Origin of the sequence: Pantoea sp. CTOTU46764 (assembly GCF_031974595.1) — a bacterium.
Lineage (GTDB): Bacteria > Pseudomonadota > Gammaproteobacteria > Enterobacterales > Enterobacteriaceae > Pantoea > Pantoea trifolii.
On the sequence record NZ_DALYOQ010000009.1, the window covers coordinates 1 to 57671 of the forward strand.

53 protein-coding genes are annotated in these 57671 nt (G+C 56.0%); 19 read left to right on the plus strand and 34 right to left on the minus strand.

Going from position 1 to position 57671, the window contains the following annotated elements; translation table 11 throughout:
• Positions 1 to 75 precede the first annotated feature (75 nt).
• Together RTM06_RS05220 and RTM06_RS05225 are read right to left on the minus strand one after the other, a co-directional pair.
• Positions 76 to 1020: an ABC transporter substrate-binding protein gene (locus RTM06_RS05220; protein WP_312180441.1), complete on the minus strand. Its 945-nt coding sequence runs from the start codon at positions 1018 to 1020 to the stop codon at positions 76 to 78.
• Positions 1021 to 1030: 10 nt separating this feature from the next.
• The gene (locus tag RTM06_RS05225) at positions 1031 to 1795 is read right to left on the minus strand and encodes a class II aldolase/adducin family protein (RefSeq protein ID WP_256697707.1); all 765 of its coding nucleotides are present in this window, start codon (positions 1793 to 1795) and stop codon (positions 1031 to 1033) included.
• A 238-nt stretch (positions 1796 to 2033) separates the two neighbouring features.
• On the opposite strand from RTM06_RS05225, the gene RTM06_RS05230 reads away from it, so the two are divergent.
• Together RTM06_RS05230 and RTM06_RS05235 are read left to right on the plus strand one after the other, a co-directional pair.
• Entirely contained in the window at positions 2034 to 3638 is a 1605-nt protein-coding gene (locus RTM06_RS05230; protein ID WP_312180443.1) for an EAL domain-containing protein, read from the plus strand.
• A complete protein-coding gene (locus RTM06_RS05235; RefSeq protein WP_312180445.1) occupies positions 3613 to 4572 on the plus strand; it encodes a D-2-hydroxyacid dehydrogenase family protein in 960 nt (319 codons plus the stop codon). The genes RTM06_RS05230 and RTM06_RS05235 overlap by 26 nt, the downstream gene beginning before the upstream one ends.
• Here the strand turns inward: RTM06_RS05235 and RTM06_RS05240 are convergent.
• The 3 genes from RTM06_RS05240 to RTM06_RS05250 all read right to left on the minus strand — a co-directional run bounded on the left by RTM06_RS05240 (position 4564) and on the right by RTM06_RS05250 (position 6292).
• The gene (locus RTM06_RS05240; protein WP_312180447.1) at positions 4564 to 5043 is read right to left on the minus strand and encodes a hypothetical protein; all 480 of its coding nucleotides are present in this window, start codon (positions 5041 to 5043) and stop codon (positions 4564 to 4566) included. The two genes, RTM06_RS05235 and RTM06_RS05240, sit on opposite strands and share 9 nt — an antisense overlap.
• 111 nt (positions 5044 to 5154) lie before the next feature.
• A complete protein-coding gene (locus tag RTM06_RS05245) occupies positions 5155 to 5625 on the minus strand; it encodes a hypothetical protein (protein ID WP_312180449.1) in 471 nt (156 codons plus the stop codon).
• Positions 5618 to 6292: a hypothetical protein gene (locus RTM06_RS05250; protein WP_312180451.1), complete on the minus strand. Its 675-nt coding sequence runs from the start codon at positions 6290 to 6292 to the stop codon at positions 5618 to 5620. Before RTM06_RS05250 ends, RTM06_RS05245 begins: the two co-directional genes overlap by 8 nt.
• A 473-nt stretch (positions 6293 to 6765) precedes the next feature.
• Between RTM06_RS05250 and proP the strand changes: the two genes are divergently transcribed.
• The 3 genes from proP (at position 6766) to RTM06_RS05265 (ending at position 10446) form a co-directional block, all read left to right on the plus strand.
• On the plus strand, positions 6766 to 8271 hold the full coding sequence (gene proP, locus RTM06_RS05255; RefSeq protein WP_256697714.1) for a glycine betaine/L-proline transporter ProP: 1506 nt from the start codon (positions 6766 to 6768) through the stop codon (positions 8269 to 8271).
• A 116-nt stretch (positions 8272 to 8387) separates the two neighbouring features.
• A complete protein-coding gene (gene hemB, locus RTM06_RS05260; protein WP_312180454.1) occupies positions 8388 to 9365 on the plus strand; it encodes a porphobilinogen synthase in 978 nt (325 codons plus the stop codon).
• A 109-nt stretch (positions 9366 to 9474) separates the two neighbouring features.
• Positions 9475 to 10446, plus strand: a complete 972-nt coding sequence (locus RTM06_RS05265; RefSeq protein WP_312180456.1) for a sensor domain-containing diguanylate cyclase — start codon at positions 9475 to 9477, stop codon at positions 10444 to 10446.
• Positions 10447 to 10476: 30 nt separating this feature from the next.
• Here RTM06_RS05265 and RTM06_RS05270 read toward each other — a convergent pair whose 3' ends face one another.
• Entirely contained in the window at positions 10477 to 11499 is a 1023-nt protein-coding gene (locus tag RTM06_RS05270; RefSeq protein WP_312180457.1) for an alpha/beta hydrolase, read from the minus strand.
• Between the two features lie 318 nt (positions 11500 to 11817).
• On the opposite strand from RTM06_RS05270, the gene RTM06_RS05275 reads away from it, so the two are divergent.
• Positions 11818 to 12309: a helix-turn-helix domain-containing protein gene (locus RTM06_RS05275; protein WP_265302757.1), complete on the plus strand. Its 492-nt coding sequence runs from the start codon at positions 11818 to 11820 to the stop codon at positions 12307 to 12309.
• Positions 12310 to 12420: 111 nt separating this feature from the next.
• Here the strand turns inward: RTM06_RS05275 and yfaU are convergent, their stop codons facing one another.
• From yfaU to RTM06_RS05310, 7 genes are all read right to left on the minus strand, one after another.
• A complete protein-coding gene (yfaU, locus tag RTM06_RS05280) occupies positions 12421 to 13221 on the minus strand; it encodes a 2-keto-3-deoxy-L-rhamnonate aldolase (RefSeq protein ID WP_256697718.1) in 801 nt (266 codons plus the stop codon).
• Between the two features lie 13 nt (positions 13222 to 13234).
• A complete protein-coding gene (locus RTM06_RS05285; RefSeq protein ID WP_293792219.1) occupies positions 13235 to 14521 on the minus strand; it encodes an MFS transporter in 1287 nt (428 codons plus the stop codon).
• A 48-nt stretch (positions 14522 to 14569) separates the two neighbouring features.
• Positions 14570 to 15772, minus strand: coding sequence for an L-rhamnonate dehydratase (rhmD, locus tag RTM06_RS05290; protein WP_008108157.1), 1203 nt, complete (start codon positions 15770 to 15772; stop codon positions 14570 to 14572).
• A 13-nt stretch (positions 15773 to 15785) separates the two neighbouring features.
• The gene (locus RTM06_RS05295) at positions 15786 to 16568 is read right to left on the minus strand and encodes an IclR family transcriptional regulator (RefSeq protein ID WP_256697720.1); all 783 of its coding nucleotides are present in this window, start codon (positions 16566 to 16568) and stop codon (positions 15786 to 15788) included.
• Positions 16569 to 16744: 176 nt separating this feature from the next.
• On the minus strand, positions 16745 to 17128 hold the full coding sequence (locus RTM06_RS05300; RefSeq protein WP_312180465.1) for a DUF1640 domain-containing protein: 384 nt from the start codon (positions 17126 to 17128) through the stop codon (positions 16745 to 16747).
• Positions 17129 to 17394: 266 nt separating this feature from the next.
• Positions 17395 to 17742, minus strand: coding sequence for a hypothetical protein (locus RTM06_RS05305; protein WP_256697724.1), 348 nt, complete (start codon positions 17740 to 17742; stop codon positions 17395 to 17397).
• Positions 17743 to 17792: 50 nt separating this feature from the next.
• On the minus strand, positions 17793 to 18977 hold the full coding sequence (locus RTM06_RS05310) for an NAD(P)/FAD-dependent oxidoreductase (protein ID WP_312180467.1): 1185 nt from the start codon (positions 18975 to 18977) through the stop codon (positions 17793 to 17795).
• A gap of 242 nt (positions 18978 to 19219) precedes the next feature.
• Between RTM06_RS05310 and pitA the strand changes: the two genes are divergently transcribed.
• Positions 19220 to 20719 (plus strand): inorganic phosphate transporter PitA, encoded by a 1500-nt coding sequence (gene pitA / locus RTM06_RS05315; protein ID WP_312180577.1) that lies wholly within the window; start codon positions 19220 to 19222, stop codon positions 20717 to 20719.
• A gap of 44 nt (positions 20720 to 20763) precedes the next feature.
• On the opposite strand, the gene uspB is transcribed toward pitA, so the two are convergent.
• A complete protein-coding gene (uspB, locus tag RTM06_RS05320) occupies positions 20764 to 21099 on the minus strand; it encodes a universal stress protein UspB (RefSeq protein ID WP_256697726.1) in 336 nt (111 codons plus the stop codon).
• A gap of 418 nt (positions 21100 to 21517) precedes the next feature.
• Here uspB and uspA point away from each other — a divergent pair, with 418 nt between their 5' ends.
• Positions 21518 to 21955, plus strand: coding sequence for a universal stress protein UspA (uspA, locus tag RTM06_RS05325; RefSeq protein ID WP_007889892.1), 438 nt, complete (start codon positions 21518 to 21520; stop codon positions 21953 to 21955).
• Between the two features lie 45 nt (positions 21956 to 22000).
• On the opposite strand, the gene rsmJ is transcribed toward uspA, so the two are convergent.
• The 4 genes from rsmJ to RTM06_RS05345 all read right to left on the minus strand — a co-directional run bounded on the left by rsmJ (position 22001) and on the right by RTM06_RS05345 (position 26493).
• A complete protein-coding gene (gene rsmJ / locus RTM06_RS05330) occupies positions 22001 to 22750 on the minus strand; it encodes a 16S rRNA (guanine(1516)-N(2))-methyltransferase RsmJ (RefSeq protein WP_312180471.1) in 750 nt (249 codons plus the stop codon).
• 8 nt (positions 22751 to 22758) lie between these two features.
• Positions 22759 to 24801: an oligopeptidase A gene (gene prlC / locus RTM06_RS05335; RefSeq protein WP_110867662.1), complete on the minus strand. Its 2043-nt coding sequence runs from the start codon at positions 24799 to 24801 to the stop codon at positions 22759 to 22761.
• Between the two features lie 140 nt (positions 24802 to 24941).
• Positions 24942 to 25916 carry an FKBP-type peptidyl-prolyl cis-trans isomerase N-terminal domain-containing protein gene (locus tag RTM06_RS05340; protein ID WP_312180475.1) on the minus strand — a complete coding sequence of 325 codons (975 nt, stop codon included), beginning with the start codon at positions 25914 to 25916 and terminating at the stop codon, positions 24942 to 24944.
• 127 nt (positions 25917 to 26043) lie between these two features.
• Positions 26044 to 26493, minus strand: a complete 450-nt coding sequence (locus RTM06_RS05345) for a hypothetical protein (RefSeq protein WP_312180476.1) — start codon at positions 26491 to 26493, stop codon at positions 26044 to 26046.
• A 330-nt stretch (positions 26494 to 26823) separates the two neighbouring features.
• On the opposite strand from RTM06_RS05345, the gene RTM06_RS05350 reads away from it, so the two are divergent.
• Positions 26824 to 27666, plus strand: coding sequence for a 23S rRNA (adenine(2030)-N(6))-methyltransferase RlmJ (locus tag RTM06_RS05350; protein WP_007889903.1), 843 nt, complete (start codon positions 26824 to 26826; stop codon positions 27664 to 27666).
• 39 nt (positions 27667 to 27705) lie between these two features.
• Positions 27706 to 28518 carry a CPBP family intramembrane glutamic endopeptidase gene (locus RTM06_RS05355; protein ID WP_312180477.1) on the plus strand — a complete coding sequence of 271 codons (813 nt, stop codon included), beginning with the start codon at positions 27706 to 27708 and terminating at the stop codon, positions 28516 to 28518.
• On the opposite strand, the gene rnz is transcribed toward RTM06_RS05355, so the two are convergent.
• The gene (gene rnz / locus RTM06_RS05360) at positions 28515 to 29426 is read right to left on the minus strand and encodes a ribonuclease Z (protein WP_256697732.1); all 912 of its coding nucleotides are present in this window, start codon (positions 29424 to 29426) and stop codon (positions 28515 to 28517) included. The two genes, RTM06_RS05355 and rnz, sit on opposite strands and share 4 nt — an antisense overlap.
• Before the next feature lie 126 nt (positions 29427 to 29552).
• On the opposite strand from rnz, the gene gorA reads away from it, so the two are divergent.
• The 3 genes from gorA to RTM06_RS05375 all read left to right on the plus strand — a co-directional run bounded on the left by gorA (position 29553) and on the right by RTM06_RS05375 (position 33097).
• Positions 29553 to 30905, plus strand: coding sequence for a glutathione-disulfide reductase (gene gorA / locus RTM06_RS05365; protein WP_312180479.1), 1353 nt, complete (start codon positions 29553 to 29555; stop codon positions 30903 to 30905).
• 220 nt (positions 30906 to 31125) lie between these two features.
• Positions 31126 to 32058: a nucleoside recognition family protein gene (locus RTM06_RS05370; protein WP_312180481.1), complete on the plus strand. Its 933-nt coding sequence runs from the start codon at positions 31126 to 31128 to the stop codon at positions 32056 to 32058.
• Between the two features lie 259 nt (positions 32059 to 32317).
• Positions 32318 to 33097 (plus strand): Sua5/YciO/YrdC/YwlC family protein, encoded by a 780-nt coding sequence (locus tag RTM06_RS05375; protein ID WP_312180483.1) that lies wholly within the window; start codon positions 32318 to 32320, stop codon positions 33095 to 33097.
• Between the two features lie 37 nt (positions 33098 to 33134).
• Here RTM06_RS05375 and RTM06_RS05380 read toward each other — a convergent pair whose 3' ends face one another.
• On the minus strand, positions 33135 to 33956 hold the full coding sequence (locus RTM06_RS05380) for an SDR family oxidoreductase (protein WP_312180485.1): 822 nt from the start codon (positions 33954 to 33956) through the stop codon (positions 33135 to 33137).
• A gap of 95 nt (positions 33957 to 34051) precedes the next feature.
• Here RTM06_RS05380 and RTM06_RS05385 point away from each other — a divergent pair, with 95 nt between their 5' ends.
• The gene (locus tag RTM06_RS05385) at positions 34052 to 34954 is read left to right on the plus strand and encodes a LysR family transcriptional regulator (protein ID WP_256697738.1); all 903 of its coding nucleotides are present in this window, start codon (positions 34052 to 34054) and stop codon (positions 34952 to 34954) included.
• Between the two features lie 109 nt (positions 34955 to 35063).
• Entirely contained in the window at positions 35064 to 35981 is a 918-nt protein-coding gene (locus RTM06_RS05390; protein WP_312180487.1) for a bestrophin family ion channel, read from the plus strand.
• Here RTM06_RS05390 and RTM06_RS05395 read toward each other — a convergent pair whose 3' ends face one another.
• The 4 genes from RTM06_RS05395 to RTM06_RS05410 all read right to left on the minus strand — a co-directional run bounded on the left by RTM06_RS05395 (position 35982) and on the right by RTM06_RS05410 (position 40020).
• The gene (locus tag RTM06_RS05395; protein ID WP_265302653.1) at positions 35982 to 36878 is read right to left on the minus strand and encodes an alpha/beta hydrolase; all 897 of its coding nucleotides are present in this window, start codon (positions 36876 to 36878) and stop codon (positions 35982 to 35984) included.
• Positions 36879 to 37037: 159 nt separating this feature from the next.
• Positions 37038 to 37385 (minus strand): hypothetical protein, encoded by a 348-nt coding sequence (locus tag RTM06_RS05400; RefSeq protein WP_312180490.1) that lies wholly within the window; start codon positions 37383 to 37385, stop codon positions 37038 to 37040.
• Between the two features lie 26 nt (positions 37386 to 37411).
• The gene (locus RTM06_RS05405) at positions 37412 to 38761 is read right to left on the minus strand and encodes a sodium:proton antiporter (protein WP_154157268.1); all 1350 of its coding nucleotides are present in this window, start codon (positions 38759 to 38761) and stop codon (positions 37412 to 37414) included.
• Between the two features lie 53 nt (positions 38762 to 38814).
• Positions 38815 to 40020: an MFS transporter gene (locus RTM06_RS05410; RefSeq protein ID WP_256697742.1), complete on the minus strand. Its 1206-nt coding sequence runs from the start codon at positions 40018 to 40020 to the stop codon at positions 38815 to 38817.
• Between the two features lie 92 nt (positions 40021 to 40112).
• Here RTM06_RS05410 and RTM06_RS05415 point away from each other — a divergent pair, with 92 nt between their 5' ends.
• Positions 40113 to 41045 (plus strand): LysR family transcriptional regulator, encoded by a 933-nt coding sequence (locus RTM06_RS05415; protein ID WP_312180493.1) that lies wholly within the window; start codon positions 40113 to 40115, stop codon positions 41043 to 41045.
• A gap of 114 nt (positions 41046 to 41159) precedes the next feature.
• Here RTM06_RS05415 and RTM06_RS05420 read toward each other — a convergent pair whose 3' ends face one another.
• The 8 genes from RTM06_RS05420 to RTM06_RS05455 form a co-directional block, all read right to left on the minus strand.
• Positions 41160 to 41669, minus strand: a complete 510-nt coding sequence (locus RTM06_RS05420; RefSeq protein WP_008109449.1) for a TIGR00645 family protein — start codon at positions 41667 to 41669, stop codon at positions 41160 to 41162.
• A gap of 54 nt (positions 41670 to 41723) precedes the next feature.
• On the minus strand, positions 41724 to 44405 hold the full coding sequence (gene kdpD, locus RTM06_RS05425; RefSeq protein ID WP_312180496.1) for a two-component system sensor histidine kinase KdpD: 2682 nt from the start codon (positions 44403 to 44405) through the stop codon (positions 41724 to 41726).
• Between the two features lie 71 nt (positions 44406 to 44476).
• The gene (gene kdpC, locus RTM06_RS05430; protein ID WP_265302663.1) at positions 44477 to 45046 is read right to left on the minus strand and encodes a potassium-transporting ATPase subunit KdpC; all 570 of its coding nucleotides are present in this window, start codon (positions 45044 to 45046) and stop codon (positions 44477 to 44479) included.
• 11 nt (positions 45047 to 45057) lie between these two features.
• The gene (kdpB, locus tag RTM06_RS05435) at positions 45058 to 47106 is read right to left on the minus strand and encodes a potassium-transporting ATPase subunit KdpB (RefSeq protein WP_312180499.1); all 2049 of its coding nucleotides are present in this window, start codon (positions 47104 to 47106) and stop codon (positions 45058 to 45060) included.
• Positions 47107 to 47113: 7 nt separating this feature from the next.
• Positions 47114 to 48793 (minus strand): potassium-transporting ATPase subunit KdpA, encoded by a 1680-nt coding sequence (gene kdpA / locus RTM06_RS05440; RefSeq protein ID WP_256697747.1) that lies wholly within the window; start codon positions 48791 to 48793, stop codon positions 47114 to 47116.
• Positions 48793 to 48882 carry a K(+)-transporting ATPase subunit F gene (kdpF, locus tag RTM06_RS05445; RefSeq protein ID WP_081113208.1) on the minus strand — a complete coding sequence of 30 codons (90 nt, stop codon included), beginning with the start codon at positions 48880 to 48882 and terminating at the stop codon, positions 48793 to 48795. Before kdpF ends, kdpA begins: the two co-directional genes overlap by 1 nt.
• 109 nt (positions 48883 to 48991) lie before the next feature.
• Entirely contained in the window at positions 48992 to 50155 is a 1164-nt protein-coding gene (locus RTM06_RS05450) for an HD-GYP domain-containing protein (protein WP_312180503.1), read from the minus strand.
• A gap of 119 nt (positions 50156 to 50274) precedes the next feature.
• Entirely contained in the window at positions 50275 to 51654 is a 1380-nt protein-coding gene (locus tag RTM06_RS05455) for an MFS transporter (protein WP_312180505.1), read from the minus strand.
• Between the two features lie 411 nt (positions 51655 to 52065).
• Here RTM06_RS05455 and RTM06_RS05460 point away from each other — a divergent pair, with 411 nt between their 5' ends.
• The gene (locus tag RTM06_RS05460) at positions 52066 to 52980 is read left to right on the plus strand and encodes a sugar ABC transporter substrate-binding protein (RefSeq protein ID WP_312180507.1); all 915 of its coding nucleotides are present in this window, start codon (positions 52066 to 52068) and stop codon (positions 52978 to 52980) included.
• A 92-nt stretch (positions 52981 to 53072) separates the two neighbouring features.
• Here the strand turns inward: RTM06_RS05460 and RTM06_RS05465 are convergent, their stop codons facing one another.
• On the minus strand, positions 53073 to 53564 hold the full coding sequence (locus RTM06_RS05465; protein WP_312180509.1) for a GNAT family N-acetyltransferase: 492 nt from the start codon (positions 53562 to 53564) through the stop codon (positions 53073 to 53075).
• Positions 53565 to 53628: 64 nt separating this feature from the next.
• On the opposite strand from RTM06_RS05465, the gene RTM06_RS05470 reads away from it, so the two are divergent.
• Positions 53629 to 55461: an ABC transporter ATP-binding protein gene (locus RTM06_RS05470; RefSeq protein WP_312180511.1), complete on the plus strand. Its 1833-nt coding sequence runs from the start codon at positions 53629 to 53631 to the stop codon at positions 55459 to 55461.
• Here the strand turns inward: RTM06_RS05470 and RTM06_RS05475 are convergent.
• On the minus strand, positions 55458 to 56582 hold the full coding sequence (locus RTM06_RS05475) for a GNAT family N-acetyltransferase (protein WP_312180513.1): 1125 nt from the start codon (positions 56580 to 56582) through the stop codon (positions 55458 to 55460). The two genes, RTM06_RS05470 and RTM06_RS05475, sit on opposite strands and share 4 nt — an antisense overlap.
• A gap of 187 nt (positions 56583 to 56769) precedes the next feature.
• Between RTM06_RS05475 and RTM06_RS05480 the strand changes: the two genes are divergently transcribed.
• On the plus strand, positions 56770 to 57669 hold the full coding sequence (locus RTM06_RS05480) for a LysR family transcriptional regulator (protein ID WP_312180515.1): 900 nt from the start codon (positions 56770 to 56772) through the stop codon (positions 57667 to 57669).
• Positions 57670 to 57671 lie beyond the last annotated feature (2 nt).

Consider the following 57671-nt stretch of genomic DNA (forward strand, 5'->3'; position numbering starts at 1 on the left):
ACTGGAGGATCGTTCAACCGATCATTTCGGGCTTAACTGATCGGCATTACGCCATAAATGGCGACCCTACGCCGCTTATTGAAACACGCTGTTATCGGTAATTGCCTGCACATCGACTTTGTTTGGCAGGATATTCAGCTCGCTGAACAAGTCCGACACCTTCTGCACCTTCGCCACATCATCTGGCGTCACGCCACGCACGCCGTGGGAAATACGCGCAGTAATCTGCTGCGCGTCCGCCGGTTGCAGGCGCGTTAACTGCGCATAAACCTCGTTATACTGCTGCGGATGCGCCAGCGCCCATTCACGCGCTTTGGCCAAACGATGAGTGAAATCCGCAATCGCCGCGCGCTTGGCGGGATCGTCGAGCGCGCTTTGCGTGGCGGTGACAAACGACAGCGCGGTCGTCAACCCTTTGCCGTCACGCAGCAGACGCGCGCCATGCTTTTCCGCAATGCCTAAATAGGGATCGAAGGTCGCCCACGCGGCAATCTGCCCGGAGTTGAATGCGGCGCTGGCGTCGGTTGGCAACACAAAACGCACCGGCACCGTATCACGCGGCACTTTCGCCTCTTCCAGCGCCTCATACAGCAAGTGCTGCGAAATACTGCCGCGCGCCGACGAGACGACGACCTGCTTGCCGGCCAGATCCTTCACGCTTTGGATCGGCGAGTCAGCGGGCACAATCAGCCCATTCGAGCCGGCATCTCCCACATTGGTAGCGATAATCTTCAGCGGTACGCCACCCGACGCCGCCATCAGTACCGGCAAATCACCCGCGTACGAGGTGTCCACCGCACCGGCACGCTGCGCTTCAAACAGCGGTGCCGCTCCCTGGAAATTCGCCCAGCGATATTGATAAGGCGCGTCTTTCATTACATCTGCCGCTTCGATCAGCGAACGCAGATTGCGCGCCTGATCGCCCAGCACCAGCGTAACTTTACTCAAATCAGGCGCCGCCTGACTGCCAAACGCCGCGCACAGCAGCAGCGCAGAAACTACCGGTTTCAGCCATTTCATTGGGAGATTCTCAAAGTGCGTTGCGGTTGAGCTGACGGATGTAAGCATCCCAGTGCAGCTGATATTTGCGCTGGCGAATGCTGTTATCAAACGCCTGCGCGGCTTTCTCGGCAACGGCATCTGGCAGGATGATCAGATCCGCGCCGCCCGATTGTGCCGCCAGCTGGGCCTGGCAGGCGCGCTCGAGGTAATAGAGGTTGTAGAAGGCTTCTTCGATGCTGCCGCCGCTGGTTAACAGACCGTGATTGCGCAGAATCAGCGCGTTGAGATCGCCAAGATCGGCAACGATACGCTGCTGCTCGTCGAGATCCAGCGCGATACCTTCGTAATCGTGATAACCGAGGCGATTATGGAAACGGGTGCTGTGTTGCGAAATCATCAGCAGGCCGTTTCGCTGCGCCGAGACGCCAATGCCTGCGGCGGTATGAGTGTGCAACACGGCGTGCGCATCGGGACGTGCGCGGTGAATCGCACTGTGAATAACAAAACCAGCGAGGTTAATTCCCAGCCCGGTTGGGTCGTCAATAATATTGCCGTCGATGTCGATTTTCACCAGCGTTTCCGCCTGAATTTCATCGAAGGTTTGACCGAAAGCGTTGATAAGGAAATGCGGCTGATGGCCCGGTACGCGCAGGGAAAAATGGGTGTAAATATGGTCGGTCCAGCGCAGCTTCGCCGCCAGATGGTAAGCCTGTGCTAGCTTGGTGCGCGCCTGCCATTCGCCTTCGCTGATGCGCTGCCGTAACGATGTCACATCCAGGGTTTCAGTGCTCATTTCCACTCCTCATTTCAGGTCAATGTGCTTACCTAACATCGTGGCATAGCGTTTTTGCCGCTGGGAAATGCCAATAACGGCAAAACATTGTCAGTAAACGCAAAGTGAGATTGATCATTGACCTGTATCAGACCGGTTTATTCTTAAATCGCTACCCTACACAGCCCTGTGAAAATGGTATGCTGCTGACGCCGCAACCGCAGCTTATGCGCGGCGTAAACCCACCGAGGATTGTCTGGTGCCACTGAAAAAACGACATCACGATTTTGGCTGGCTCTTAATCGTCTGCGCCGGGTTGTTACCCTTGGTGCTCGGCATCCTTTGTACCGCCATCGAAGCGCGCCACACCGTCCACCAACAGCAGATTTCCACCGCCAATACCTTGCTCACTCAGGCTGAAAAGATGAGTGATAACGCATGGGATATGATCACTGAGCTACGTCAGTATCACTATCAACCTTGCGCAAAAATCGAAGATCAGCTGCAGCGCGCCGGCACGCTCAATCCCTATTTCCGATCCATTGGTATGCTGAAAGGCGGCGACATCAGCTGCTCGTCCGCCTTTGGCCTGCAACACGGCACATTAACTGAAATGATGCTGCAGCCGCCGCCGATTACCGGCAAAGCCTGGTGGAGCATCTCGGTGCGCGGCACCTACGGCGTACTGAATCGTCCCGCCGTGGTGTTTGTGCGCGAGCTCCCCGATACCAGCGGTTTTTGGGCGGTCATCGATGGCCAATATTTGATGGACTTTATGAACGCTATCGGCGGATCGCGTGGCTACCACATGAGCCTGCAATTTAGCGGCGGCGCGGTGATTGCCAGCGGACCGACTGACACGCGGCCTATGCTGTACATGAATAGTGAATCTTTTCAGGCCGACTCCAGCCGCTATCCCATCACCGTGAGTGTGACGGTTCCGGCTTCTGAGTTGCTGAAAGCCTGGCGTCAGGCACTGTTCATCTTCCTGCCGATGGCGGCGATTTTTTCGATTCTGCTGATGATTCTCACCGCTAACTGGCTGCGTCGCCGTATCTCCTGGCACGATGAGATTGGCCGCGCCATCCGCGCTCGCCAGTTCTCGGTGCACTATCAACCGGTTTACAGCAATACATTACAAGCCTGCGCCGGTGCCGAAGCCTTGCTGCGCTGGCAGCGGCCAAACGGCGACATGATTCGCCCGGATATCTTTATCAGCGCCGCTGAAGCCGAAGGCATGATTGTGCCGCTGACCCAGCATCTGCTGGAGCTGATGGCCGAAGATATTCAGAGCTGGCAGGTCGAACCCGGTTTCCACATCGGGCTGAATCTGGCGGCGGAACATCTGCAACATGCCGATTTCGTGGCAGATATCGAGCTGTTTGCTGAGCGCATCAAAGATAAACAGCTGTGTATCACGCTTGAGCTGACCGAACGTAGCCTGATTGAAGATGGTGAAATGGTGGCGCGTAAGCTGCGTCATTTGCGCGCGCAGGGCATGAAAGTCGCAATTGATGATTTCGGCACCGGCCACTGCTCGCTGACCTATCTGCTCACCTTCCCGCTGGATTATCTGAAAATCGATCGCGGCTTTATTAACGCCATCGAAGGCCTCGACGTCGAAACCCCGGTACTGGATGCGATTATTAATCTGTCTCACAAGCTGGAACTGGATGTACTCGGCGAAGGCGTAGAGACCGCAACGCAATTTGAGTACTTACGGCAGCGTGGTGTGATATTTATTCAGGGCTACTATTATGCCCGTCCGCTGGATAATGACCGGCTGCGTGCCTGGCTCAGCGAGCAAGGGCACAAGCCACTTCTCGCTGAGGAACATCATGAGCCTGAACTGCATCATTCTTGATGATTACCAGAACATCGCCCAGTCGCTTGCCGATTGGGCGTCTCTCGCCCCGCTGGTTAACACCACTTCCCTGACTGAACATGTCGCCGACCAGGATCAACTGGTTCAGCACATCGTTCACGCCGACATTCTGGTGGTGATGCGTGAACGCACGCCGCTCAGCGCCGAGCTGATTGGCCGTTTGCCTAATCTGAAAATGGTGGTCACTTCCGGCATGCGTAATGCCTCTATTGATTTAGATGCCTGCGCAGAACGCTATATCGCGGTGTGTGGCACCGCCAGCAGCAGCGCGGCACCGCTGGAACTGACGTGGGGATTGCTGCTTGGGCTGGCGCGCCATATCGTGCCTGAGAATCTGGCCCTGCGCAGCAACGGCGCGTGGCAGCACACCTTAGGCATGAGTCTGCAGGGCAAAACGCTGGGATTGCTCGGACTGGGTAAAATTGGCGGCGAGATGGCAAAAGTGGCGCAGGCATTTGGCATGCGCGTGTGTGCGTGGAGCCAGAATTTAACCGCTGAACGCGCCGCCGAGTGTGGCGTTGAGCGCTCGCCTTCGCTGGAAGCGCTGCTCAACAGCAGCGATGTGGTGTCGATTCATCTGGTGTTAAGCGAGCGCTCACGCCATTTGGTCGATGCGGCGGCGCTGGCGCAGATGAAGCCTGGCGCGCTACTGATTAATACCTCGCGAGCCGGGATTGTTGATCAACAGGCGATGATCGCTGCGCTGCAATCAGGCCAGCTAGCCGGTGCGGGGTTGGATGTGTTTGAACAGGAGCCGCTTCCTGCGGATCATCCGTTGCGTCTGCTGCCGAATGTGCTGGCGACGCCGCATCTCGGCTATGTTGCCGACAGCAATTACCGCACCTACTTTACGCAGGCGGTGGAAGATATTCAGGGATGGTTGACCGGTGCGCCGCTGCGCTCGTTACTCTAAACGGCCTGCGCGACGTTTTTCAGCAATACGCAGCGCGACTTCGAGGCTATCTTCCGCCAGCGCGCCATTCGGCAAATCGCGCTGGGCGTTAAGACGTTGATTAATGCGCTCCAGCGTCGGCGTTAACTGGCCCACTAATTGCTGATATTCATCAAGCTGCGTGATGGGTTGGCTACGTGCGATGCTGGTTTGTGTCAGCCGTTGCAGCTGACGAAAACTCTCCATCGCCTGGCTGGAGAGTAATCCGGCCTGACGCCAGCTTTTCAGGCGTTGCAGTAGTTCATCGGGTTGTTGCGCCAATAATGCCAGCTGCGCATCGGCTCGCTCGCCACAGTTAGTCCACTCAATCGAGGTACTGGAAACGGCAGCCGTACGCGGTGCCGCAGGCACAAGATTGATAAGATTCCTTGCTACACTGTCGATCATCGACAGCCAGGGATTCTTAAAAGACTGGGTGTTTTTCCTCGACATGAACACTCCACCAAAGCACGGCGGCAGAGTATTACTGAATGCTTACAAACTGGCAAGCGGTGCTCACCGCCTCACTTAATGATAAGTTTTTCTTATTTATTTGCGCAGCAATCAGGTATGGCAATAAAGCCGCGGCATGCCAGAATAATTGATTATTTGATCGCCGTTCGGGAGTTGATACATCTGATAATAATCATTGTGTGACTCTCGCGCAGAGGTGAAAAGTATCTGCACTGCAAGTGCCTCGGGCACCGTGTCATCAGCCATTACCTGCACTTTACGGGTATTCACCAACATGAAATCCCCCTGACGATGCCAGCTGCTGACAGAAACGCGGTTCAGCCGATATTGGCGATCTTGCACTATGACCGTTCCCATCAGCATTGATGAACCACTACCATCCGCTTTAAAACGAGTATGCATAACAGCATTAATCATACCCGATGGTTTTCCTTGATTATCAATGCGATATGGGACTTCACACCATTCTGGCACAGGTTCAACTGGACGAACCAATAGCACCAACGCCCAGGGAAGGATGAATGCAACAATAACAGCCAAACTCAGCAATGGTTTACGCATCCGGAAGCTCCTGAACAAACACCATCCACGATATGCACTCATTATCCTTTTGCGCGATCGGTCTGGCGCAGAGAAAAGCGCTGGTATGAACCCGGGTGCGGCTCTGATTAATATAGAGTAAGGGCGTCGTCACGCCATTCGCTAGATGAGGCTTTAACTCTTTGAAACGTTGCAGAGCATCTCTAACGATAAAAGAGTTCGCGGAAAGGCCTTCAGCGATAAAGATCTGCGTTTGCGCCTCCTGACCATAAAATTTGTATTGCGTGCCTGCATGCTTGGTTGGAGCAAACTCCTGGCGTGCCACCAGCGCCAGCACCGCATTGATCAGTAATACTGCCAACACTATTCCGCGTAACAGCCATGATTTTTTCTTCACGGCGACCGCTTTTTTAACAGGTTCAGGCTGCGGCGTGACCGGCTTTTCAACTTCAGCCGCAGGCGCTGCAACATCACTGCAGGATTCCACATCCACCTGTTCTGCCAGCACACAGCCAATCAGCGGCACCTGATGAATGACGGCGCCCGGCGCATGAGCCTGCTGCGCAAGACGGTTAATCTCGGTAATTGAATAGGTTAGCCGATCGGCAAAGGGAGTATCTGAGGGTTCGCGCTGAAACAGGACATGCAGCGCCTGATTGCGTACCAGTTTTCCTTGTGCATTTAACACGCGACGTAACACCGCACTTTGCAGTGGACTTAGCGCCACGCGTTGTGCAGGAGAATTGAGCGGATAAAACACCTGTTGATCGGCATCAAAACAGAGACTTTTGGCAAATAAAACAAAGCGCGCCATATGTAACCTGATTTCCAAAAAAACAACTTACGCAAGTATATGTAGTTTCAACAAAGGGCGCACGTTTACCACTGATTGATACGTGATTTAATCCCTTTTTTAGGCGCGTTTACGCCACAGCATTAGCTAAAAAATAGCCAGTTAATGGGGGAAACATGACAAATATCACACTAAATCGGTATACTCTGTCGCGGTAGGCAATCATTACCCCCCTAATAATTGCCCGGCAGGCTAGGGAAAAACGTTATTTCCCGGCTATGCTTTAATTTTCTCAACGCCGCGGACTGTTGGCATTTATTGAGTCCGCAGCGTTGAGAATTTTTCGAATTCCAATACAGGGTATCTGCATGAAACTACGTAGGAAGCGTGTAAAACCTATCGGGATTGATGATGTCACGATTATCGATGACTCCCGTTTACGTAAAGCCATTACCGCAGCCTCGCTGGGCAACGCGATGGAATGGTTTGATTTTGGTGTTTATGGCTTTGTGGCTTATGCGCTGGGTAAGGTGTTCTTCCCGGATGCTTCACCAAGTGTACAGATGATTGCTGCACTGGGTACGTTCTCAGTTCCGTTCCTGATTCGTCCACTCGGTGGTTTGTTCTTCGGCATGTTGGGCGACAAATATGGTCGCCAGAAAATTCTCTCTATCACCATTGTCATCATGTCGATCAGTACCTTCTGTATTGGCTTGATACCCTCTTATGCCTCCATTGGCATCTGGGCACCGATCCTGCTGCTGCTGGCAAAAATGGCGCAGGGCTTCTCGGTCGGCGGTGAATATACTGGCGCATCGATCTTCGTCGCCGAGTATTCGCCTGACCGTAAGCGCGGCTTTATGGGCAGCTGGCTCGACTTCGGTTCGATTGCGGGCTTCGTGCTGGGTGCGGGCGTTGTAGTCCTGATCTCCACCATCATCGGTGAAGAGAAGTTCCTTGAGTGGGGCTGGCGCATTCCGTTCTTCATCGCGCTGCCGCTGGGCATTATTGGCTTGTATCTGCGTCATGCGCTGGAAGAAACGCCGGCGTTCCAGCAGCACGTTGATAAACTGGAACAGGGCGACCGTGAAGGTCTGCGCGATGGCCCGAAAGTGTCGTTTAAAGAGATCGCGACCAAACACTGGAAAAGCCTGTTGGCCTGTATTGGTCTGGTGATTGCCACCAACGTGACCTACTACATGCTACTGACCTACATGCCGAGTTATCTGTCGCATAATCTGCACTACTCGGAAGATCACGGCGTGTTGATTATTATCGCCATCATGATGGGTATGCTGTTTGTGCAGCCAGTGATGGGCATGCTAAGTGACCGCTTTGGCCGTCGTCCGTTTGTCATCATCGGCAGTATCGCACTGTTTGCCTTCGCGATTCCGGCCTTCATGTTGATTAACAGCGGCGTGCTGGGTCTGATTTTTGCCGGTCTGTTGCTGATGGCCGTGATCTTAAACGCCTTTACCGGTGTAATGGCATCATCGCTACCTGCGATGTTCCCCACCCACATTCGCTACAGCGCATTGGCAAGTGCCTTCAATATTTCGGTGCTGATTGCCGGTTTAACACCGACATTCGCCGCTTATTTAGTGGAAGCCACCAACAATCTGTACATGCCGGCTTACTACCTGATGGTTGTCGCGGTGATTGGTTTGATTACCGGTATCTACATGAAAGAGACCGCCAACAAGCCGCTGCGCGGTGCCACGCCAGCCGCGTCGGACATGGATGAAGCACGTGAAATCCTGCAGGAGCATCACGACAACATCGAGCAGAAAATCGAAGATATTGATGACGAGATCGCCAAGCTTGAGGCGAAACGTAAAAACCTGGTGCAGCAGCATCCGGACATCAACGAGTAATCTTCCCCACTCCCGCCGCCCGGCGGGAGTTTTCGTTTCCGCACACAATCCTTCATGCTCAGTGCCGAAAAGGGGTAAACTATTGCCACTTTTTTAACCTGCATAAGTTGTAGAGCATGTCTGAATTTAATCTGATCCAGCGCCCAAGAAGGCTGCGTAAAAGCGCGTCAATGCGCGAAATGTTCCAGGAATCTAACCTCAGCATCAACGATCTGGCGCTGCCTATCTTCGTTGAAGAAGGCGTGGACGATTACGTGCCGATAAATGCCATGCCGGGCGTGATGCGTATTCCCGAGAAACGTTTGGCGTATGAGATCGAACGTATCGCCAAAGCGGGTATCCGTTCAGTGATGACCTTCGGCATTTCCCATCACACCGATGCCGCCGGCAGCGATGCCTGGAACGAAAACGGTTTGGTGGCCCGTATGTCGCGTATCTGCAAAGATACCGTGCCAGAAATGATCGTGATGTCTGATACCTGTTTCTGCGAATACACCAGCCACGGCCATTGCGGCGTACTGTGCGATCACGGCGTTGATAACGACCAAACGCTGATTAACCTCGGTAAGCAAGCCGTGGTGGCTGCACAAGCCGGTGCCGACTTTATCGCCCCTTCTGCCGCGATGGATGGCCAGGTGAAAGCCATCCGCCAGGCGCTCGACGCCGCCGGCTTCACCGATACCGCCATCATGTCGTATTCGACGAAGTTCGCCTCCTCCTTCTACGGCCCGTTCCGTGAAGCCGCAGGCACCGCGCTGAAAGGCGATCGTAAGACTTATCAGATGAATCCAATGAACCGCCGTGAAGCGCTGCGCGAGTCGCTGCTTGATGAAGCGGAAGGCGCAGATTCACTGATGGTGAAACCAGCGGGTGCCTACCTCGATATCCTGCGCGATATTCGCGAACGCACCACGTTGCCGCTGGCGGCGTACCAGGTGAGCGGCGAGTACGCGATGATCAAATTCGCCGCACAGGCGGGTGCCATCGACGAACGTAATGTGGTTCTGGAAAGCCTGGGCGCGATTAAACGTGCCGGCGCCGATCTCATTTTCAGCTATTTTGCCCTTGATCTCGCCGAGCAAAAAGTGCTCTGATTATCATTACGCCTGGCATCGGACATCGCATCCCGCTGCCAGGCGCTTTCAGCCTTTATGGCACCAACACCAGTGTTTCAGTCATTCCATAATTAATAAGAGTCACGCGATGAAAGCACCTGCACTGCCTGCGGACGAGTCACATCGTCTGGCCCAGTTACGTGCGCTCAACATTCTGCACACGCCGGCAGAAGAGCGTTTCGACCGATTAACCCGCCTTGCCCGTCGTTTGTTTGGCGTGCCCGTCGCGCTAGTCAGCCTGCTGGAAGAGGACCATCAGTGGTTCAAATCGGCGGCCGGTTACGCTGCTACCACCGCACCGCGCAATACCTCTTTCTGCGGCCACGCCGTGCTGCAGGATGATGTGATGGTGGTGGAGAATGCCCTCGAAGATGAACGCTTCCACGATAATCCCCTGGTAAATAACAGCGATAATCCGGTGCGTTTCTACGCCGGTTGCCCGTTGCGTACGCCTGCCGGTGCTAAAGTCGGCACGCTGTGCATTATCGATCACCATGCGCGCCAGTTCGATGCAGACGATATCCACACCCTGCGCGATTTGGCTGCGATGGCGGAAACGGAGCTGGTGGCTTTCCAGACCGCGACCTCCGATGAATTGACGCAAATCACCAATCGCCGTGGCTTTATGACGCTCGGCCAGCTGGCGCTGAATGAGTGCCAGGTGAAGCAGTTACCCGCCAGCCTGACGTTCCTCGATCTCGATCGCTTTAAAGCCATTAACGATACGCTCGGCCATCGCGAAGGCGACCGCGCGCTGATGGATTTTGCCGATGCCATGAAAGTGAGTTTCCGCCACGCGGATATCTTTGCCCGTTTGGGCGGCGATGAGTTTGTGGTGCTGTTTAACGGCTTACAGCTCGCCGATGCCGAAGGCGTGTTGGCGCGCTTTGATGGTTTCCTGCAACAGCAAACCCAGAATCTGGAGCGGCGTTACGCCCTGCACTTCTCATCGGGCATTGTTGAGTTCGATCCTGACCATCCGCAATCGCTGGAACAATTGCTGGAAGGTAGCGACGAACGGATGTACGCCGCTAAAAATGGGAAAAAGAAGCTAAGTTGATGTTGGCCGCCATTAATGGCGACCCTGCGGTTAATTGCCAGCTAAATCGGCGATTAATGTCTGATTAAACTTCTGCGGCTCTTCCATTTGCGGCGCGTGGCCCATGCCGGGGAATTCGATTAAGCGAGCGCCGGGAATCAGCTGCGCCACCTGCTTGCCCAGCACGTTGTAATGACCGAGTTTTGCTTTCACGTCCGGCGGCGCGATATCGCTGCCAATCGCCGTGGTATCGGCGGTACCGACCATTAAGGTGGTTGGCACGCGCAGATCTTTAAATTCGTAATAAACCGGCTGTGTGAAAATCATGTCGTAGATTAACGCCGAGTTCCACGCCACTTTCTTGTGACCCGGTCCGCTGTTCAGTCCGGCCAGCATATCGACCCATTTGTCATACTCCGGCTTCCACTGGCCGCTGTAATAAGTCTGCTGTTCATACTTCTTGATACCCGCCGCATCCAGCTTGAGTTCACGTTGATACCACTGATCCACCGAGCGCCACGGCGCGCCTTTGGCTTTCCAGTCTTCTAAACCGATGGGATTGACCAGCACCAGCTTCTGCGTTTGCTGTGGGTACATCAGCGCATAGCGCGTCGCCAGCATGCCGCCGGTGGAATGCCCAACAATAATGGCGTTGTCGATACCCAGCTGCTGCAACAGCTGATGGGTGTTCTGCGCCAGCTGCTGGAAAGTGTATTGATAGTTAGCGGGTTTGGTTGAGCTGCAGAAGCCAATCTGATCCGGCGCAATCACCCGATAACCTTTCTGGCTCAGCGCTTTGATGGTGTCGTCCCAGGTTGCGCCACAGAAGTTCTTGCCGTGCATCAGCACCACGGTTTTGCCGTTGGCCTGCTGCGTAGGTTTGACATCCATATAGCCCATACTCAGCGCTTGCTGCTGCGAGGTGAAATTAAAGTGCTGCAGAGGATAGGGATAGTTGAAGCCCTCCAACTGCTCGCCATACACATTGGCAGCGAGCGCCGGGGCGCTAACGCAGAGCGCGATTGATGCCAGAATAACGGCAAGTGACTGTTTTGGCTTGAAACGAAAATCCATAGCGCCATTCCTCAAGAGTGAAAACCTTCAGTCTGGCACGTTAATTCGCGTTAAGTATTGATGAAGTGTGCCGCCAAAAAAATACGCCTTTTACTATTAAGCATCACAACGCGATGAAAAATTTGAGTTAATAATAACGCCCGTTATTACGGTAAATATTCAACACCATCACAACAAGAAAACCTGTAAATTCACTAAAACCAAGACCGGTCTTGATGACAAATAACAAAATAGCTCAATAATCAGAAAACTTTACATTAATTGCAGATTGGAAAGATTAATTAAATTACACTCTGTGCGTGTTAATGGAGGACTATGATGACACAGCAAAAATACAATGAAGGGGTAATTGATTCGGTAACCGAATGGATTATGGCTAATCTGGATCAACGTTTAAGCATCGATGATATCGCACTAAAGTCCGGCTATTCTAAATGGTATTTGCAGAAACTCTTCGCCCGCTATCACAATGAAACGCTGGCACGCTACATCCGCAAAAAGAAACTGGTTCACTGTATCAATGACTTAAAAGCCAGCAACGTGCCGATTATCAGTCTGGCGGTTAAATATCATTTCGAAAGTCAGCAATCCTTTACCCGGTCGTTTAAGCATGTATTAGGCTGCACACCGCTGTATTGCCGCAAGCGCCAGCTCGATGATGAAACCAAACAAGCAATGCGAGAAAGCAACGATCCCTGCATGCTGTGTCGTCAAGCGGGTTTTGATGCCACAGAACGTGCTAAAGATATTGTTACGCCGCTAGCGCGCAACGATAGATTTCCACCCCGAATCGGTTGTGTGATGCGTTGATAACTAACCGATCTTTTATTAACGCCTTTTGACATCAACAGACTTATTCATTTCAATTACATGCTCTATTTCACCAATGAAAAACGGATGGCGTACCATCCGTTTATTCATTTAGTAATTCGATTTATTTGGCGCGATTACACGCTTTTTAAAATGCGCGAGCCGATTATCCAGCGCATCGGTATACAGCATGGTATCCACACCAACGGCAACAAAGTTTGCTCCCCAACTGATGGCGCGTTCTGCCATTTCAAGATTCACCGCCAGAAAACCGGCCGCTTTTCCTGCACTGCGGATGCGTTTAATACTGTGCTCAATCACCTTCTGCACTTCAGGATGCGCTGCATTATCGGGATAACCTAATGATGCGGATAAATCTGCCGGGCCAATAAATATCCCGTCAACGCCTTCGACTTCCAGTAACGCATCCAGATTATCAATCGCCGTTTTGCTTTCGGCCTGGATCAACAGGCACAACTCTTCATTGGCGCGTGCCATATAATTTTCCACGCGCCCCCAGCGTGCCGCCCGCGCCACGCCAGCGCCGACGCCGCGCGTACCGTAAGGCGGATAACGCGTCGCCTGCACCAGCGCTTTTGCCTGCTCGGCGCTATCGATCATCGGGACCAACAAGGTGCGCGCACCGATATCCAGCACCTGCTTAATCAGCGCGGTCTGGAATTCAATCGGACGAATCACCGGCTGGCTGCGATAAGGCGCGACCGCCTGCAATTGATGATAGAGATCCTGCACGGTATTCGGGGCGTGTTCGCCATCAATCAGTAGCCAGTCGTAGCCGCTGGTGGCAGCAATTTCGGCCAGATACGACGAGGTGCTGCTCAGCCACAAGCCTATCTGCGTTTCACCTTGGGCCAATCCGGCTTTGAAAGGATTTTTTAATGGGTCCTGCATAGCTTCTCCTTACTCAATGACTTGCCTGCTGAGAGTGCGGCAACTGACGCTCCACTTTCAGGCTGAGGATAATGAGTGAACCGATGGCGGCAATCAGCGCCAGCGCCAGCAATCCGGCGGCGCTGCTGTTAAATTGCATCTCGGCATTTACGCGAATCAACGGCGCGAGGAAACCTCCAACGGCGCCAAACAAGTTAACGAAGCCGATGCCTGCCGCCAGCGCGGTACCAGAAAGCAGCTGCGTCGGCATGGTCCAGAACACCGGCTGCACGGCAATAAAGCCCACCGCCGCAACGCTAAGCGCAATGATGGCCAACAGCGGCGAAACCAATCCGGACAAGCCAATCCCGACAGCCGCCGCCAGCAACGTAAACGCCGCCACCCGGCGACGCTCGCCGCTGCGGTCGGAGTAGCGTGGAATCAGCCAGGTGCCAAACAGCGCGGCAACCCACGGAATCGCCGCCACCAGCGAGGCGAGGAAACCGACTTTGGTGCCCAACAGCGCCGCCACTTGCGATGGCAGGAAGAAGATCAGTCCATATACCGCAATCTGGATGGTCATGTAGATGATGGCGAGTTGCCAGACGCGACCATTGCGCAGCGCATCACGCAGATGTGACGTCGGCTTTTGCTGCTCTTCGCTCTCCAGCTGACGTTGCAGCGCCTGTTTCTCCTCGGCGCTGAGAAAACGCGCTGTTGCCGGCGTATCGTCGATATAGCTGAAGGTGAAAACACCGGCCGCTACCGCCAGCAATCCTTCAATGATAAACATCCAGAACCAGCCGGGATGGCCCAGCACGCCGTGCATTTCCAGCAGTGCGCCAGAAAGCGGTGAACCCAGCGTCAACGCCAGCGGCGCGCCCATATAAAACAGCCCCATAACGCTGGCGCGCTGCTGCTGCGGGAACCACAGCGAGGTGAGATAAATCATGCCGGGAAAGAAACCCGCCTCAGCAGCGCCGAGCAAGGTGCGCACCAGCAGGAATTTGGCTTCGGTATCTGCAAATGCCATCGCCGCAGAAAGAAATCCCCACAGCAGCGTGGTGCCGCCAATCCAGCTGCGTGCACCGAATCGCTTCATTAACAAATTAGCCGGTACGCCAAGTAGCGCGTACACCACAAAGAAGATTCCGGCACCTAACGCGTAAGCTTCATTACTCAGGCCGGTATCCAGTTGATACGCCTCTTTGGCAAAACCGATGTTGGCGCGATCCAGAAACGCCAGCACGTAGAGCATCAACATGAAAGGAATAAGACGTGCGCGGTTCTTTTTAACCGCGCTTAACACCAGATTATCCATGGTAAAACCCTCACGCACGGCTGCGACGCGTCGCCGCAGCCGCTGCGATTAGTGTTGATAAGGACGCTTCAGTCCATCGCGATTCAGTTCCACGCCGAAGCCCGGTTTATCCAGTACCGATTTGTGCATACGACCGTTAACCGGCACCGGTTCGTTGATCAGTAGCGGATCAAACTGTGGACGCAGCGTGCTGCAATCCGGGCTGGTCATCAGGAATTCACTGAAAGGGCTGTTGGTGAAGGTGATCACAGCATGATGCGAGTAAACCGAAGAGCCATGCGGCACCACCAGCTGGCCGCGTGATTTCGCAAGCGCCGCTACCTCAACCAGCGTTGTCAGGCCGCCGCACCAACCCACATCCGGCTGCAGAATATCGATGCCGGTTTCTGCCAGCGTGCGGAACGATTGCAGCGTGCCGTGATGTTCGCCGCTGGTGATTAACATGCCCTGCGGCGCTTGCTGTTTCAGCTGTGCGTAACCTTCGAACTGTTGCGGCGGCAAACACTCTTCCAGCCACTTGACGTTATAAGGTGCGCAGGCGTGCGCCAGTTTGGTGGCGAAATTGACGTCCTGACTCATCCAGCAATCGAGCATCAGCCAGAAATCCGGGCCGCAGGTTTCGCGATAGTGAGCGATGCGTGCCACCTCTTTACGGATGCCTTCATCGCCATCATGCGGTCCCCACTGCACCGCCATTTTGCCGCCGATAAAGCCCATCTTCTGCGCCAGATCCGGACGCGCGCCGGTGGCATAGAACTGCAGTTCATCGCGCACCGCGCCGCCCAGCAGTTTGTAGACCGGCAGATCGGTGACTTTGCCAAACAGATCCCACAGCGCCAAATCGACACATGAAATGGTGTTCATCACCAACCCACCCGATCCGGCGTAGTACATGGTGGCGTTCATCATCTGGTCGTGAATCAGTTTGATGTCGCTGACGCAGCGCCCTTCGAGGAAACGATTGAGATGCTTTTCCACGATGAAACAGCCCATTTCGCCACCGGTAGTAATGGCGAAACCGGTTTGACCGTTATCGGCTTCAACTTCCACAATCAGCGTGCCTAACACATTGATGCCAAAGGATTGACGTGACTGTTCATACTGTTTGTATTTGCTCATCGGCGTGGCGACGTGGTCGTCAATCCAGTGATTGGCACCTTGATCGTGATAATCGCCGCCAGCCGCCGCTTTATCAGCGGTAGCGCCACCGGCAAAGTAGGCGCGGACAGTTTTAATTTTAGGTAGGGACATGCTCTTCTCCTGGTTACGAGGCGTGTTTTTCCGCCGGGCTACGCCAGCCCAGCAGACGGGAAATATCGCGGGCGCAGGCAATCACCTGACCAGCAAGGTAATCGCGTTTGTCGTCGTCTATCTCGAGTCGGGTACCCACCAGAGAAATGGCAGCGACTAACTGCTGGCGGGCATTGAAAATCGGCGCGGCAACGCAGCGCACATCGGGATAATCTTCGCCGTTATCAAAGCTCCAGCCCTGACGGCGAATGCGTGCCAGCTCAGTGCGCAGCGCGTCGGCGTTGCGCAGCGAGGTTGGCGTCACCGCCACAAAGCGCAGGCCGCTGATGATGCGTTCCTGTTCTTCAGGTTGCTGCCAGGCCAGCAGACACTTGCCAATGCCCGAGCGATAGAGCGACAGGCTTTTCCCTTCGTGCGAGCGCACGCTGATGGTGGCGGCAGATTCGAGCTTAAGGATGTAGCAGGCATGACCACCATCGAGGATGCCGAGGTGGCACAACAGATTGGTGTGCTGCATTAAGCGCGTCAGACGTGGACGCGCGATATCGCGGATATCCATGTGCTGCAACGCGTGACCGGCAAATTCCACCAGCCGCGTCCACAAGCAGTAGTTGTTGTTGCGATCAATGGTGATCAGACGCTGTTTTTTCAGTTCAGCGAACAGCAGATAGGCGCTGCTTTTGGGAAGCGCCAGCGTTTCAATGATCTCGGCGGCACTACACGGTCCGTGCTGGGCAATAAAGTCGAGAATCGCAATGGCGCGCGTCAGCGCAGGGACAGGCGTAATTTCCAACATGCTGGACTCCAGTCTGATGATCTGGAGCGCAGTGTTGTGGTTTTAACCCTTGAGAAGTGTGCGCAGCTTCAAATTACGTGGCGCACAGTGCGTCTGGCGGCTACGCGTGTGCGGGAATGTGAATCGCGCCGCGCTGCAAGTACAGCCGACTGTACTCGCAGCGCAGAATCAGGAATTTAAGAGAAAATGTATTTGATGGCTGCAATCACCATCGTAGTGGTCATCACCATTAACAAACGCTTTATCCAGCGCATATCGGTTTTCAGCGCGGCAACATCCGCTTTGAGTTGTTTGACGTCAGCTTTTAGTTCGTCAATGTCCTTAATCGCGCCACTTAAGCGAAAATCGAGATCTTTAATAGCACCAGTAAGTCGAACATCCAGTTCTTTAATACTCCCTGTAATGCCTTCTCCGGCCTTCATCAAATCGGCACGAGATAACGCATTGTCCTGCTGCATTTCGGTAAAGATCTCGACCATGGCTTCGGCTTGCTGATTGCTGACGCCGGCCAGCTGCAGTGCTTTAAAAGCTTTGTGTGTATTCATCATCGCGAGTGTCATCCGTGAAGCTCTTGAGTTGAGGTGAGGCATAAGCCGACATCTTCCTCAGCGAGCGATTGTTGCGCCATGTAAGTGTTGATATTTTGCGCGGCATTGCGAAAAATATCAATTAGTACAACAAGTAACGTTCAGACGGATGCGGGCATCTCGCAAAATTGACGTCAGGATCTGCCGCGAAAAGTTTTGCGATATTGCAGCGGGGAGGTGTTGAGTTGCTTCTTGAAATGGCAGCAAAGCTGTAGAGGCTTACGCTGCCAGTGCAATGATCACTGAACCGGCTGGCCCGGTAGCAATTTCTCAGACATCAACCGGCGGCAGGATAAACTTTCCTGCCGCGCTTGCTGCTGCTGTTGCGGCGACAAATCCTGCCAAACCGTTTGCAGATGCTCTGCCAGGCCTTGCTGGAAATGCACCTTCTGCAATGCGTAATCGGAATTACTGCCTTCAATAATCTGCTGCATATCTTGCGGAGCATTGCCGCGCCCATCGTGAGTCAGCGTACAGAACATGGCGATGTAATAACCTTTATCCTCATCGCTGTAGTGCGGCATCAGCCACCAAACCACAGCACTGATGACGATCAGCAAAGGCACAATGTATTTGAGTTTTAACATGAATAGGTTTATCCGCTGAAGAGTGAAGCGCGCCATGATAGCGACGTGAATTAAAGTGCCTGCGCGCACGCCCAGGCCGAGCTCCATGCCCACTGGAAGTTGTAACCGCCCAGCCAGCCGGTAACGTCCACCACTTCGCCGATAAAGAATAAGCCAGGCACATCGCGCGCTTCCATGGTTTTTGATGACAGCTGGGTGGTGTCAACGCCGCCCAGCGTCACTTCGGCGGTGCGATAACCTTCAGTGCCGTTCGGCTGCACGCGCCACTGATGCAGCATATTAACCAGCTCGCCCTGCTGCTTGCTGTTCAGCTGCTTCAGCGTGACGTCAGGAATCTGCTTCAGCTCCTGCAGCACCTCAACCAAACGTTTTGGCAGAATTTTCGCCAGGCTGTTTTTCAGGCTGAGGTTGGGATGCGCTTCGCGCTGCACATGAATGAAATCATCCAGCGAAGTGGCGGGTGATAAATCAATGGTGACGAATTCGCCCGGCTGCCAGTAGCTGGAGATTTGCAGCACCGCAGGGCCCGATAAGCCGCGATGGGTAAACAGCATCGCCTCTTTAAATAAGGTGCCATCCTGCGCGGTGATGGTGGTGGGCAGCGCGACGCCCGACAGCGTGTTGAGCTGTTCCAGCAGCGGTTTATGCAGCGTGAACGGCACCAATGCCGCGCGCGTCGGGAACACTTTCAGGCCGAACTGCTCCGCCACTTTGTAGCCAAACGGCGTGGCGCCGAGGCCCGGCATCGAGAGCCCGCCGCTGGCGATCACCAGTTTTTCGGCCTGCACCAAAGTACCGTTCAGCTGTAAGGTATAGCCGCTGTCGTCGCGCTCGACGCTCAGCACTTCACTGCGCAGTCGCAGCGTCACTTGCCCGGCATCACACTCTTTCAGTAGCAAATCGACAATCTGCTGCGCGGAGTCATCGCAGAATAATTGTCCCAGCGTTTTCTCGTGATACGCAATGCCGTGACGATTGACCAGATCGATGAAATCCCACTGGTTGTAACGCGCCAGCGCCGATTTACAGAAATGCGGGTTGTGCGACAGGTACGCAGCGGGCTCGGTATGCATGTTGGTGAAGTTGCAGCGACCGCCACCCGACATCAATATCTTGCGACCGGCTTTTTTGCCGTTATCCAGCAGCAATACGCGACGACCCAATTGTCCCGCCTGCGCCGCGCAGAACATGCCGGCTGCGCCTGCCCCAATAATGATAACGTCAAACTTTTCCACTGCTTTTATCCGCCTTGCCTGAAAGGCGCTGATTGTAGGGATTTGCGGCTTTTAGCGCCAGCTTCAAAAAAATGCCGTAAATGTGTCATAATGTAACTCACTAATTTTTAGCCGTTTTCAGCTAAATCTATACGCTGCATTACAATTTTAAGATAATAAAGAGCTATATTTTTCTTTCATATCGCGCACGTTGTCGCAGATAATGCGCCGCGTTCATGTCCTCCCAAAATGGCGTAACGTTTATGCTACATCTGTTTGCTGGTCTCGACCTCAGTACTAGCCTGTTATTGGTTCTTGCCCTGCTGTTTGTATTGTTTTACGAAGCAATCAACGGTTTTCACGACACTGCTAACGCGGTCGCGACTGTCATTTATACCCGTGCGATGCGGGCGCAACTGGCGGTTGTCATGGCGGGTGTTTTCAACTTCTTAGGTGTTTTGCTTGGTGGATTGAGCGTGGCGTACGCCATCGTTCACATGCTTCCGACCGATTTACTGTTGAATGTCGGTTCGGCCCACGGCCTGGCTATGGTCTTCTCCATGCTGCTGGCCGCGATTATCTGGAACCTCGGCACCTGGTATTTGGGTTTGCCCGCCTCCAGTTCTCACACATTGATTGGCGCTATCATCGGTATTGGTCTCACCAACGCCCTGATGACCGGCACCTCGGTGGTTGACGCGCTCAACCTGCCGAAAGTCATCAATATCTTCATGTCCCTGATTCTTTCACCGATTGTAGGTCTGGTGATTGCAGGCGGTCTGATCTTTATCCTGCGTCGCTACTGGAGCGGAACCACCAAACGTTCACGCATCCATATGACGCCTGCTGACCGTGAAAAGATTGATGGCAAGAAAAAGCCTCCGTTCTGGACGCGCATTGCCCTGATCGTTTCCGCGATTGGCGTGAGCTACTCACACGGCGCTAACGATGGTCAGAAAGGCATTGGCTTGATTATGCTGGTGCTGATCGGCGTCGCGCCGGCGGGATTTGTGGTGAACCTGAATGCATCAGGTTATGACATCACCCGCACCCGCGATGCCGTCAATCATCTGGAGCAGTATTATCAGCAGCACAACGAGTCGCTGACGCACATGATGCAGCTGGCGCCGCCTGTGGTGCCAACGCCGGATGAATCGCTTGGCGGTCCGCAGGAGTTCCATTGCGACAGCAGCCGTGCGCTGCAGGCTATTGATCGTGCGCAGCTGCTGCTTAACAACCTGCAGAGCTATGATCAGCTGACGGTTGATCAACGCAGCCAGATGCGTCGTCTGCTGCTGTGCGTTTCCGATACCGTGGATAAAGTGGCCAAGCTGCCGGAAACCAGCGCGGAAGATAAGCGCTTCCTCAACAAGCTGAAAAGCGATTTGCTGGGCACCGTTGAGTACGCACCGATCTGGATTATTGTGGCTGTGGCGCTGGCGCTCGGCATCGGTACCATGATTGGCTGGCGTCGTGTTGCCACCACCATTGGTGAGAAAATCGGTAAGAAAGGCATGACGTATGCGCAAGGGATGTCGGCGCAGGTAACGGCTGCCGTATCTATTGGCGTGGCCAGTTACACCGGTATGCCCGTTTCTACCACGCACATTCTGTCGTCGTCGGTGGCCGGTACTATGCTGGTCGATGGCGGTGGATTGCAGAGTCGCACCATCAAAAATATCGCTATGGCGTGGGTGTTCACCTTGCCGGTATGTATTTTGCTGTCGGGTTCGCTCTACTGGATTGCACTGAAACTGATCTAAGCAAAGCGCAGAAATATTCGAGGGCGACGCGATGTCGCCCTTTTTTATTGCCAGATCGCCATCGCAATCAAACTCACCACCACCAAAAAACAGAGCCCGCTGGTCAGCACAAACTGTCCGCGCACGCGCTCACAGCGGCGAATGAACTCGTCGTCATGATGATCGTGATAGCGCCTCTCCCAGATATAGCGCACCAGCCGCACCTGCTTACTTGGCTGCCCGTGCGACGTGAAGAAACCCGCGCCATCCACATATTGATATAACAGCGGATCGCAACCGCGCAAAACGGCCAAAAGTGAGCGCAAAGAAGAGAAATAGCGCGCCATATTCACCAGACAAACCACACACAGAGCCCAAAAAAGCGCGATAGTGCTGATCATGTTCCCCTCCCGGCTGGAGCCGCAACGACGTCGAACGCAGCGGGGAATTGCTGTAGACGCCGCACGGGAAATAAACCAGCCACTGAATGATGTCGATTGCATTGTTGTTATGCGAACCTGAGTGCGCGACTCATACGGCAGTGGCACTTATTTTCAGTGTAGGAGATCTGTTGAATTTTTTTCCAGCGATGATTTTCGTTCAGGGCGAGTGAAAAAGCCGATAACGCTTGATCTCCCTCACAAGCGAACTTGCGCTTGCAGCATTTGTTAACAACTCTGGCTATACTCAGGACATAACAAAAACCGCCTGCAAGGCTGAAATAGTTGGTTGGTGGCGCTTCATCGCCGTCTCGCGCAAAGGAATCGCCGACCGTGAAAGCAGGAAGATTGCCCCGAATCTTGAGAAAGGAGTTTTATCATGGCTTATAAACACATCCTGATTGCAGTAGACCTTTCCCCGGAAAGCCAGTTGCTGGTTGATAAAGCCGTTTCGCTGGCCCGTCCTTATGATGCAAAAATCTCGCTGATCCACGTTGATGTGAACTATTCAGACCTGTATACCGGGTTGATTGACGTCAATCTGGGTGACATGCAGAAGCGTATTTCTGAAGAGACGCACACCGCGCTGAAAGAGCTGTCCATCAACGCCGGTTATCCGATCAGTGAAACCCTGAGCGGCAGCGGCGATCTTGGCCAGGTGCTGGTGGATGCAATTAAGAAATATGATGTGGATTTGGTGGTGTGTGGTCACCATCAGGACTTCTGGAGCAAGCTGATGTCATCGGCGCGCCAGTTGATTAACACCGTGCATATCGACATGTTAATTGTTCCGCTGCGCGACGAAGACGAAGAGTAACCGTAGGGTCGCCATTCATGGCGACCCTCCTCAAAACCACTCGCTCTACCTCAGCGGCGGATAAATATCAAAACGATGGCTTTTGGTCACCACTGCATCCTGCGTCACCACGCCCGCTAACGGCGGCGCATAATCCGGACGCTTCACCACAATGCGCTTTTTCGCCAGCCGACGCGCCGGTTCCAGCAACGCATCCGCATCGCCATCCGCACCGACCAAAGACTGAAACACGCGCATCTCTTTCTTCACCATCGCGCTTTTCTGGCGATGTGGATACATCGGATCGAGATAAACCACATCCGGCGCTGGCGTGATATCGCTCAGCGCTTGCTGGCTAACGGCGTGCAGCAAAGTAAGCCGATCGCGCAGCCAGCCGCCAATCTCCGCATCCTGATAACCGCGACGCAAACCATCGTCCAGCAAGGCCGCGACCACCGGATGACGTTCCAGCATGCGCACGCGACAGCCCAGCGCCGCCAGCACAAACGCATCGCGCCCCAAACCGGCCGTCGCATCAACCACATCTGGCAGATAACCGCTTTTGATGCCGACCGCTTTCGCCACCGCTTCGCCGCGACCGCCGCCAAACTTGCGCCGATGCGCCATCGCGCCCGAAACGAAATCCACGAAGATGCCGCCGAGTTTCGGCTCATCCCGCTTACGCAGCTCAAGGTGCTCGGCGGTTAACACCAGCGCCATCGTTGCCTGATCGTCCTGCTGCAAACCCCAGCGCTCGGCTAAATGTAATAAGGCGCCGTCTCCGGCGCCTGTTTCATCAATTAAACCAATTTTCACAAGCCGGCTTATCCCTGAATTCCGTAGTGTTCCAGCATTGCATCGAGCTGCGGCTCACGGCCACGGAAGCGTTTGAACAGCTCCATTGGCTCTTCGGAACCGCCACGCGTCAGGATGTTATCGAGGAACGACTGACCGGTCTGACGGTTGAAAATGCCCTCTTCTTCGAAACGCGAATAGGCATCGGCAGCCAGCACGTCGGCCCACAGATAGCTGTAATAACCGGCCGCATAACCACCAGCAAATACATGGCTGAAAGCGTGCGGGAAACGGCCCCATTCCGGGCTTGGCACCACGGCAACCTGCTTCTTCACTTCACGCAGGGTTTCGAGGATGCGTGCGCCTTGCGCAGGATCGAACTCGGTATGCAGACGGAAATCGAACAGGCCGAACTCCAGTTGACGCAGGATAAACAGCGCCGCCTGATAGTTTTTCGCCGCCAGCATTTTATCCAGCAGTTCTTTCGGCAACGGCTCGCCGGTTTCGTAGTGGCCGGAGATAAACGCCAGCGCTTCCGGCTCCCAGCACCAGTTTTCCATAAACTGGCTTGGCAGCTCGACGGCATCCCACGGCACACCGCTGATACCGGATACGCCCGGAGTTTCGATGCGCGTCAGCATATGATGCAGACCATGACCGAATTCATGGAACAGCGTGATCACTTCATCGTGCGTGAACAGTGCCGGTTTGCCCTGCAGCGGACGGTTAAAGTTACAGGTGAGATAGGCCACCGGCTTTTGCAGGCTGCCGTCGGCTTTACGCATCTGGCCGACGCAATCGTCCATCCACGCGCCGCCACGCTTGTGTTCGCGCGCATAGAGATCGAGATAGAAGCTGCCGCGCAGTTCACCACTTTCGTCGAACAGGTCGAAGAAGCGCACGTCTGGATGGTAAACATCGACGTCTTTGCGCTCTTTGGCGGTGATGCCGTAAATGCGTTTAACCACCTCGAACAAGCCGCTCACCGCGCGCGCTTCCGGGAAGTACGGACGCAACTGCTCATCGCTGATGGTGTAGAGATGCTGTTTCTGTTTCTCGCCGTAATAGGTGAGATCCCACGGATTCATCTCGTCGACGCCGTACTCTTTCTTCGCGAAGGCGCGCAGCTGAGCCAGCTCTTTTTCGCCTTGTGGACGAGCGCGTTTCGCCAGATCGGTCAGGAAGTCGATCACCTGCGCCGGATTTTCCGCCATTTTGGTCGCCAGCGATTTGTCAGCGTAAGAGTCGAAGCCCAGCAGCTGCGCGAGTTCATGGCGCAGCGCCAGCTCTTCCGCCATCACCGGACCGTTGTCCCATTTGCCCGCATTCGGGCCCTGTTCGGAAGCACGCGTTGAATACGCGCGATACAGCTCTTCACGCAGTGCGGCGTTGTCGCAATACGTCATGACCGGCAGATAGCTTGGGATATCCAGCGTCAGCAGCCAGCCTTGTTGCTCTTTGGCTTCGGCCTGTGCTTTGGCGGCGGCCAGCGCACTTTCAGGCATGCCCGCCAGTTCCGCTTCATCGGTTACCAGCTTGCTCCAGCCCATGGTGGCGTCGAGCACGTTGTTGCTGTAGGTCGAACCCAGTTCAGAAAGACGCGCCGCGATTTCGCCGTAGCGCTTCTGCTTCTCTTTATCGAGGCCGATACCGGACAGCTCAAAATCACGCAGGCTGTTATCCACCGCTTTCTTCTGCGCGGTATCCAGCGCCGCGTAGCTATCGCCCTCTTTCAGGTTGCGATACGCCTGGTACAAACCTTCATTCTGGCCAACCCAGGTACTGTATTCGGACAGCAACGGCAGCGTTTGCTCGTAGGCTTCACGCAGCTCCGGGCTGTTTTTCACCGAGTTCAAATGACTGACCGGCGAGAACAGGCGACCTAAGCGATCGTCGACTTCAGCCAGCGGCTGCACCAGATTTTCCCAGGTATAAGGCGCGCCTTGTGCCACAACGCGTTCCACCGCTGCGCGGCAGTCATTTAGCGCTTCGGTAACCGCAGGCACCACATGTTCAGGTTTGATGGCAGAAAACGGAGGCAGCGAAAAAGGCGTGAGTAACGGATTGGTCATAAGCGCAGTCCTTTCATGATGAAGTAGTGGCGCGAACTTTCGCGCGACGCATTTTACTAACATGCGGCTTGATGGCATGAAAATCAATGCCACTAAGCCTGGACCAACGAAGAAAAGCCCGCCAGAAGGCGGGCTGAAGATTATTTAATCGCGAGTTGGTAGTGAATCACATCGTAAGGCGCCACCCACGGCGGCAACGGCTCGCGCTCGAAGATATCTTTCGCCAGCGCCCAGCCTTCCACAGCGCCACCGGTTCCCGTTAAAGACATCCCTTCATACAGTAAAGGAGGCAGCGTGTTATCAAACGGAACTTTGTCATCAGCAAAATCGTTGATCACCTTGCCATTCAACGTACTGACTTTCACACTCACCTGCACTTGCTGTTCAGGGATCAGCTTTGCATTAACTGATTTAACCGTAAACCAGTGCACGCCATTCTGCGTTAACAGGCTTTTGCGCTTATCGAGTTGCTTGTTCAACCGCGCGTAGCCTTTCTCGATCAGCGAGCCCATATTTTTATTGATGGCTTCCTGCATTGCCGCATATCGACGCGACATCTCTTCACTGTTCATAACCGAAGTGCCGGTTTGCAGTTGTGTGCTAAATCCCGCAATGAGCTGTTCAAGACTGATGGTGAGGCCGGTATCTTTCACCATCTGCAGTTGTACCACCGCGTTGCTGGCGATGGATTGCCCCAACATATAACCATCGCGCTCAGCATCACTTTTGGGATCCGTGAGCGGTGCCGCCGCAACAACGGGCTGCTTTTTCGCTGTTTCAAGCTCTGCGGTGAGTTTATCGTTGCTCGCTTGTAGCCTCTTTTCCTGCTGTTCGTTCTTCAATTGCAGAGCGGCTTTCTGCTTTTCCAGTTCGATAACGCGCGCGCGCAGATGGTTGAGCTGCGTCTGGAGTTCCGGCTGAGCGGCAGGTTTTTGAATTATTTTTGGTGCAACCGGTTTTGGCTGCGGTTTTGGAGTTTGAACTGGTACAGAAGGTAGCGTGCGCGCCGCATCGCCAAAGGCGTGCAGCATTTCCTCTTCCGAGGCCGCAGAGGCCAACGCAGGTAATAATAATGCAGTGCAGAAAAGGACAAACGGCAGATGACGCTGTGTCATCACAATCTCCTGTAACAGCCCTAAGAACACAAAAGGCTTCATCCCTATTATCTAAATAGAGATGAAGCCTATCCACAGCGCGAAATTTCGCGCTGTTACTTAGCGAGTGTGGTTAAAAACGCGTGGTTTAACCGGCCTGGCGAATAATCAGCTGCGACAGACGTGTCTTAATGCGGAAGCACAATTCACGAATCTGGAATTGATAACGCGGCATCACTAAATCGTTAATATCCGCACCAATTGAATCTTTAATTTGCAGATATTTATTGGTCTGCGCACCGATTTTCTGGAATTCGGCTTGATAGCTGGCATAAGAAGCCTGGCTATAAAGGCGCATCGCGTCCAGCTCTTTGCGGCACTGCTGAATATTGCTCGAACGGTCGTCACTGAATGAAGCGGTCGCTGGCTGAGCCGGAGCTGAAGCCACAAATGGCGTACCTTGTTGCTCAGGCGCGTTTTGCGCTGCAGGCTGCTCTTCCGCGATCGGCGGCGTAACCAAGCTATGAGTGGGTTGTTGTTTCGCGCAGCCAGTCAGTACCAATAGGCTTGCCACCGCGACACCAGTCATTTTTTTCATTATTGTCACCAGGAGTTGTTTGAGATGCTTTAAGCAAAAAATTATACGGCTTAACCGAAAAGTTTCCTGCCAGAAACACCTGGCATTTCGCTCGCGACCGTTTCGCTACCGGAAACTAACTTACTTAATCTGTAGTGAAATTTCGAGTATCGCGTTATTACACGGCGAACTTTCCTGAAGCAGGCTTGATCGCAATCGGCTAAAGCGACCCGTTGCTTGCAAACTTAAGCCTCGCGCCAAAACGTCAGCAATTTTTATGCAGCGCGGCTATAATCGCGCCACACACGATGTTTTGACTCCCTTTGATCCAACCGCGGACCCCCTTTCTTTATGCTGAGTTATCGCCACAGTTTTCATGCCGGCAACCATGCCGACGTGCTGAAACACACCGTTGAAAGCCTGATCCTCACCGCCCTGATGGAGAAGGAAAAACCTTTCCTCTATCTGGATACCCACGCCGGTGCCGGACGTTACCTGCTGAGCGGAGAGCACGCCGAGCGTACCGGTGAATATCTGGAAGGCATTGGCCGCATCTGGCAGCAGCCGGATGTGCCGGAGCTGCTCAAGCCGTATCTCTCGGCGGTGCGTAATCTCAATCCGCACGGCACCTTAAAGTATTATCCGGGTTCGCCGTTGATTGCCCGCTTCCTGCTGCGTGAAGAGGACAAAATGGAGCTGACCGAGCTGCACTCCAGCGATTATCCGCTGCTGCGCACCGAGTTCAGCAAAGATTCCCGCGCGCGCGTGGCGCGTGGCGATGGCTACCAGCAGCTGAAAGCCAAGCTGCCGCCGCTGAGCCGTCGCGGCCTGATTCTGATCGATCCGCCGTATGAGATGAAAAGCGATTATCAGGATGTGGTAAAAGGCATTCAGGAAGGTCACAAGCGTTTCGCCACCGGCGTGTTTGCGCTTTGGTATCCGGTGGTGATGCGTCAGCAGATCAAGCATATGGTTAAAGATCTGCAGGCCACCAATATCCGCAACATTCTGCAGATTGAGCTGGCGGTCCGTCCGGACAGCGATCAGCGCGGCATGACGGCCTCCGGCATGATCGTGATTAACCCGCCGTGGAAGCTGAAAGCGCAGATGGAAGAGCTGCTGCCCTGGCTGCATCAGAAATTGGTGCCCGCCGGAACCGGTCACTTCAGCGTCACGCAGATCGTGCCAGAGTAAGTTCGCTGACTACGTCGCCAGCCTATCAGGACAATTATCATGTGGATCATTCTGGCTGGCGCACTTGCTGTGCTGTCGCCCGCTAAACGTTTTTCGGTACTGCTGCTCACGCTCGCCACTATTTTGGGGCTGTTCGAAGATGTGCTGGATTGGCCAGCGATGGTGCTGCTCGGCGCGATTGCCGTCATCGCCTGGATTCGCGTGGAAAATAACGCACGCTGGATTCAGCTGGTGAGTGAAGCCGCGCTGGTTGCCATCGCTATCGGCCTGTTTGTGCACTTTTTCCCCGGTTTCAAAAATCCGCGTCAGGTGGAAGATGTGCAAGCCGGGCCGCTCAGCCTGCCCTTTAGTTTCTCGTATAACTTCGATAAAGCGCTGATTCCATTTGTGTTGCTCATCTGCTTGCCGCAGCTGTTCCGCATCAAATCCGCGCCGCCGCGACGCAAAATCTTGTGGCTGGCGCTGCTGGCGGCGATTCCGCTGCTGCTGTATGTCGCGGTTGAGTTAGGTGGCCTGGCCGTTGAACCACACTGGCCGGAATGGTTAGGCAGTTTTATGCTGGCGAATCTGTTCTTCGTGTCTCTGGCGGAAGAAGCGTTCTTTCGCGGCTATCTGCAACAGCGCCTGCGCCAGAAAGGCGGCCCCGTTGCCGCGCTGTTACTGACTTCGCTGCTGTTTGGCGTGTCGCATTTTCCCGGCGGGCCGCTGCTGATGGTGTTTGCCACCTTCGCCGGGCTGATTTACGGCCTCGCATGGCAGTGGAGCGGACGCCTGTGGGTCGCCACCGGCATCCATTTCCTGTTCAACATGACGCATCTGCTGTTTTTCACCTATCCGGCGCTACAGCACTAAACCTCGAACACCGCGAAATCATGTGCCAGCTCGGTCGCCGCAAACACCGACTGGCACTCCGCCAGCAGTTTCTCCCGATCCTTAGACAAATAGCGCGAGCTGAAATGGGTGGCGATCATGCGCTTCGCCCCCGACTGTTTCGCCACTTCGGCGGCCTGAAGGGTGGTTGAGTGGCCGCGTCCATTGGCTTTATCCTGCAGCGCCGCCTCCAGCGTGGTTTCATGCACCATCACATCGGCATTCGCGGCCAGCTGCAGCGCCACCTCGGTTGGCGCGGTATCACCAAATATCGCCAGCACTTTGCCTTTGGTTGCCGGGCCAAGATAATCCGCGCCGTTGATCTCTCGACCATCTTCCAGCTGGATGCGCTTACCCGCTTTCAAATCCTGGTACCACGGCCCGCGCGGTACGCCTTCAGCCTTCAAACGCGGCGCATCGAGGAAACCTGGTTTATCGTGCTGCTCGATGCGATAGCCATAACACTCAATCACATGATTCATCGGCCAGGCCGTCACGCGCACTTCGCCGTCATCCAGCACCAAACCGGCTTCGATCTCGACAATTTCCAGCGGATAAGAGGTGTACGAGCCACTCAAACTGAGCGCCGTCTCGATAAACTGGCGAATACCTTTTGGTCCGTAAATAGTCATTGGTTCGGGTATACCGGCCATCGAGCGGCTGGTAAGCAAGCCCGGCAGCCCAAAGATGTGGTCGCCGTGCAGATGGGTGATGAAGATTTTCTCCAGCTTGCCCGGCTTTAGCGCAGAACGCATGTATTGATGCTGCGTCGCCTCGCCGCAGTCAAACAGCCAGGTATCGCCGCGTTTCGACAGCGTCAGCGCTATCGCGGTGACGTTACGTTGCAGGCTGGGCGCACCGCCGCCGGTGCCGAGGAATGTCAGTTGCATAATATTCTTCCCTGTAAGCGGAACCTGAATTTGACCCTATCATAAACATAGGCGCAATCTTTGCGCGTCTCGCTATCGTAGCGTTAAACTCTATGCCAATTTTCTTCCAACAGATGGACACAACGGATGACCAGACATTTTGACTACCTCGCTATCGGCGGCGGCAGCGGCGGTATCGCCTCGATTAACCGTGCCGCGATGCATGGCCAGAAGTGCGCGCTGATTGAAGCCAAAGAGCTGGGCGGCACCTGTGTCAACGTCGGCTGCGTACCGAAAAAGGTCATGTGGCATGCGGCGCAAATCGCTGAAGCTATTCATCTTTATGGGCCAGATTATGGCTTCGACACCACGGTAAACCGTTTTGACTGGTCAATTCTGGTGAAAAACCGTAGCGCCTACATCGACCGCATTCACAGCTCGTACGACAACGTGCTGGGTAAAAACAAGGTTGAAGTGATCAAAGGCTTCGCGCGCTTTATCGATGCGAATACCGTGGAAGTGAACGGTGAAACCATTACTGCCGATCATATTCTGATCGCCACCGGCGGACGCCCAAGCCATCCCAACGTGCCGGGCGCGGAATACGGTATCGACTCTGACGGTTTCTTTGAGCTCGATGCCCTGCCAAAACGCGTGGCGGTCGTGGGCGCAGGCTATATCGCGGTGGAACTGGCGGGCGTGGTCAATGCGCTGGGTGCAGAAACGCATCTGTTCGTACGTAAGCATGCGCCGCTGCGCAGTTTCGATCCGCTGATCGTCGATACGTTGGTAGAAGTGATGCAAGCCGAAGGCCCAATGCTGCACACCGAATCGATTCCGAAAGCCGTGATCAAAAACGCCGACGGCAGCCTGACGCTGCAGCTGGAAAGCGGCCACGAGCAAACCGTCGATTGCCTGGTGTGGGCGATTGGCCGTGAACCAGCAACCGACAACCTCAATCTGGCGGCAACCGGCGTGGTGCTGAACGACAAAGGCTACATCAACGTCGATAAATTCCAGAACACCAACGTGAAAGGCATCTACGCGGTGGGCGATAACACCGGCGCGGTGGAACTGACGCCAGTGGCCGTTGCCGCAGGCCGTCGTCTCTCCGAGCGTCTGTTTAACAACAAACCGGACGAGCATCTGGATTACAGCAACGTGCCGACTGTGGTGTTCAGCCATCCGCCAATTGGTACCGTGGGACTGACCGAACCGCAGGCGCGCGAACAGTACGGCGACGACCAGGTGAAAGTGTACAAATCCTCCTTCACCGCGATGTACACCGCCGTTACCCAGCATCGCCAGCCTTGCCGCATGAAGCTGGTGTGCGTTGGCCCGGAAGAAAAGATTGTCGGCATTCACGGTATCGGCAACGGTATGGATGAGATGCTGCAAGGCTTCGCGGTGGCGCTGAAAATGGGCGCGACCAAGAAAGACTTCGATAACACCGTAGCGATTCACCCAACGGCGGCGGAAGAGTTTGTGACGATGCGTTAATATTTCCTGTCGGAAATGAAAAACCAGCCATTTATTCATGGCTGGTTTTTTTATGGCTGTAATTTACATTCCGTTTTCTTCACTACTCAATAATGCATGCACAGGATAAGATTTATTTCTTTGTCGGCGGTCGCCATTAATGCGCACTGAAAATTCAATGGCATTACCAGTTTAAATATTTTTACGGGGAGAACGGTGTGAACAAAGGTCGGAAGCGGGCATGAATATTATCGATATCATTATGTCCGCAGGCAAAGCCTCGGTAGACGTGGCCCTCTACACGTTGATTCCGATTATGGTGGTGATGTTATTCATCATGAAATATCTGGAGGTCAAAGGTCTACTTGATTTTGTTGTGCGTCATGCCACGCCGTTATTAAAACCTTTCGGTATTACCGGGCTGGCATTTTTTGCCATGATTCAGCTTAATTTCGTCAGCTTTGCGGCCCCGCTGGCGGCGCTCGCCATTATGGAAAAGCGCGGCACTTCCGATCGTCATATGGCGGCCACGTTGGCGATGCTGTTTGCCATGGGCCAGGCCAGCACCTTTTATCCGCTGATTCCGGCGGGATTACACTGGAGTACGGCGCTGATTATTTCGATCTGCGGCGGCGTATTAGCGGCAGCGGCAACCTATCACCTGTTTGGCCGTAAACTCTCGGATGCGGCGCTGTTGAATGAAGATGAAGCCGTCACCAGCAGCGAAACGAAAATGGGGCTGATTGGCATCATTAATAGCGCCGGTTCCGATGCGATTCGTCTGGCGCTGGGTTCGCTACCGATGCTGATTATCTCGTTGTCGGTGGTCGGTATTTTGAAGGAAGCGGGCGGGATTGAAACGCTCACGCGTCTGGTGTCACCGCTGCTGGATAAGCTAAATATCTCCGAAGTTTATATTCTGCCAGCGCTGACTAAATGTCTGGCAGGCGGCACCGCCTATTACGGCGTGGTGGCGGGATTGGTGGAGAAAGGCTTATACAGCGCGCACAACATCAACGCGTCGGCGGGATTGCTGATTCAAACCTTCGATCTGCCCGGCATCGGGATCTACCTTGGCCTGTCGAGCCGATTCCCGCGCCTGTTCCGCTTTGCCGTGCCCGGCATTATGCTCGGTATTGCCCTGCGAGCGATGGTGCACGCCATCCTGTTCTGATTATTGCTGGCGCTGAATACGCTTTTCAGCGCCATTTAGTAAATAACACTACAATTCACAGGCGTTATTTATTATTAGCCCTATTAATTTCATCGTTATTTTCACCCATTGCATTAGTGATATTTTTAGTACTATTATCGCAACAGATATTTCAACTATAAAATTAATCCTGATTAAATATCGGGTTAATTTACCAAGCCCTTAACTTCATTGCAGGTAATATTCCTGTATATCCTTTTTTTGCAGACAGGGTAACTCCATGAGCGCTAAGCAGATAACCTGGAATGGCGGATTACAACCGGAAGCCATCGATATTCTGGCGAAAGATGGCGGCATAATCGTTAGCCCAACCAAAGTGGGCTACATCATCATGACCTCCGATAAAGCCGGACTGGAGCGTAAGTTCGAAGCCAAGCAGCGCAAGCGCAACAAGCCTGGCGTGGTGCTGTGCGGCTCGCTGGAACAGCTGCGTTCGCTGGCGCAGCTCACACCAGAAATCGACCAGCTTTATCAGCGTCACTGGGATGAAGATATTCTGCTGGGCTGTATTCTTCCGTGGCGCGATGATGCGCTGTCGCGTATTCCCGATGATGGCTCAAAAGAGCTGATGATGGATGGCCGTCAAACCAGCTGCTTCGTGATTAAATTCGGCAAGCCAGGCGAAAATATCGCAAAAGCATTATGGGATACTCACGGGAAATTCTCCTTTGCCAGCTCAGCCAATCCATCTGGGCAGGGAAATCGCGGTTTGGTCGAAGGTATTGGCGAGCGTATTGAAGCCCGCGCCGATTTAATTATTGAAGCCAATGCTTACGTGAAATCCATTCAACCTAACGATGCCAATAAAGTGCGCTATGAACAAGGCGTTATGGTATCGATGGTTGATAGCGAAGGTCGTCTGATTCCACAGCAAAATGGCGAGCGCAAAATCACGCCGTGCCCGGTGCTGATTCGTAAAGGGTTGGATGTGGATAAAATTATGGCGCTGCTGTCCGAGATCTTCCCGTCTTGGGATTACCGCCACGGCGATTATTACTGATTTGCGGTTTGGTCGCCATGAATGGCGACCCTACAGATTACACATCCGCGCCAAACGCCACATCCCGTTGGCCGCGCAGTTCTGCCAGCCGGCTTTCCAGCGCCGTTTCGATATTCTGATACGCCGTGCTACCGAGCGCTAATCGCAGCGGCATGCTGGGCTGATCCAGCGTGGCGATCATCGCCGTGACGCATTTCCCGGCATCGCCGGCAATGGTGAAATCGCCCGAAAAAATCGCCTGGCGCAGCTGGCCTGCGGCGTTATCGCGATAAACCGCCAGCGCATCGGCCACATCCAGACCCGCACCAAAATGGGTTGCGGTCGGGCCGGGTTCCACCAGCAGGAAATCAACACCGAAGCTGGCGACTTCCTGACGCACCGCTTCGACAAACCCTTCAATGCCCCATTTCGTGGCGTGATACAGGCTGAAGTTGGGATAGGCGATTTGGCCGCCTTCGGAGGAAACCTGCGCGATGCGCCCGCCGCCCTGCTGCCGCAGGAAAGGGATCACCGCGCGAATCAGCTGGATTGAACCGGTAAGATTGGTGACGATCTGGCGCTCAATCTGCGCATCGCTCAACTCTTCAGCCGCGCCAAACAGACCGTAAGCTGCGTTGCTCACCACCACATCAATGCGATCGACGGCGGCAAAAGCGCGTTCAATCGCGGGCGCGATGCTGGCGGTGTGCGCCAAATCCAGCGCAATAATCTGCAGCTGTTCGCCGTAGGTTTGCTGCAGATCGGCCATCGCCTGCTCACGTCGCACCGTTGCCAATACGCGATCGCCGCGCGCCAGTAAACGTTCACTCATCAATCGGCCCAGCCCGCTGCTGGCACCAGTAATTAACCAGGTCTTCATGTTGTGCTCCTCATATTGAAAACCTGATGGTAGATCGCTTTACTGGTGGAGATAATCTACCTAATCGCGCATGAACCGGTGAGGAAAAACCACCAATGAGACGTCCTTCCTGGCACGAACTGCAGGCCATCAAAACGCTGGGCGAGCAGCGCAGCTTTCGCCGTGCCGCTGAAATGCTCGGCTTAAAGCGCTCGTCGCTCAGCCATCTGGTGAAAACGCTGGAGCACAATCTTGGCGTACAGCTGTTTCAACGCACCACGCGCAGCGTGTCGCTCACCGATGCCGGGCAGCAACTGCTGGATCGGCTTTCGCCTCTGCTGAACCAGATGGATGATGTGCTGCATGACATCTCCGCCAGCCGTCATCAGCATTACGGCACGCTGCGCATCAGCGCCAGCGATGCCTCGATCGGTTTGCTGCTGGATCACGTAGTGGCGGACTTTAGCGCGCGCTATCCCGATATTCAGCTCGATTTCGCCGCGCAAGGTGCGTTAGTGGATATCACCGCCGCCGGTTTTGATGCCGGCATTCGGCTGATTGAGGATGTACCGCAGGATATGGTGGCCGTTCCGCTTGGCGGCCCGCTGACGTTTGTCACCGTCGCCGCGCCCGCTTATCTGACAAGAAACGCGTCGATTCTTCATCCGCGCGATCTGCTGCAACAGCAGTGCATTCGCCAGCGCTTGCCAAGCGGTAAACGATATCAGTGGGAATATGCGCAGGCGGGCGAAAAGCATGAGATTGACGTGCCAGGCACGCTGACGTTAGACAGCAACGCGCTGATGGCGCAGGCCGCTCTCGCCGGTTTGGGCATTGCGTATGTGCCATCGCTGTATGTGGAGAAAGAACTGCGCAGCGGCCAGCTGGTGGAGCTGCTGGCCGAGTGGCGGGTGCAATCGGCGGGGATTGCGCTGTGGTTCCCGCCCAACCGACATCAATCCATGGCGCTGCGGCTGTTTATCGATGCCCTGAAAGTCAGCCTGCCTCACTACGCGTGAGGTCGAGAAACACGGTTTCAGTCTTAAAACCTTCAGCAACGGCGTTGCTCTCTTCATGCCCGGCGGCGTAACCTATCTTCACAAAACCTAAAAAATACACCATCGCAAAATGATCGTACGTCCTCATCAACACTGGTTTCTCCGGCTGTTTGACTGGCATGGATCGGTGCTCAGCAATATCGTGTTCCGCCTGTCGCTCAATCTGCTGATGTCGCTGATCGCCATCTTTGGTTATCCGTGGTACTCCACTTTCGGCATTCACCTCACCACCGCGCCTTTTAGTTTGGTCGGTGTGTCGATCGCTATCTTTCTCGGCTTTCGTAATAACGCCAGCTATGCGCGTTTTATCGAAGCTCGCACCTTGTGGGGCAGCCTGCATATCACCCAACGCTCGCTGCTGCGGCAGATCAAAAGCATTCGTGGCCTGAGTGAAGAACAGGTAAAGGGATTTACCGGCTTGCTGCTGGCGTTCTGCTGGAGCCTGAAACATGGCCTGCGTAAAACCGATGTGCAGGCCGATTTACAGCGTTTGCTGCCAGCTAGCTGGCACAGCAAAGTGCTGCATCATCCGATGCCAACGTCGCAGATTTTATTATGTCTGAGTGAATGGCTGGCGCAGCGCCGCGATGAAGGGTTGGTGTCGGATATTGTCTGGCAGAGCATTGATGAAAATCTTAACCAGCTATCGGCGATTCTGGGCGGTTGCGATCGCATTGCCAGCACACCGATTCCATTCGCCTACAGCCTGATTCTGCATCGCACGGTTTACCTGTTCTGTACGCTGCTGCCGTTTGCGCTGGTGGCGGATTTACACCTGATGACGCCGCTGGTGTCGATGTTTATCTCCTACACCTTTTTGTCGCTGGAAGCGCTGGCGGAGGAGCTGGAACATCCGTTTGGCACCGCACCGAATCATCTGCCGCTTGATGCGCTGTGCGTCAATATCGAACGCAATTTGAAAGCGATGAATGGCGATACGCCGCTGCCGGAACCGCTGCAGCCGGATGCGAATTTTAATTTGACGTAATTAACCCTGATTATCCAACCAACGCACATACGCCTGATCCCACAACGCGGCTGGCGTACCCGCTTTGCCGAGACCAAAACCATGCCCGCCGCTGCTGAGTTCTATCAGCTCAACCGGCACGCGCATGCGGCGACAAGCGTCACGCATCATTTCTGTATTATGGGGGTTGGAGGTGTGATCGTCCTCGGCCTGGGCGAGAAAAGTTGGCGGATATTGGCGCGTGACGTAGTTTTGCACTGACCAGTTGGCTTCCTGGGTCGGCGTGGCGTTTTGGCCCACCATCATCAGATGCGTGTTGGTGCGCTGATACGGCGCTTCAAGGGTGATCACCGGATAAATCAGCCCAACGCTATCCACAATTGGCCTGACCTGATCCAGCGGATCCTGCGCCGGATAGGATTCAAAATCCGGACGCGCCGCCGCCATGCCGAGCAGATGGCCACCGGCGGAGAAGCCCAACACATGCACTTTGCGCTCCATCGAACGTACCAGACGAATGGCACGTTGCGCATCCTGCAGCGGTGCCAGATTGCCCGCCTGCCACTTCTCACCCGGTAAACGGTAGCTAAGCACATACACCGTATAGCCGCTGCCATTCAGCCAGCGCGCCACCGGCCAGGCTTCGCGGCCCATACCGATAAAACGATAGCCGCCGCCCGCCGCCACAATCACCGCTTCGCCGTTGGGATTTTCCGGGCGGAAACGTTGAATCGCGGGTGAAACGATATTGGTCCAGGAGCCATGGCGATCGACTTTGAGCAAGCCTGAAGGGCCGCCGCCGCCGGGCGGATCGTCGGGCCACAACGGAATGACATCATCGCGAGCAAAGAGTTTGCCCGTGGTCATCGAGAGAACGGTTGCTCCAGTAGCCAACAAAAAGTGACGACGTGTAATCATCTTGCCCAGTGCCAGTATGCAAAAAATGCCAGCTTCAACAGCTGAATCTCATTATGTGACGCATGTCTGATTTCGACGTTGGCGATTATGTACGTAAATCGTACAAAAAAGCCATAAAAAACGCGCCTGAAAAGGCGCGTATTCTTGCGATAAATAGAACTAATCCTGCTGTTGGAATTGGGTCATCACTGTTTGTTCACACTGCTGCTGATCTTTACGCAATTTGCCGCGCTCATCCTCGCCCAACTCCAGCCACGCGCTAATCACTTCCTGCGCGATTTCTTCATTAAATTCAGGCTGCTGCATAGACGACGAAGACTGGCTGGCCGCGAGTTGTGACTTCAGCTTCTCCGTGTAGCCATCCAAATCGCTGGTCTTCTTTTCACTGCTCACCAGATGACACAGCTGGCTGGCATAAACATTCTCTTCCTGATTATTTTCACCGTCGGCAGCCAGGGCACCGGCTGACAGCGACAGCCCAACGAGGGCGAGTAATAACGCTTTCATAATAGGCTCCAATAATTTCCAATAAATCAGTTTTCGTTTTGTTCGGCGCGTGCGGCCTGACGGGCAGCACGCCAGTTTAACAACGGCGTGACCGTGATGCCGTGCAACACAATGCTGCACACCACTAACGTCAGCGCCATATCCACCATCTGTTCCGCCTGCGGTCCACGCATGCCGTGCACCCATGCATAGGCAATATAATTGATACTGCCGATGCCGCGAATACCCAGCCAGCCAATCAGCAAACGTCGCATCAGCGGAATATCGCAGCGCCATGTGGTGATCCATACCGCCAGCGGACGCACCACCACAAACAGCAGCAGCGCGAGGCCGATACCGGTGAGATTCCAGTGCTGCGCCAGCGTAATGCCCAGCACCACCATCATGCCCGCCGCCAGCAAACGCTCGATGGTATCACCAAATGAGAGCGCATCGCCGATCACCAAACCCACCGATTTGACCATGCCGCTGCTGCCCTGCGCCATCCGCTGACCGGTATTGACGCGCGCTTCTGCCGGTAAGAAACGCTCCTCTTCAGACATCTCATCTTGCGGATAGTGCTTCACCACGCGCAATTCCGCGCGACGTAACCCGACGCCCGCCGCAAAAGTGGCGAGGAAGCCCGACGCATCAACCGACTGCGCAGCAGCATAGCTCAACGCAATCAGCGCCAGTGCGAACAGATCGTTGGGTGCCACATCCTGATTGGCGGTACGTAAATGCGTCGCCAGCTGACCGATCAGCCAACCCAGCGCAAAGCCAATTCCCAGTCCGCCGCCAATCGCCCACAGCGCATCTTTGGCGAACCATTCGCCCAGCGCAGCGGTACTCAATTCGCCCGGCTGCAACAGCAAAATCGCCAGCATCAGCAGCGGCAGCGCGGAACCGTCGTTCATGCCCGCTTCGCTGGAGAGCGCCACGCGCAGGGCATCGTCATCACGCGCATCGTTCACGGAAATCAGGCTGGCGAGCACCGGATCGGTCGGCGCAACAATGGCACCAAACGCCAGCGACATCGCCCAATCGAAGCCAGTGATCCAGTGCACCAGCAGCGTCATGCCGCCGACGGTAAGCAGCATCGCCGGAAACGCCAGCCTGACGCCAAGCCGCCACGCATGCGCGTTGAGCGGCAAGCGCAGTTTCAGCCCGGTGATAAACAGCGAGGCCGCCATAGCGATTTCAGTGAGATGCGCGGCGAGGTTGGCGTGACCGATGATGTCGACTTGCAGCAGATTGAGCATCCACGGACCACACAGGATGCCCGCGAACAGGTAGAGACCAAATGAGGTCACTGGCCCACGGTGAATCCACCCGGAAGCCAGTGACATAAGGAGTAAAAGACCGCCGGTGGCGGCGGTCCAGGCCAGGAAATTCATAACGCTCCGTTTTTAAATGACATTCTCCTTTAAGCCTGGCACATGTTAAGCGATCAGTTTTTCAGATGACGGCTGGCGAGGCGAATCATCAGGGCAAGCGCAGCGGCCAACGTTGCGAGTGCGACTACACCGGTCCAGCCCCAGTGTGCCAGCGCCAGGCTTCCCAGCGCCGCACCGGTTGCCATGCCGATAAACACCACGGTAAACATCAGGGCGTTAAGGCGGCTGCGTGCTTCTGGTGCCAGGCTGTAAACCAGCGTCTGATGCGCCACCAGCGTGGCCTGCACACCCAAATCAAAACCGATGGTGCTGATGATAATCAGACCCAGCTGAGCCGGCATCGGCAGCAGCGGCAGCAGGAACATCAGCGCAAATGACACCATAACCAGCGTGGCACCGTACTGCGTAACACGCGCTGGACCGATGCGATCCGCCACGCTGCCAGCTAACGGCGCGGCCAGAGCGCCTGCGGCACCCGCAAGGCCGAATGCGCCAGCGACGGCGCTGTCCAGATGGAAGTTTTGACTGAGCATCAACGCCAGCGTTGACCAGAAGGCGCTAAAGCCCACCGACAACAATCCTTGCGCCAGCGCGGCACGGCGCAGCGTCTGATGGTGCTGCCACAGATGCGCCAGCGACAGCAGCAGACGCGGATAGCTCACCGACGTGCCTGGCGTAAAGCGCGGCAGCACGCGCCACAGCGCAACGCTAATCAGCAACACCGCTACCGCCGCAATCATGTACATGGTGCGCCAGCCGAAATACTCCGCCACCACGCCGCTCACCACGCGTGACAGCAAAATCCCCACCAGCAATCCCGTCATCACCGTGCCGACGGTTTTGCCTCGACTGCGCTCCGGCGCTAACGCCGCTGACGCTGGCACGATGTCCTGCGCCACGGTGGCGGTTAAACCGGTGACGAAGCTGGCGACCAGCAAGGCATTTAATCCGCCCGAGAAGCCACACAGCAGCAGCGCAGCAACCAGCAGCAAACCTTTAATCAGAATAATGGTGCGACGATCGTGACGGTCACCGAGCGGGGCCAGCAGCAAAATCCCCAGCGCGTAACCGGCTTGCGTCAACATCGGCACCATGCCGACGCTGCCGATCCCGACGTTGAACTGTTTGCTGATGATATCCAGCATCGGCTGGCTGTAGTAAATCGATGCGACGCTGAGTCCGGCACCGGCCGCGAGCGTGAAGACCAGCGGCGCGGGCAGTTTTTCAGCTGGCATGGCTGACGTTGAGATGGCTGACATAGTGGATTCCCCCGTGAAAGTGCGCTTATTAAAGCGCGTCGCCGCCATACGCGGTAGACTGCTCAAACACAGAACTGTTATGCGTGGTGCGTATGAACAACATCTCCAGTCTTGATCGCATCGAACTGATGCAGACCTTTATCCGCATCGTCGAGAGCGGATCGCTCTCAGCCGCAGCTACTCAACTCGGTACCACGCAACCCACCATCAGCCGTCGTCTGCAGGCGCTTGAGCAGCGGCTCGGCCTCAAACTGATTATGCGCACCACGCATGCGCTGAAACTTACCGACGATGGCGAGCGCTGTTATGCGCAGGCGCGTCAGCTGGTGGCGACCTGGCACGCGCTGGAAGATGATCTCACCGGCGCCAGCGACGACCCGATTGGCACCTTGCGCGTGCGGGCGCCGCATGCGTTTGGCCAGGATCAGCTGATTGAACCGCTGATTGATTATCTGCATCGCTATCCACGCTTAAACGTGGAGTGGATGCTGAATGACCGCACGCCAGACTTCATCAGCGAAAACATCGACTGTGCGATTCAGGTCGGTGCGCCCAGCGATGCGTCAATCGTGGCGGTGTTATTGGCGGAAGTGCCGCGCTTTGTGGTGGCGGCACCGTCGCTGCTGGCCGCGCATCCGCCGGTGGATGAGGTGTCGCAGCTCACTCATTTGCCGTGGCTGGCGCTGACCAGTTTTTATCGCAACGAAATCGCCTTGCAGCGTATTAGTGATGGTCAACCGCTGAATCTGGCGATTGCGCCGCGCCTCGCCAGCGACAGTTTGTACGCGGTGCGCAAAGCCGCCATTGCGGGCATGGGCGCGGCGGTGGTGTCGTCGTGGGTGGTGCAGGAGGATTTGGCGAAAGGCGATTTGATTCAGCTGTTGCCGGAGTGGCAAGCGCCGCCGCTGCCGGTGTGGCTGACTTATCCGTGGGCGAGCTATTATCCGGCGCGATTACAGAAGTTTTTCGCCATGATTCGCGAAGTGATGCCGAAGTTAGCGGGAGCACAGCCGCCAACGCGGTAGCGGTTTTCCCTCACCCTAACCCTCTCCCAAAGGGAGAGGGAACCGATGGTAGCAGGGTCAGCCCCCTCGCCCGCTTGCGGGAGAGGGCTGGGGTGAGGGCCAGCGCGCACCCAACTACATCTTCACCGCTTTCTTATCCCCCTTCGACATATTATCCAGCCAGCCCATCACAAAGGCCGACAGCACAAACGTCAGGTGGATAATCACGTACCACATCAGCTTTTCATTCTCGATGTTGCGCGCATCCATAAAAATACGCAGCAGGTGAATCGATGAAATCGCCACAATCGAGGCCGCCACTTTGTTTTTCAACGAGCCGGAGTCCATTTTACCGAGCCAGCTCAGCTTCTCTCTGTGCTCATCAATATCCAGCTTGGAGACAAAGTTCTCGTAACCCGAGAGCATCACCATCACCAGCAAACCGCCGACCAGCGTCATATCCACCAGCGACAGCAGCAACAGAATCAAATCGTTCTCCGCGATGGTGAAGACGTGCGGCAACAGGTGAAAAATTTCCTGGAAGAATTTGATGGTCAGCGCCAGCAGGCCCAACGAAAGTCCCATGTAAACCGGAGCCAGCAGCCAGCGCGATGAATACATCAGGTTTTCGATAAAACGTTCCATAAGTTCCCATTAATCAACAGACAAGTGGGCGAGTATAACCGAACTTATGTGAAGTTATTTCAGCCCTTCTTCAGAAATTTCCGGTGCGGCGGGCAGCGGCAATGACAAACGGAACACCGCGCCGCCTTCCGGCCGATTCTCCGCCCAGATGCGCCCGCGATGGGATTCGATAATGGTTTTACCGATCGCCAAGCCCAATCCGACGCCCGGCACCGCTGACTCTTTATCGCCGCGCGCAAACTTGTCAAAAATACGCGTCAGGTTCTCCGGCGCGATGCCGGGACCGCTATCCCACACCGCGATCTCCAGCCGATCGCGATCGCGCCACGCCCGAATACCATGCTGCGCGGCGTTGCCGGCGTATTTCAGGCTGTTTTCGATCAGATTGGTAAACACCCGTTCCAGCATGGCGCTGTCGCCTTTAATCAGCACCATCTCGGGTAAATCGAGCATAAATTCATGGCCCTTCAGCGACGGGCCCATGCTGCTCAGCGCACCGCCAATCACCTCATCCAGCGCTACCCACTCTTCACGCAGATTGAGCCCGCCAGACTGAATGCGCGCCATATCCAGCATGTTGCTCACCAGCCGGATGGTGCTCAGCGTCTGTTCGCGAATCTGATTGGCCTGGCCGACGTACTTCGACTCTTCACTGGCGAGATCGAGCATCAGCATCTCCGCCTGACCAAACAGCACCGTCAGCGGCGTACGCAGGTCGTGCGATAGCGCTGACAGCAGCGCATTGCGCAGCTGCTCGCGTTCTGCGGACAGCCGCGACGCCGCCTCACTGTGCGACAGCGCCATGCGTTCCAGCGCGTTGGCAATCAGCACGGTGAAGGTTTCCAGTAAACGCTGCTGCTCGGGAATCATCAGCTGGCGCAGGTTTTCCGGTTCCACTACCAGCAAGCCGCGACAGTGATTGCCGCTTTTCAGCGGCAGAATCTGATACGGCACCGCAGGCAAAGTATCGGTGCCCGCGCCCGCCGGTTGGCCTTTGCTGTAACTCCATTTGGCGATGGCCAGATCCGGCGGCGTGCCAATCGCGGTATCGCCCACGGTTTGCAGCTCGCCCTGCTCATCCGGCAGCAGCAGCAAACTGCGCGCCTGCAAGGTGACATCGATGATGCGCTGGCTGGTGCTGGCGATATCCTGCGGCGTCAGGTCGCTGCCGAGCGCTTTCGCCATCTCATACAGATGCCGCGCGCGCTGTTCCCGATAGCGCGCCACTTTAGCCTGATAGCGCACGCCAGCGGTGAGATTCCCGACAATCACGCCCACTGCCAGCATCACCGCGAAGGTCACCAGATACTGCAAATCTGACACCGCAACGGTGCCGGTCGGCGCAACAAAGAACAGGTCGAAGGCGATGATGTTGATCACCGTGGCGAACACCGACGGCCAGCGGCCATAGCGCAGTGCCACCAGCACTACCGCCAGCAGATAAATCATCACGCTGTTGGCGGGATCAAACTCAACTAACAGCCAGCGCCCAACGCCGGTGACCAAAATACACAGCAGCAGCGCCATCAAACAGCCGCGCAGATAGAGCCGCCATTTTTCGCTGCTGGCGCGCTGGCCGCTGAGCGGATGCGGTGCATCGCGCACCGGTTCATCCAATGCCACCACCAGCAAATCGAGATCCGGGCCGAGTTCGCCGAGGCGCTGGGCAAAGCTGTCGCGCCGCCAGCGCCGTTGCGGCTGGCGACCGGTTACGATTTTGCCGAGATTGTGCTCGCGCGCGTAGCGCAACACTGCGCGCGCTTCATCGGGATCGGAGAGCGTGGCGGTTTCCGCGCCAAGTTCCTGCGCCAGCTGCAGCGTGCGCAGGATGGCGCGACGACGTGCTTCCGGCAGCCGATTGAGGCGCGGCGTTTCGACATACACCGCGTGCCATTCGCTGCCAAGCCGCGCCGCTAAACGTGCTGCGGTGCGCACCAGCTTTTCGCTGCCGGTATCGTCGCCAATGCACAGCAGAATGGCATCACGCGTATGCCACACTTTGTCGCGGCCTTGCTGATCGCGCCAGGCGCGCATCTGGTCATCCACGCGATCGGCGGTGCGACGCAGCGCCAGCTCGCGCAGTGCGAACAGATTGCCTTTACGGAAGAAGTTTTCGATGGCGCGTTCGGCGCGGTCGCCGACGTAGACTTTGCCCTCTTTCAGCCGCTGACGCAGATCGTCCGGCGGCAGATCCACCAGCACCACTTCGTCGGCACTGTCAAAGAAGGGATCGGGCACGGTTTCGCGCACCTGAATACCGGTGACGCCGCCGACCACATCATTCAGGCTTTCCAGATGCTGGACGTTAACGGTGGTGATGACGTCGATGCCCGCTTCGAGCAGCTCTTCAATGTCCTGCCAGCGCTTGGGATGGCGCGAACCCTGCACGTTGGTGTGCGCCAGTTCATCCATCAGGATCACCGCCGGATGACGCGCTAATGCCGTATCGAGGTCGAATTCGGCGTGGCGTGAACGCCCGGTGGCACGACGGGGCAACAGCGCCAGCCCGTTGAGCAGCGCGGCGGTCTCTGCGCGATCGTGGGTTTCCACCACGCCCGCAAGCACGTCGAGACCTTGTGCGCGCAGGCGCTGCGCCTCCTGCAGCATGGCGAAGGTTTTTCCCACGCCCGCGCAGGCGCCGAAGTAGATTTTCAGCTTACCGCGATGGCTGTCGCTGTGGTTTAGCAGTAGCGCATCGGGATCGGGGCGGGGCAGTTCATCATGTAGGTCGTTCAAAGAATCCGTCCAATTAATCGAGGTTCCGTGCGGCCATGAAAACGGTCGCCATCAATGGCGACCCTACGGGTTTATTGCAAATCATCCAGCGCCAGATTGAGGCGCAGCACGTTTACCGTCTCTTCGCCGACAAACGGCAACAGCGGGCGCTCGGTATGGCGCACAATCAGCGCCTCAACATCTTTCAGCGCCATGTTGCGTGCGGCGGCAATGCGCGGTGCCTGCCACAACGCGGCTTCCGGCGAAATGTCCGGGTCTAATCCGCTCGCCGATGCCGTCACTAACTCCACCGGCACCGCTTTGGGTGCTTGCGGATTAGCCGCACGCAGCGCAGCGACGCGTTCTGCCACCGCTTTGTCCAGTGCCGGATTGCTGCCTGCCAGATTGCTGCCGCTCGAGGCCAGCGCATTATAAGGCGCATCACCGGTTGCGGAAGGTCGGCCCCAAAAGTGGCCCGGCTGATTAAATGCCTGGCCGATCTGCTCGGAACCGCGTACCGCGCCATCCTGCTCAATCAGCGAACCGTTGGCCTGTGATGGGAACCACCATTGCGCCAGACCGGTAGTGAGCAGCGGATAGACCGCGCCGGTGAGCAGCGTAAGCACTAATAACAATACAATAGCCGGACGTAACTGACTCATTTCTCTTCTCCTTAAGCCAGACCAAGCAGCGTCAGCAGCAGGTCGATGGCTTTAATACCCATAAACGGCACCACCAATCCGCCCGCACCGTAAATCCACAGGTTGCGACGCAGCAGCGCCGCCGCGCTCAGCGGGCGATAACTCACGCCTTTCAGCGCCAGCGGAATCAGGAACACAATCACCAGCGCGTTAAAAATCACCGCCGACAGAATTGCCGAATTCGGCGAATGCAGCCCCATCACATTCAGCATATTGAGCTGCGGATAGGTGGCGGCAAACGCGGCCGGAATAATGGCGAAATATTTCGCCACGTCGTTGGCGATACTGAAGGTGGTCAGCGAACCGCGCGTCATCAGCATCTGTTTACCGATGTGCACCACTTCCAACAGCTTGGTCGGATTCGAGTCGAGATCGACCATGTTGCCGGCCTCTTTCGCCGCCTGAGTACCGGAGTTCATCGCCACCGCCACGTCGGCCTGCGCCAGCGCCGGTGCGTCGTTGGTGCCGTCGCCGGTCATCGCCACTAAACGCCCTTCGGCCTGATACTGGCGAATCAGCGCCAGCTTGGCTTCCGGCGTCGCTTCCGACAGGAAATCATCGACGCCCGCTTCCGCCGCAATCGCCGCCGCCGTTAACGGGTTATCGCCGGTGATCATTACCGTTTTAATGCCCATCTTACGCAGCTCGGCAAAGCGCTCTTTGATGCCGCCTTTAACGATATCTTTCAGCGCCACCACGCCCAGCACCTGCGCGCCTTCCGAGACCACCAGCGGCGTGCCGCCCGCGCGCGCCACCTCTTCCACCGCAGCATTCACTTCCAGCGGGAAACGGCCATGATTGGCTTCGATGTGGCGACGAACCGCATCGACCGCACCTTTGCGGATCAGACGATCCTGCACGTTGACGCCGCTCATACGCGTTTGCGCCGAGAAGGGAATAAAGCTCGCGCCCATGCTGCTGAGATCGCGCTCGCGCAGGTTAAATTTCTGCTTCGCCAGCACCACGATGCTGCGTCCTTCTGGCGTTTCATCGGCCAGCGACGCCAGCTGCGCCGCATCAGCCAGTTGCTGTTCGCTGACGCCCGGCGCAGGCAGGAACTGCGTTGCCTGACGGTTACCCAGCGTGATGGTGCCGGTTTTATCCAGCATCAGTACATCGACGTCGCCTGCCGCTTCCACCGCACGGCCGCTGGTGGCAATCACGTTCGCGCCCAACATGCGGCTCATGCCCGCCACACCGATGGCCGACAGCAGGCCGCCGATGGTGGTAGGAATCAGACACACCAGCAGCGCCACCAGCACCGTGATGCTGACTGGCGTGCCGCCATACGCCGAGAATGGCCACAGCGTGGCGGTTGCCAACAGGAACACTATCGTCAGCGACACCAGCAGAATAGTCAGTGCCACTTCGTTCGGCGTTTTACGGCGTTTTGCGCCTTCCACCATCGCAATCATGCGATCGAGGAAGGTTTCACCCGGATTGACGCTGCACTGAATCACCAGCCAGTCGGACAGAATGCGCGTACCGCCGGTCACGGAGGAGAAGTCACCGCCCGATTCACGGATCACCGGCGCGGATTCACCGGTAATGGCGCTCTCATCCACCGACGCGCCGCCTTCCAGCACTTCGCCGTCGCATGGAATGATGTCACCGGCTTCCACCAGCACCACATCGCCTTTGCGCAGCGTATCGGCCGCCACGCTGTGCCACGCTGCGCCATAACGCGCTTCGGCCAGTTTTTTTGCATCGCTGGTTTTGCTGATGCCTTTCAGGCTGTTGGCCTGCGCCTTGCTGCGCCCTTCCGCCAGCGCTTCGGCGAAGTTGGCGAACAGCACGGTGAACCACAGCCAGATGGCGACGCCGGCGGTAAAGCCCGCGTTGCCGCTGAGCGTGCCGCTGGCCATGCCCACCGCCAATACCGAGGTCAGCACGCTGCCGATCCACACCAAAAACATCACCGGGTTGCGGAACTGCACGCGCGGATCGAGTTTTTTCAGCGCATCCAGCATGGCAACGCGGGTGAGCGCCGCATCAAACAGCGCCAGTTGTTGACGACTCATGATTCCGTTATCCCTGAATAAGTTGCAGATGTTCCGCGACCGGGCCTAATGCCAGCGCGGGGATGAACGTCAATGCGCCCACCAGCAAGACGGTGCCAATCAGCAGCGCGATAAACAGCGGGCCGTGGGTTGGCAGCGTACCGTTGCCCACCGGCTGAATTTTCTTCGCCGCCAGCGAACCGGCAATCGCCAGCACCGGAATGATGATGCCGAAGCGACCCACCAACATGCAGAAGCCGAGCAGCAGATTCCAGAACGGCGTGTTGGCGCTCAATCCGGCAAAGGCGCTGCCGTTGTTGTTAGAGGCCGATGACACCGCATACAGCACTTCGCTGAAGCCATGAATGCCGGGATTGGCCATGCCGGCGCGACCGGCGTCGGTCATCATCGCCAGCGCGCTGCCAAGCAGCACCAGCGTTGGCGTCACCAGAATCGCCAGCGCGGTCATCTTCATCTCCCACACGTCGATTTTTTTACCCATGTATTCTGGCGTGCGACCGATCATCAACCCGGCGATAAACACGCCGAGCAGCACGAACAGCAGCATGCCGTACAGGCCAGCACCGACGCCGCCAAATACCACTTCACCCAACTGCATCAACCACATCGGCACCATGCCGCCGAGCGCGGTGAAAGAGTCATGCATGGCGTTGACCGCACCACACGACGCCGCCGTGGTGATCACCGCAAACAAGCTGGAGTTGAGAATGCCGAAGCGCGTCTCCTTGCCTTCCATGTTGATGGCGCTGTCCGCGCCGAGCGCGAGGAAGTGCGGATTGCCACGCAGTTCGGCCCACATCACGGTGATCACCGCCAGCACGAACATGATGGTCATCGCCCACAACAGCATGTGGCCCTGACGACGATCGCCCAGATGCTGGCCAAAGGTGAAACAGAGCGCCGCCGGGATCAGGAAGATGCTCAGCATCTGCACGAAGTTGGTCAGCGCCGTCGGGTTTTCGAACGGATGCGCCGAGTTGACGTTGAAGAAACCGCCGCCGTTGGTGCCGAGCATTTTGATCGCTTCCTGCGACGCCACCGGACCGAGTGGCAGCGTCTGCTGCGCGCCTTCCAGCGTGGTGAGCGCATGGTAAGGTTCGAAGGTTTGAATGCTGCCCTGGCTGACGAAGAACAGCGCCATCAGCAGGCTGATTGGCAGCAGCACGTAAACGGTAATGCGCGTGAGATCGCGCCACGCGTTGCCGAGCGTCGCCAGCGAACGGTTGGCAAAACCACGAATCAGCGCAAACGCCACGGCGATACCGGTCGCCGCCGACAGGAAGTTCTGCACCGTGAGGCCCGCCATCTGACTGAAATAGCTCAGCGTGCTTTCCCCGGCGTAGGATTGCCAGTTGGTGTTGGTGACAAAGCTGATGGCGGTATTGAGCGCCAGATCCCAGCTCAGATTAGGCAGATGCTGCGGGTTCAGCGGCAGCGCGGCCTGTGTCATCAACATCAGCAGCAGTAAGGCAAAACCCAGCGCGTTAAACAGCAGAATCGCCAGCAAATAGTGCGGCCAGCGCATGGCGTCGCCGTCGGCACCGGCCAGTCGCCACAGCGCGCGTTCGGTACGCGGCAGCAGCGGCTTGTCAGCCACAAACAGGGCGAGATAACGTCCCAGCGGTTGTGCCAGCACCATCAGTACCAGCAGGAATACCGCAATTAGCATGAATGCATTCGCCGCCATCAGAATGCCTCCGCATTAAGCAGGGCATAAATCAGGTAGCCCAGAAGAACAAACACCAGCACGATGCCGGCTATCACGCCCACGCTCACAGCAACCTCCAGAGGATTTTGGTAGTGCTGCAAGCATGCGCGGCGCGGCATAAAGAAGAGGTAAAAAGGCGGGAAGCGGGCGTAAATAAAGTATAAAAATGGTGAAGAATTAAGCGCTTTCTAACGCCCAGATGCGGTTCAGATCGATGTTCTGCCACAAGCCGCTGTCTTCCGCGCCGGTGATGCTGTCGGTGCAGAAGCTGTCGCCAAGATCGAGCTCTTCCGGTTTTACTTCGCGCTGCGCGTGCAGTGACCAGAACACATGCACTTTGGGCTTGAGCAACGATTTTTCGCCCGCCTGCACCACTAGCGCCACGCGCCCGGAAGCCAGTCGCACCAGCGATCCCACCGGATAGATGCCGATGGTGCGCACGAAAGCGTGCAGCAGCGAGTTATCGAAGTGGCCACGCCAGCTCAACATGTTGTGCATCGCTTCGGCAGGTGTCCAGCCTTTACGATAAGGACGATTCGAGGTGACGGCATCGTAGACGTCGCACACCGATGCCATGCGCGCATACAGTGAGATCTCCTCGCCTTTCAGACCGTGCGGATAACCGTTGCCGTCGTATTTTTCATGGTGATGCAGCGCGATATCCAGCAGATCTTCACCGGCGTTAGCTTCCATTAACATCTGCGCACCGACAATCGGGTGCTGGCGCATCACGGTAAACTCTTCATCGCTGAGCTTGCCGGGCTTGTTGAGAATCTCCAGCGGCACCGCGGCTTTACCCACATCGTGTAGCAAACCGCCCATGCCAACGCGGCGCAGCTGGTGCTCATCGAGGCCCATTTTTTTGCCGAGCGAGATCATTAAGCCGCACACCGCCATCGAGTGCAGATAAGTGTAATCGTCGTGATTCTTCAGGCGCGCCACACTCAGCAGCGCAGTCGGTTCACGGGTGATCGAACCGGCTATTTGATCCACCAGATCAAGGGTGTAATCGAGGTCGAGGCCTTGCCCCATACGCGCCTCGTTAAACATCGCCAGCACCTGCGGTTTCCCCTGATTGAAGATGCTTTGCGCCTGATCCATCTCCTGGAAAAACGGGGTTTGAGGAATCTCTTTTTTCGGCGCGGGCGCAGCGGGCGCCTGAACCGATTTGTCGAGATCGATCCATAACTGCAGGATCCCCTCATTGCGGATCATCGCGATCTGGCGTTTATCAGTGATCAGCATTTGGTTGCGAATACGCTTATCTTTGACCCACCAAACCTCAAGTTTGTGGATAAACATTCCCTGCCGCAGTTCGTCAACGTTAATCAGCTTTATCACGATATCGCTCCTTAATATCAGTGGGTGGTAAGGAGGTATCGGCAGCTGAGCAAAAAATCTTCAGGAGTGATTTGTGCGATCGGTGAGGTTTGCGAGATGGGTGCGCATTAATGCGCACATTACGTCGTAGGGTCGCCATTCATGGCGACCTGGCTTGAAATCTCCTGCTCCTCGCCAACGCGTTCAATCGGTCCCATCACCAGCAGGAACAGCAAAGCAGCAACCACGCAGTGCGCGCCGACAAACACCAGCCCGATGCTGTAGCTGCCGGTTAAGCCGACGATGATGCCGAACAGCAGCGGCGTGATAAAGCCCGCCATATTGCCGATGCCGTTGAAGATCGCGCCCGCCAGGCCAACCGCTTCTTTCGGTGCGGTATCGCTGACAATCGTCCAGGTTCCGGCGCCCGCCGCCACGCCTTTGCCAAAGAAGGCGAACGACATAATGGCGATAATGCCAACGTTGCTGGGGATCACCGCCGCCAGAACCAGCGACGCCGCCATCAGCATGCCGACGATGTACGGCGTTTTACGCGCCCAGGATAAACTCCAGCCGTTTGCCAGCAGTTTGTCGGAGATATAGCCGCCGCTGATGCCGCCGACGAAGCCAAACACCGCCGGTGCGATGGTGGCAAAACCGGCGTCGAGAATGTTCATGCCACGCGCCTGCACCAGATAAATCGGGAACCAGGTGATAAAGAAGTAGCTGAGCGCGATGATGCAATATTGGCCGATATAGGCGCACCACAGCATGCGGTTGCTGAGCAACTTTTTGAACATCGCTTTGCTCAACGGCGGACGCGCTTTTAGCGTTTGCGCCGAATCAATATCGACCAGCGCGCCGCCCTGCTCGATGTAGCGCAGCTCATTTTCCGATACTCGCGGATGATGGCGCGGACTGCGCATAAAGCCCATCCAGACAAACACCGCCAGCACGCCAATGCCGCCCAGTACGAAGAACGGCCATTCCCAGCCGAAACGCGACACCAGCCAGCCGGAGAGCGGCGAGAAGATAGCGACGGCAAAATATTGCGCCGAGGCGAAGAGTGAAGAGGCGCGGCCGCGTTCGGCGCTGGGGAACCACATGATCACCGCACGGGCATTGGCGGGAAAACTCGGGGCTTCAATCAGGCCCAGCGCGAAACGCAGCGCAAACATCAATGTCAGTGCCATGGTCATGCCGCTGGAGAACTCGCCGACAAAGCCCATCAGCAGCGTGGAGATCGACCATAGCGCCAGCGTTACGCCATACACTTTTTTGGTGCCGAAGCGATCGAGAAACAGGCCGCCGGGGATCTGGCCGATCACATAGGCCCAACTAAACGCCGAGAGGATCAGGCCAAGCTGGATCGCCGACAGTCCAAACTCATCTTTGATCGCCGATCCCGAGATCGACAGGATCGAGCGGTCGGCATACGCCACCACGGAAAGAAACAGGATCAGGCACAGAATCCAAACGCGTACGTGGCTGTTCTGTGAACGATTATTGGCTTTTAGCATGGGCTGAATTCCTCAAATGAACGTGCCGGAATACCGCTTTATTTCCCTGTTCAGCAACTATAGGAGGCGGTTTCAGGCGTGGACATTGTGCGAATGACGGAATCGACGGTGCTAATGAGCGCCAGATTTAGTAGCTGGCACAAAGCAAGGTGCGGCGCTGCACAGAACCTTAAAGATCTGCGCGCCTTAGCGCCGCAATGTGCGCCAGCTCTAAGAAAATCCTTCGCATCGCAACTATGAGCGCGCGAAGCAAAGACGCACCCGAGAGCAAAGTGTGCGCCTGGCTGCAAAATCCAACCGTGCTGATTGTCAGTTGCGTAGCGGGCTCGTAGGCTGAAAATGATTTCATTGAGCCATTTTTGAACTTGATGAAACATTCATTCTAATAACAAGCTTACTCTGGAGTCTGCGATGAAAACCTTCAAGGCAATTGTGTTGCTCGGCCTGCTCTCGACATCAGCCTCGACACTGGCGGAAAAAATTGGCGTGTCGATGGCCTACTTCGATCAAAACTTCCTCACCATTATTCGCCAGTCGATTGATAAAGAAGCCAAAGCGCGTGGACTCGATATTCAGTTTGAAGATGCACGCGGTGACGTTGGACGGCAGACCGATCAGGTGCAGAGTTTTATCGGCGCGGGCGTGGATGCGATCATTGTCGATCCGGTCGATTCTGCCAGCACGCCGCAGCTCACCAAGCTCGCGCAGCAGGCAAAAATTCCGCTGGTGTACGTAAACCGCACGCCGGGCGATAAATCGCTGCCGGCCGGCGTGGTATTTGTCGGCTCCGACGAGCGTGAATCCGGCACCTTGCAGATGGAAGCGCTGGCGAAAATGGCTAACTACAAAGGCAATGTGGCGATCATGATCGGTAACCTGACCGATGCCGGTGCGCTGCAACGCACTAAAGACGTTGAGCAAGTGGTGGCGAAATATCCCGGCATGAAAGTAGTGCAGAAACAGCCCGCCAACTACGCGCGCAATGAAGGCATGGATTTAATGAATAACTGGCTGGGCAACGATGAAGCAATTGATATCGTTGCGGCCAACAACGATGAGATGGCGATTGGCGCGGCGATGGCGCTGGCCAAGGGCAATAAAAAGGTGCTGGTTGGCGGCATCGATGCCACGCCAGATGGCCTGAAAGCGCTGGCGCAGAACAAAATTCAGGTCACGGTGTTCCAGGATGCGGTCGGCCAGGGCAAAACGTCGGTGGATGTGGCGCAGAAGCTGATTAAAGGCGAGAAAGTCGATTCACACGTGTGGATCCCGTTCGAGCTGGTAACCAAAGAGAATATGCAGAGGTACGTTGATAAATCACAATAATTACCGCCAATTGTAGGGTCGCCATTTATGGCGACCGTAACGCAGGTTTAGTGCGGTTATCGACAAGGTCGCCATGAATGGCGACCCTACGGTTAACGTAATATCGCCATCTGCACGATATCGTGATACTCGCCGTCGCGCAGGCAGGCTTTGCGTTTCACGCCTTCGCGCTCGAAGCCCAGCTTCTGATACAGGCGCAGCGCGCGTTCGTTATCGTGAAACACTTCCAGCTCGATGCGCATAATGCCGAGCCAGTTAAAGGCGTAATCCATCGCGTTGCGGATCAGCTTTTCACCAATGCCGCGCCCGCCAAACGCCGGATCGACGCTGATACCAAAACTGATGCTGTGACGCGTGCGCGGACGCTGCTCGACAAACAGCGTCAGCTCGCCGACCATCGCGCCATCGATCTCCGCAACAAAGCCGATGTATCCCAGCTCATCCATCTTTTCGAATTTTTTCTGCCAGGTCGCCGCGCTCGGGCACGGCAGCTGCGTGGTCCAGCGATAAACGTCAGGATGGCTGTAAAGGCGTTGGTAGGCGGCGGCGTCGCCCGGCTCACGACCGCGAATGTGTAAATCCATGTCGGTAATCCCTTTTCACATGCACTAAGCTGTTAACTCTCACCATTTCGGGAAGAGTGATTCTATGTTGTATCGCCGTTTTGAACGTTTTATCAATATTTTCCAGGATGCGCCAACCGATTCCCCACCCGCCAGCGTCTGGCCGTTCTACTTCTACTATCTGCGTCAGGTGTGGCCGAGCTTTGTCGCGCTGCTGATTGTCGGGCTGGTACAGGCGCTGATCGAAGTGGCGCTGTTCAGCTATCTCAGCCGCATCATTGATCTGGTTAATCACTCGACGCCCGCCTCGTTGTTCAGCGATAACTGGCAAATATTGTTGTGGATGGGCTTTGTGGCGCTGATTCTGCGGCCAGTGGTGATTGCCGCGCACGATATGCTGGTGCATCAAAGCATTAACCCGAGCATGACCAGCATGATCCGCTGGCAGCATCACAACTACGTGCTGCGCCAGAGCCTGATCTTCTTCCAGAACGATTTTGCCGGGCGCATCGCCCAGCGCATCATGCAGACCGGTAACTCGCTGCGTGATTCGGCGGTACAGCTGGTGGATGCCATCTGGCACGTGGTGATTTACGCGGTGACCTCGCTGGTGCTATTTGCCGAAGCGGACTGGCGTCTGATGATTCCGCTGGTGATCTGGATTGTGGCGTACAGCGTGTCGCTGAGCTTCTTCGTGCCGCGCGTTAAACAGCGTTCGGTGGTGTCATCGGAAGCGCGCTCAAAATTAATGGGCACCATCGTCGATGGCTACACCAACATCGCCACCATCAAACTGTTCTCGCACAACGATCTGGAGAAACGTTACGCGCGTGAGGCGATTCAGGAGCAAACCGACAAAACCCAGCACGCTAGCCGCATGGTCACCACCATGGATATTACGCTCTCGACGCTCAATGGCTTGCTGATTGTCAGCACGTCTGGCCTGGCGCTGTGGTTGTGGAGCCAGTCGCTGATCAGCGTCGGCGCGATTGCGCTGGCGACCGGTTTGGTGATCCGTCTGGTGAACATGTCCGGCTGGATCATGTGGGTGGTGAACGGCATCTTCGAGAACATCGGTATGGTTCAGGATGGCCTGAACACCATTGCGCAGCCGCTGAGCGTGCAGGATCAGCCGAACGCGAAAAACATGCAGGTGACGCGCGGTCAGATTCGCTTTGAGGATGTGCGTTTTGATTATGGCGGCAGCCGTCAGGTGATTAATCGCCTCAATCTCAACATCAAACCGGGCGAGAAAATCGGGTTGATTGGCCCGTCCGGCGCCGGTAAATCCACCTTAGTGAACTTGCTGCTGCGGCTGTATGACATCAACAGCGGTCGCATTGTGATTGACGATCAAAACATCGCCGAAGTGACGCAAGAGAGCTTACGCGGACAAATCGGCATGATCACCCAGGACACGTCGTTGCTGCACCGCTCGATTCGCGAAAACCTGCTGTATGGTCGCCCGGATGCGACGGAAGAGGAGCTGCAGGCGGCGATTATCCGCGCGCGCGCCGACGAGTTCATTCCGCTGCTCTCCGATCCGCAAGGCCGCACCGGCCTGGATGCGCACGTGGGCGAGCGCGGCGTGAAGCTGTCGGGCGGCCAACGTCAGCGTATTGCCATCGCGCGCGTGCTGCTGAAAGACGCGCCGATTCTGATCATGGACGAAGCCACTTCCGCGCTGGATTCCGAGGTGGAAGCGGCGATTCAGGAGAGCCTGGAAACGCTGATGCAGGGCAAAACGGTGATTGCCATCGCACACCGTCTTTCCACTATCGCCAAAATGGATCGTCTGGTGGTGCTGGAGAAAGGCGAGATTGTCGAGATGGGCAACCACCGCGAACTGCTGGCGCACGGCGGACTTTACGCGCGCCTGTGGCAGCATCAGACCGGCGGTTTTGTCGGCGCGGATTAATCACCACGCCGATACGGCAAGGCGTCGCGCGCTTCAATCGCCCAACCGCGCACGCCTTCCCGTTCCTGCAGCAGAAAATCCGCCACCGCATCGCGCAAGCCGGGATGACACAAATAGTGCCACGAATGGGTGATGTGCGGCTCAAAGCCGCGCACCAGTTTATGTTCGCCCTGCGCGCCCGCATCAAAACGCTGCAAACCTTCCGCGATGGCGAAATCCATGCCCTGATAAAAGCAGGTTTCAAAATGCAGCCGATCAAACTCCGCCAGACAGCCCCAATAGCGGCCGTACAGCGTGTTGCCGTCCATTAAGCAGAATGCCATCGCTGCCGGTTGCCCTTGTAGCGAGGAAATCACCACGCGAATCGAACGCGGCATGCGCTCTGCCAGCAGGCTAAAGAAGTGGCGCGTCAAATACGGCCGCTGGCCGCGCACCGCATAGGTGTTGGCGTAGCAGGTGTAGACAAAATCCCACTGATCTTCGCGCAGCTCATCGCCGCGATACCAGCTGAATTCGAAGCCGCTGCTCATCACCTGCTCACGCTCTTTGCGCAGCTGTTTGCGCTTGCGCGACATCAGCGTGTCGAGGAAATCCTGAAAATCGCGGTAGCCTTTGTTGTGCCAGTGATACTGCAAGCCAAGACGTTCCAGCCAATCCGGCTGCTGCTGCATGATGTGGTTGGCGAATGGCGTGGTGAAATTGATGTGCGCGCCGCTCAAACCCTGTTCGTAGAGATTATCCGGCAGCGCGCTGAGCAATTTCAGCACCGCGTCTTCATCGCCCAACAGACGTGCGCCGGTCACCGGACTGAACGGAATCGCGCCCAGCCATTTCGGATAGTAAGGAATACCGGCGCGCTGGCAGGCATCCGCCCACGCATGGTCAAACACATATTCACCGCGCGAATGGCGTTTGCGATAGCCGGGAATGGCGGCACGCAGCACGCCATTTTCCCGCCACAACAGGTGATCCGTCTGCCAGCCGTTTTCGGGCCGCACGCTGCCGCTCTCTTCAAGTGACAAGAGAAATGCGTGGCGTAAAAACGGTTGATCGTCAGGTAACAGCGCATCCCATTCGACGGCGGCAATCTCCGCCAGCGATGACAGATGTAGCAAAGACATTCACGGCTCCCGGCCTGGTGAAAGCAGGCGCCTAGTTCAACAGGTTTTCCCGCGTGGGAAAAGGTGCAGCGCACTGAATGTGTAATCACCACATTTGACCATGTGCGCATTAATGCGCAACCTACGACGTAGGGTCGCCATTCATGGCGACCGATTAACATAAAACGCTGAACTAACAGGAAACGCCATGGATCGACTCGATTGTGACCGCATGTTTGTCGCCGTGCTGGAAGTCGGCAGCTTTGCCGGTGCGGCCGAGCGCCTTGGCACCAGCAGCGGCCAGGCGTCGAAGCTGGTCTCCCGGCTGGAGCAGGAACTTGGCGTCCAGCTGTTTAAACGCAGCACGCGTGCGCTCTCGCCCACCGAAGTCGGTCGCGCCTATTACGAGCGGGTAAAAACGCTGCTGGAAGCCTTTGATACGCTGGATGCCACCGTGCGCGACAGCGCCACCACGCCGACCGGCCGCCTGAAAATCAGCGCGCCCGGCACCTTTGGTACGGCGGTGTTAGCCAGCGTGCTGGTGGAGTTCGCGCGCCATTATCCGCAGATCGAACTCGACGTGAACTTCTCCGATCGTGCAGTCAACATCGTAGATGAAGGCTTCGATATGGCAATCCGCATAGGCAAACTCGACGACAGCAGCCTGATTGCGCGCCGCCTCGGCGATGTGCCAATCCGCGTGGCCGCGTCTTCCAGTTATCTGCTGCAACACGGCACGCCGCAGCACTGGCGCGATTTGGCGGCACATCAGTGCATCAGCGATACCAACTTCCGCGATCCCTGGCATTGGCCATTTGTCACGCCGTGCGGCGACAGCGTTAGCATGCCGATTCGGGGTCGTCTCTGCTTTTCGAATACTGAAGCCTGTTTGCAGGCGGCGATTGCCGGATTGGGCATTGCGCGGCTGCCGGGTTTTATTGCCGCGCCCGCTCTGCAGCGCGGTGAAATCGTCTCGATATTAGAGGCGTTCGCCACGCCGCCGCTCGGCTTGTTCGCACTCTATCCGCCGGCGCGTCATCTGGCGCAGAAAACCCGGCTGCTGATCGATTTCCTCGCCGCCCATTTCCAGCACCATCCGCCCGGCTGATT

Coding starts and splice junctions, on each gene's coding strand:
- uspB (WP_256697726.1), bottom strand. CDS start 21,099: ATGATCAGCACTATCGCGCTTTTTTGGGCTCTGTGTGTGGTTTGTCTG.
- RTM06_RS05245 (WP_312180449.1), bottom strand. CDS start 5,625: ATGCGTAAACCATTGCTGAGTTTGGCTGTTATTGTTGCATTCATCCTT.
- kdpA (WP_256697747.1), bottom strand. CDS start 48,793: ATGGCGGCGAATGCATTCATGCTAATTGCGGTATTCCTGCTGGTACTG.
- proP (WP_256697714.1), top strand. CDS start 6,766: ATGAAACTACGTAGGAAGCGTGTAAAACCTATCGGGATTGATGATGTC.
- RTM06_RS05390 (WP_312180487.1), top strand. CDS start 35,064: ATGATCGTACGTCCTCATCAACACTGGTTTCTCCGGCTGTTTGACTGG.
- RTM06_RS05410 (WP_256697742.1), bottom strand. CDS start 40,020: ATGTCAGCCATCTCAACGTCAGCCATGCCAGCTGAAAAACTGCCCGCG.
- RTM06_RS05465 (WP_312180509.1), bottom strand. CDS start 53,564: ATGGATTTACACATTCGCGGTCGTGAGCCGGGCGACGCCGCCGCCTAC.
- RTM06_RS05350 (WP_007889903.1), top strand. CDS start 26,824: ATGCTGAGTTATCGCCACAGTTTTCATGCCGGCAACCATGCCGACGTG.
- RTM06_RS05455 (WP_312180505.1), bottom strand. CDS start 51,654: ATGCTAAAAGCCAATAATCGTTCACAGAACAGCCACGTACGCGTTTGG.
- RTM06_RS05270 (WP_312180457.1), bottom strand. CDS start 11,499: ATGGATTTTCGTTTCAAGCCAAAACAGTCACTTGCCGTTATTCTGGCA.
- RTM06_RS05475 (WP_312180513.1), bottom strand. CDS start 56,582: ATGTCTTTGCTACATCTGTCATCGCTGGCGGAGATTGCCGCCGTCGAA.
- yfaU (WP_256697718.1), bottom strand. CDS start 13,221: ATGCAGGACCCATTAAAAAATCCTTTCAAAGCCGGATTGGCCCAAGGT.
- RTM06_RS05400 (WP_312180490.1), bottom strand. CDS start 37,385: ATGAAAGCGTTATTACTCGCCCTCGTTGGGCTGTCGCTGTCAGCCGGT.
- RTM06_RS05405 (WP_154157268.1), bottom strand. CDS start 38,761: ATGAATTTCCTGGCCTGGACCGCCGCCACCGGCGGTCTTTTACTCCTT.
- RTM06_RS05225 (WP_256697707.1), bottom strand. CDS start 1,795: ATGAGCACTGAAACCCTGGATGTGACATCGTTACGGCAGCGCATCAGC.
- RTM06_RS05305 (WP_256697724.1), bottom strand. CDS start 17,742: ATGTTAAAACTCAAATACATTGTGCCTTTGCTGATCGTCATCAGTGCT.
- RTM06_RS05265 (WP_312180456.1), top strand. CDS start 9,475: ATGAAAGCACCTGCACTGCCTGCGGACGAGTCACATCGTCTGGCCCAG.
- RTM06_RS05295 (WP_256697720.1), bottom strand. CDS start 16,568: ATGTTGGAAATTACGCCTGTCCCTGCGCTGACGCGCGCCATTGCGATT.
- uspA (WP_007889892.1), top strand. CDS start 21,518: ATGGCTTATAAACACATCCTGATTGCAGTAGACCTTTCCCCGGAAAGC.
- RTM06_RS05355 (WP_312180477.1), top strand. CDS start 27,706: ATGTGGATCATTCTGGCTGGCGCACTTGCTGTGCTGTCGCCCGCTAAA.
- kdpC (WP_265302663.1), bottom strand. CDS start 45,046: ATGAGTCAGTTACGTCCGGCTATTGTATTGTTATTAGTGCTTACGCTG.
- RTM06_RS05375 (WP_312180483.1), top strand. CDS start 32,318: ATGAGCGCTAAGCAGATAACCTGGAATGGCGGATTACAACCGGAAGCC.
- rnz (WP_256697732.1), bottom strand. CDS start 29,426: ATGCAACTGACATTCCTCGGCACCGGCGGCGGTGCGCCCAGCCTGCAA.
- RTM06_RS05395 (WP_265302653.1), bottom strand. CDS start 36,878: ATGATTACACGTCGTCACTTTTTGTTGGCTACTGGAGCAACCGTTCTC.
- RTM06_RS05235 (WP_312180445.1), top strand. CDS start 3,613: ATGAGCCTGAACTGCATCATTCTTGATGATTACCAGAACATCGCCCAG.
- kdpB (WP_312180499.1), bottom strand. CDS start 47,106: ATGAGTCGTCAACAACTGGCGCTGTTTGATGCGGCGCTCACCCGCGTT.
- RTM06_RS05415 (WP_312180493.1), top strand. CDS start 40,113: ATGAACAACATCTCCAGTCTTGATCGCATCGAACTGATGCAGACCTTT.
- RTM06_RS05285 (WP_293792219.1), bottom strand. CDS start 14,521: ATGGATAATCTGGTGTTAAGCGCGGTTAAAAAGAACCGCGCACGTCTT.
- prlC (WP_110867662.1), bottom strand. CDS start 24,801: ATGACCAATCCGTTACTCACGCCTTTTTCGCTGCCTCCGTTTTCTGCC.
- RTM06_RS05420 (WP_008109449.1), bottom strand. CDS start 41,669: ATGGAACGTTTTATCGAAAACCTGATGTATTCATCGCGCTGGCTGCTG.
- gorA (WP_312180479.1), top strand. CDS start 29,553: ATGACCAGACATTTTGACTACCTCGCTATCGGCGGCGGCAGCGGCGGT.
- RTM06_RS05480 (WP_312180515.1), top strand. CDS start 56,770: ATGGATCGACTCGATTGTGACCGCATGTTTGTCGCCGTGCTGGAAGTC.
- RTM06_RS05345 (WP_312180476.1), bottom strand. CDS start 26,493: ATGAAAAAAATGACTGGTGTCGCGGTGGCAAGCCTATTGGTACTGACT.
- RTM06_RS05385 (WP_256697738.1), top strand. CDS start 34,052: ATGAGACGTCCTTCCTGGCACGAACTGCAGGCCATCAAAACGCTGGGC.
- RTM06_RS05340 (WP_312180475.1), bottom strand. CDS start 25,916: ATGACACAGCGTCATCTGCCGTTTGTCCTTTTCTGCACTGCATTATTA.
- RTM06_RS05380 (WP_312180485.1), bottom strand. CDS start 33,956: ATGAAGACCTGGTTAATTACTGGTGCCAGCAGCGGGCTGGGCCGATTG.
- RTM06_RS05240 (WP_312180447.1), bottom strand. CDS start 5,043: ATGTCGAGGAAAAACACCCAGTCTTTTAAGAATCCCTGGCTGTCGATG.
- RTM06_RS05275 (WP_265302757.1), top strand. CDS start 11,818: ATGACACAGCAAAAATACAATGAAGGGGTAATTGATTCGGTAACCGAA.
- RTM06_RS05220 (WP_312180441.1), bottom strand. CDS start 1,020: ATGAAATGGCTGAAACCGGTAGTTTCTGCGCTGCTGCTGTGCGCGGCG.
- RTM06_RS05370 (WP_312180481.1), top strand. CDS start 31,126: ATGAATATTATCGATATCATTATGTCCGCAGGCAAAGCCTCGGTAGAC.
- hemB (WP_312180454.1), top strand. CDS start 8,388: ATGTCTGAATTTAATCTGATCCAGCGCCCAAGAAGGCTGCGTAAAAGC.
- RTM06_RS05470 (WP_312180511.1), top strand. CDS start 53,629: ATGTTGTATCGCCGTTTTGAACGTTTTATCAATATTTTCCAGGATGCG.
- RTM06_RS05460 (WP_312180507.1), top strand. CDS start 52,066: ATGAAAACCTTCAAGGCAATTGTGTTGCTCGGCCTGCTCTCGACATCA.
- pitA (WP_312180577.1), top strand. CDS start 19,220: ATGCTACATCTGTTTGCTGGTCTCGACCTCAGTACTAGCCTGTTATTG.
- RTM06_RS05300 (WP_312180465.1), bottom strand. CDS start 17,128: ATGACACTCGCGATGATGAATACACACAAAGCTTTTAAAGCACTGCAG.
- rhmD (WP_008108157.1), bottom strand. CDS start 15,772: ATGTCCCTACCTAAAATTAAAACTGTCCGCGCCTACTTTGCCGGTGGC.